General features: G+C 66.5%; 54 protein-coding genes and 1 pseudogene (2 of these 55 only partly in view). 25 read left to right on the forward strand and 30 right to left on the reverse strand.

Translation table 11 applies throughout. From position 1 onward, the window contains the following. On the forward strand, nucleotides 1–802 hold the 3' portion of the coding sequence (locus NQJ30_RS00240; RefSeq protein ID WP_255767675.1) for an NAD(P)-binding domain-containing protein. 599 nt of this gene lie to the left of the window's left edge; only the last 802 of its 1401 coding nucleotides appear in the window; the start codon falls outside the window, past its left edge; its stop codon occupies nucleotides 800–802. Between the two features lie 101 nt (nucleotides 803–903). Then, nucleotides 904–1491 carry a TetR/AcrR family transcriptional regulator gene (locus NQJ30_RS00245; RefSeq protein WP_255767678.1) on the forward strand — a complete coding sequence of 196 codons (588 nt, stop codon included), beginning with the start codon at nucleotides 904–906 and terminating at the stop codon, nucleotides 1489–1491. A gap of 32 nt (nucleotides 1492–1523) precedes the next feature. Here the strand turns inward: NQJ30_RS00245 and NQJ30_RS00250 are convergent, their stop codons facing one another. Next, entirely contained in the window at nucleotides 1524–1937 is a 414-nt protein-coding gene (locus NQJ30_RS00250) for a cupin domain-containing protein (protein WP_255767679.1), read from the reverse strand. A 171-nt stretch (nucleotides 1938–2108) separates the two neighbouring features. Further along, nucleotides 2109–3413 carry a GGDEF domain-containing protein gene (locus tag NQJ30_RS00255; protein WP_255767680.1) on the reverse strand — a complete coding sequence of 435 codons (1305 nt, stop codon included), beginning with the start codon at nucleotides 3411–3413 and terminating at the stop codon, nucleotides 2109–2111. A gap of 206 nt (nucleotides 3414–3619) precedes the next feature. Between NQJ30_RS00255 and NQJ30_RS00260 the strand changes: the two genes are divergently transcribed. The 11 genes from NQJ30_RS00260 (at nucleotide 3620) to mgtA (ending at nucleotide 14543) form a co-directional block, all read left to right on the forward strand. Continuing rightward, a complete protein-coding gene (locus tag NQJ30_RS00260) occupies nucleotides 3620–4333 on the forward strand; it encodes a hypothetical protein (protein ID WP_255767682.1) in 714 nt (237 codons plus the stop codon). Nucleotides 4334–4561: 228 nt separating this feature from the next. Next, nucleotides 4562–4864, forward strand: a complete 303-nt coding sequence (locus NQJ30_RS00265; RefSeq protein WP_255767684.1) for an urease subunit gamma — start codon at nucleotides 4562–4564, stop codon at nucleotides 4862–4864. 10 nt (nucleotides 4865–4874) lie between these two features. Continuing rightward, nucleotides 4875–5204: an urease subunit beta gene (locus NQJ30_RS00270; RefSeq protein ID WP_255767686.1), complete on the forward strand. Its 330-nt coding sequence runs from the start codon at nucleotides 4875–4877 to the stop codon at nucleotides 5202–5204. Beyond that, a complete protein-coding gene (gene ureC / locus NQJ30_RS00275) occupies nucleotides 5201–6973 on the forward strand; it encodes an urease subunit alpha (protein ID WP_255767692.1) in 1773 nt (590 codons plus the stop codon). The genes NQJ30_RS00270 and ureC overlap by 4 nt, the downstream gene beginning before the upstream one ends. 10 nt (nucleotides 6974–6983) lie before the next feature. Beyond that, a complete protein-coding gene (gene ureE, locus NQJ30_RS00280; RefSeq protein WP_255767694.1) occupies nucleotides 6984–7466 on the forward strand; it encodes an urease accessory protein UreE in 483 nt (160 codons plus the stop codon). Next, nucleotides 7456–8127 carry an urease accessory protein UreF gene (locus NQJ30_RS00285; RefSeq protein ID WP_255767696.1) on the forward strand — a complete coding sequence of 224 codons (672 nt, stop codon included), beginning with the start codon at nucleotides 7456–7458 and terminating at the stop codon, nucleotides 8125–8127. Before ureE ends, NQJ30_RS00285 begins: the two co-directional genes overlap by 11 nt. 28 nt (nucleotides 8128–8155) lie before the next feature. Beyond that, nucleotides 8156–8773, forward strand: a complete 618-nt coding sequence (ureG, locus tag NQJ30_RS00290; protein ID WP_255767697.1) for an urease accessory protein UreG — start codon at nucleotides 8156–8158, stop codon at nucleotides 8771–8773. Then, on the forward strand, nucleotides 8770–9729 hold the full coding sequence (locus NQJ30_RS00295) for an urease accessory protein UreD (RefSeq protein ID WP_308215140.1): 960 nt from the start codon (nucleotides 8770–8772) through the stop codon (nucleotides 9727–9729). The genes ureG and NQJ30_RS00295 overlap by 4 nt, the downstream gene beginning before the upstream one ends. Further along, complete coding sequence (locus NQJ30_RS00300; protein WP_255767700.1) at nucleotides 9729–10763, forward strand: HoxN/HupN/NixA family nickel/cobalt transporter; 1035 nt, start codon at nucleotides 9729–9731, stop codon at nucleotides 10761–10763. Before NQJ30_RS00295 ends, NQJ30_RS00300 begins: the two co-directional genes overlap by 1 nt. Further along, nucleotides 10760–11689 carry an urea transporter gene (locus NQJ30_RS00305; protein WP_255767703.1) on the forward strand — a complete coding sequence of 310 codons (930 nt, stop codon included), beginning with the start codon at nucleotides 10760–10762 and terminating at the stop codon, nucleotides 11687–11689. Before NQJ30_RS00300 ends, NQJ30_RS00305 begins: the two co-directional genes overlap by 4 nt. A gap of 109 nt (nucleotides 11690–11798) precedes the next feature. Beyond that, nucleotides 11799–14543, forward strand: a complete 2745-nt coding sequence (gene mgtA / locus NQJ30_RS00310; protein ID WP_255767705.1) for a magnesium-translocating P-type ATPase — start codon at nucleotides 11799–11801, stop codon at nucleotides 14541–14543. A gap of 17 nt (nucleotides 14544–14560) precedes the next feature. Here mgtA and NQJ30_RS00315 read toward each other — a convergent pair whose 3' ends face one another. Beyond that, entirely contained in the window at nucleotides 14561–15346 is a 786-nt protein-coding gene (locus NQJ30_RS00315; protein WP_255767709.1) for an alpha/beta fold hydrolase, read from the reverse strand. Between the two features lie 277 nt (nucleotides 15347–15623). On the opposite strand from NQJ30_RS00315, the gene NQJ30_RS00320 reads away from it, so the two are divergent. Further along, on the forward strand, nucleotides 15624–15827 hold the full coding sequence (locus NQJ30_RS00320) for a cold-shock protein (protein WP_066274236.1): 204 nt from the start codon (nucleotides 15624–15626) through the stop codon (nucleotides 15825–15827). A 108-nt stretch (nucleotides 15828–15935) separates the two neighbouring features. Here the strand turns inward: NQJ30_RS00320 and ctaD are convergent, their stop codons facing one another. Together ctaD and NQJ30_RS00330 are read right to left on the reverse strand one after the other, a co-directional pair. Further along, nucleotides 15936–17690, reverse strand: a complete 1755-nt coding sequence (gene ctaD, locus NQJ30_RS00325; protein ID WP_255767710.1) for an aa3-type cytochrome oxidase subunit I — start codon at nucleotides 17688–17690, stop codon at nucleotides 15936–15938. Nucleotides 17691–17816: 126 nt separating this feature from the next. Continuing rightward, nucleotides 17817–18551: a FadR/GntR family transcriptional regulator gene (locus NQJ30_RS00330; protein WP_255767713.1), complete on the reverse strand. Its 735-nt coding sequence runs from the start codon at nucleotides 18549–18551 to the stop codon at nucleotides 17817–17819. Nucleotides 18552–18686: 135 nt separating this feature from the next. On the opposite strand from NQJ30_RS00330, the gene NQJ30_RS00335 reads away from it, so the two are divergent. Beyond that, nucleotides 18687–19217 carry a gluconokinase gene (locus NQJ30_RS00335; RefSeq protein WP_255767714.1) on the forward strand — a complete coding sequence of 177 codons (531 nt, stop codon included), beginning with the start codon at nucleotides 18687–18689 and terminating at the stop codon, nucleotides 19215–19217. Here the strand turns inward: NQJ30_RS00335 and NQJ30_RS00340 are convergent. Then, entirely contained in the window at nucleotides 19214–20482 is a 1269-nt protein-coding gene (locus tag NQJ30_RS00340; protein ID WP_255767715.1) for a flavin-containing monooxygenase, read from the reverse strand. The genes NQJ30_RS00335 and NQJ30_RS00340 overlap by 4 nt on opposite strands. Before the next feature lie 2 nt (nucleotides 20483–20484). Then, complete coding sequence (locus NQJ30_RS00345) at nucleotides 20485–20847, reverse strand: TfoX/Sxy family protein (protein ID WP_255767717.1); 363 nt, start codon at nucleotides 20845–20847, stop codon at nucleotides 20485–20487. A 163-nt stretch (nucleotides 20848–21010) separates the two neighbouring features. On the opposite strand from NQJ30_RS00345, the gene NQJ30_RS00350 reads away from it, so the two are divergent. Then, nucleotides 21011–21832 (forward strand): SDR family NAD(P)-dependent oxidoreductase, encoded by an 822-nt coding sequence (locus NQJ30_RS00350; RefSeq protein ID WP_255767721.1) that lies wholly within the window; start codon nucleotides 21011–21013, stop codon nucleotides 21830–21832. An 87-nt stretch (nucleotides 21833–21919) separates the two neighbouring features. Here the strand turns inward: NQJ30_RS00350 and NQJ30_RS00355 are convergent. Continuing rightward, nucleotides 21920–22480, reverse strand: a pseudogene (locus tag NQJ30_RS00355) (FMN-binding negative transcriptional regulator). Nucleotides 22481–22484: 4 nt separating this feature from the next. Beyond that, nucleotides 22485–23456, reverse strand: a complete 972-nt coding sequence (locus NQJ30_RS00360; RefSeq protein ID WP_255767723.1) for a DMT family transporter — start codon at nucleotides 23454–23456, stop codon at nucleotides 22485–22487. Between NQJ30_RS00360 and NQJ30_RS00365 the strand changes: the two genes are divergently transcribed. Further along, nucleotides 23455–24867: an aminotransferase-like domain-containing protein gene (locus tag NQJ30_RS00365; protein WP_255767726.1), complete on the forward strand. Its 1413-nt coding sequence runs from the start codon at nucleotides 23455–23457 to the stop codon at nucleotides 24865–24867. The two genes, NQJ30_RS00360 and NQJ30_RS00365, sit on opposite strands and share 2 nt — an antisense overlap. Before the next feature lie 13 nt (nucleotides 24868–24880). On the opposite strand, the gene NQJ30_RS00370 is transcribed toward NQJ30_RS00365, so the two are convergent. After that, on the reverse strand, nucleotides 24881–25432 hold the full coding sequence (locus NQJ30_RS00370) for a dihydrofolate reductase family protein (protein WP_255767728.1): 552 nt from the start codon (nucleotides 25430–25432) through the stop codon (nucleotides 24881–24883). A 221-nt stretch (nucleotides 25433–25653) separates the two neighbouring features. Here NQJ30_RS00370 and NQJ30_RS00375 point away from each other — a divergent pair, with 221 nt between their 5' ends. After that, complete coding sequence (locus NQJ30_RS00375) at nucleotides 25654–26238, forward strand: hypothetical protein (RefSeq protein WP_255767729.1); 585 nt, start codon at nucleotides 25654–25656, stop codon at nucleotides 26236–26238. Here NQJ30_RS00375 and NQJ30_RS00380 read toward each other — a convergent pair. The 13 genes from NQJ30_RS00380 to NQJ30_RS00440 all read right to left on the reverse strand — a co-directional run bounded on the left by NQJ30_RS00380 (nucleotide 26235) and on the right by NQJ30_RS00440 (nucleotide 41779). Continuing rightward, nucleotides 26235–28394: a putative bifunctional diguanylate cyclase/phosphodiesterase gene (locus NQJ30_RS00380; protein WP_255767735.1), complete on the reverse strand. Its 2160-nt coding sequence runs from the start codon at nucleotides 28392–28394 to the stop codon at nucleotides 26235–26237. The genes NQJ30_RS00375 and NQJ30_RS00380 overlap by 4 nt on opposite strands. A 42-nt stretch (nucleotides 28395–28436) precedes the next feature. Then, nucleotides 28437–29867, reverse strand: coding sequence for a UDP-glucose dehydrogenase family protein (locus NQJ30_RS00385; protein ID WP_255767736.1), 1431 nt, complete (start codon nucleotides 29865–29867; stop codon nucleotides 28437–28439). After that, nucleotides 29864–31045 carry a glycosyltransferase family 4 protein gene (locus tag NQJ30_RS00390; protein WP_255767737.1) on the reverse strand — a complete coding sequence of 394 codons (1182 nt, stop codon included), beginning with the start codon at nucleotides 31043–31045 and terminating at the stop codon, nucleotides 29864–29866. The genes NQJ30_RS00385 and NQJ30_RS00390 overlap by 4 nt, the downstream gene beginning before the upstream one ends. Nucleotides 31046–31122: 77 nt before the next feature. Beyond that, nucleotides 31123–31968 (reverse strand): HNH endonuclease, encoded by an 846-nt coding sequence (locus NQJ30_RS00395; protein WP_255767740.1) that lies wholly within the window; start codon nucleotides 31966–31968, stop codon nucleotides 31123–31125. A gap of 72 nt (nucleotides 31969–32040) precedes the next feature. Then, the gene (locus NQJ30_RS00400) at nucleotides 32041–33516 is read right to left on the reverse strand and encodes an aldehyde dehydrogenase family protein (protein WP_255767742.1); all 1476 of its coding nucleotides are present in this window, start codon (nucleotides 33514–33516) and stop codon (nucleotides 32041–32043) included. A 29-nt stretch (nucleotides 33517–33545) separates the two neighbouring features. Beyond that, the gene (locus NQJ30_RS00405; protein WP_255767743.1) at nucleotides 33546–34364 is read right to left on the reverse strand and encodes an SDR family oxidoreductase; all 819 of its coding nucleotides are present in this window, start codon (nucleotides 34362–34364) and stop codon (nucleotides 33546–33548) included. Then, nucleotides 34364–35323 (reverse strand): dihydrodipicolinate synthase family protein, encoded by a 960-nt coding sequence (locus tag NQJ30_RS00410; protein WP_255767744.1) that lies wholly within the window; start codon nucleotides 35321–35323, stop codon nucleotides 34364–34366. Before NQJ30_RS00410 ends, NQJ30_RS00405 begins: the two co-directional genes overlap by 1 nt. Nucleotides 35324–35349: 26 nt before the next feature. Next, entirely contained in the window at nucleotides 35350–36183 is an 834-nt protein-coding gene (locus tag NQJ30_RS00415) for an enoyl-CoA hydratase-related protein (protein ID WP_255767746.1), read from the reverse strand. Continuing rightward, entirely contained in the window at nucleotides 36180–37448 is a 1269-nt protein-coding gene (locus tag NQJ30_RS00420; protein ID WP_255767748.1) for a CaiB/BaiF CoA transferase family protein, read from the reverse strand. The genes NQJ30_RS00415 and NQJ30_RS00420 overlap by 4 nt, the downstream gene beginning before the upstream one ends. Next, nucleotides 37445–38851 carry an FAD-dependent oxidoreductase gene (locus NQJ30_RS00425; protein WP_255767749.1) on the reverse strand — a complete coding sequence of 469 codons (1407 nt, stop codon included), beginning with the start codon at nucleotides 38849–38851 and terminating at the stop codon, nucleotides 37445–37447. The genes NQJ30_RS00420 and NQJ30_RS00425 overlap by 4 nt, the downstream gene beginning before the upstream one ends. A gap of 12 nt (nucleotides 38852–38863) precedes the next feature. Continuing rightward, nucleotides 38864–40213, reverse strand: a complete 1350-nt coding sequence (locus NQJ30_RS00430; RefSeq protein ID WP_255767752.1) for an MFS transporter — start codon at nucleotides 40211–40213, stop codon at nucleotides 38864–38866. A gap of 165 nt (nucleotides 40214–40378) precedes the next feature. Next, nucleotides 40379–40984, reverse strand: a complete 606-nt coding sequence (locus tag NQJ30_RS00435) for a helix-turn-helix domain-containing protein (protein ID WP_255767753.1) — start codon at nucleotides 40982–40984, stop codon at nucleotides 40379–40381. Between the two features lie 333 nt (nucleotides 40985–41317). Continuing rightward, the gene (locus tag NQJ30_RS00440; protein ID WP_374113199.1) at nucleotides 41318–41779 is read right to left on the reverse strand and encodes a DUF4383 domain-containing protein; all 462 of its coding nucleotides are present in this window, start codon (nucleotides 41777–41779) and stop codon (nucleotides 41318–41320) included. Between the two features lie 209 nt (nucleotides 41780–41988). Between NQJ30_RS00440 and NQJ30_RS00445 the strand changes: the two genes are divergently transcribed. Both NQJ30_RS00445 and NQJ30_RS00450 read left to right on the forward strand, forming a co-directional pair. Further along, a complete protein-coding gene (locus NQJ30_RS00445; protein ID WP_255767757.1) occupies nucleotides 41989–43299 on the forward strand; it encodes a cell division protein PerM in 1311 nt (436 codons plus the stop codon). A 166-nt stretch (nucleotides 43300–43465) separates the two neighbouring features. Further along, nucleotides 43466–43945: a hypothetical protein gene (locus NQJ30_RS00450; RefSeq protein ID WP_255767760.1), complete on the forward strand. Its 480-nt coding sequence runs from the start codon at nucleotides 43466–43468 to the stop codon at nucleotides 43943–43945. Nucleotides 43946–43971: 26 nt separating this feature from the next. Here the strand turns inward: NQJ30_RS00450 and NQJ30_RS00455 are convergent, their stop codons facing one another. Continuing rightward, nucleotides 43972–44400, reverse strand: coding sequence for a hypothetical protein (locus NQJ30_RS00455; protein ID WP_255767761.1), 429 nt, complete (start codon nucleotides 44398–44400; stop codon nucleotides 43972–43974). Nucleotides 44401–44439: 39 nt separating this feature from the next. Between NQJ30_RS00455 and purN the strand changes: the two genes are divergently transcribed. Both purN and NQJ30_RS00465 read left to right on the forward strand, forming a co-directional pair. Beyond that, nucleotides 44440–45015 carry a phosphoribosylglycinamide formyltransferase gene (gene purN / locus NQJ30_RS00460; RefSeq protein ID WP_255767763.1) on the forward strand — a complete coding sequence of 192 codons (576 nt, stop codon included), beginning with the start codon at nucleotides 44440–44442 and terminating at the stop codon, nucleotides 45013–45015. Between the two features lie 358 nt (nucleotides 45016–45373). Beyond that, a complete protein-coding gene (locus NQJ30_RS00465; protein WP_255767764.1) occupies nucleotides 45374–46120 on the forward strand; it encodes an endonuclease domain-containing protein in 747 nt (248 codons plus the stop codon). An 86-nt stretch (nucleotides 46121–46206) separates the two neighbouring features. Here the strand turns inward: NQJ30_RS00465 and NQJ30_RS00470 are convergent, their stop codons facing one another. Continuing rightward, entirely contained in the window at nucleotides 46207–47559 is a 1353-nt protein-coding gene (locus tag NQJ30_RS00470; protein WP_255767767.1) for an MFS transporter, read from the reverse strand. 160 nt (nucleotides 47560–47719) lie between these two features. On the opposite strand from NQJ30_RS00470, the gene purH reads away from it, so the two are divergent. After that, nucleotides 47720–49405, forward strand: a complete 1686-nt coding sequence (gene purH, locus NQJ30_RS00475) for a bifunctional phosphoribosylaminoimidazolecarboxamide formyltransferase/IMP cyclohydrolase (protein ID WP_255767770.1) — start codon at nucleotides 47720–47722, stop codon at nucleotides 49403–49405. 78 nt (nucleotides 49406–49483) lie between these two features. Here the strand turns inward: purH and NQJ30_RS00480 are convergent, their stop codons facing one another. Beyond that, nucleotides 49484–49648, reverse strand: coding sequence for a hypothetical protein (locus NQJ30_RS00480; RefSeq protein WP_255767771.1), 165 nt, complete (start codon nucleotides 49646–49648; stop codon nucleotides 49484–49486). Between the two features lie 43 nt (nucleotides 49649–49691). Further along, nucleotides 49692–50666 carry a trypsin-like serine peptidase gene (locus NQJ30_RS00485; protein WP_255767772.1) on the reverse strand — a complete coding sequence of 325 codons (975 nt, stop codon included), beginning with the start codon at nucleotides 50664–50666 and terminating at the stop codon, nucleotides 49692–49694. A 210-nt stretch (nucleotides 50667–50876) separates the two neighbouring features. Between NQJ30_RS00485 and NQJ30_RS00490 the strand changes: the two genes are divergently transcribed. Further along, entirely contained in the window at nucleotides 50877–51104 is a 228-nt protein-coding gene (locus tag NQJ30_RS00490) for a hypothetical protein (protein WP_255767773.1), read from the forward strand. Nucleotides 51105–51328: 224 nt separating this feature from the next. After that, nucleotides 51329–53548 (forward strand): NADP-dependent isocitrate dehydrogenase, encoded by a 2220-nt coding sequence (locus tag NQJ30_RS00495; protein WP_255767774.1) that lies wholly within the window; start codon nucleotides 51329–51331, stop codon nucleotides 53546–53548. 101 nt (nucleotides 53549–53649) lie between these two features. Here the strand turns inward: NQJ30_RS00495 and NQJ30_RS00500 are convergent, their stop codons facing one another. The 3 genes from NQJ30_RS00500 to NQJ30_RS00510 all read right to left on the reverse strand — a co-directional run. Then, the gene (locus NQJ30_RS00500; RefSeq protein WP_255767775.1) at nucleotides 53650–54144 is read right to left on the reverse strand and encodes a hypothetical protein; all 495 of its coding nucleotides are present in this window, start codon (nucleotides 54142–54144) and stop codon (nucleotides 53650–53652) included. Further along, nucleotides 54141–55277, reverse strand: coding sequence for a serine/threonine-protein kinase (locus NQJ30_RS00505; protein ID WP_255767923.1), 1137 nt, complete (start codon nucleotides 55275–55277; stop codon nucleotides 54141–54143). The genes NQJ30_RS00500 and NQJ30_RS00505 overlap by 4 nt, the downstream gene beginning before the upstream one ends. Before the next feature lie 291 nt (nucleotides 55278–55568). After that, a protein-coding gene (locus NQJ30_RS00510; RefSeq protein ID WP_255767776.1) for a hypothetical protein crosses the window boundary here: on the reverse strand, nucleotides 55569–56113 show its 3' portion. It continues 385 nt past the right edge of the window; only the last 545 of its 930 coding nucleotides appear in the window; the start codon falls outside the window, past its right edge — the gene reads right to left on this strand; its stop codon occupies nucleotides 55569–55571.

The raw sequence follows: 56113 nt of genomic DNA on the forward strand, positions 1-56113 counted from the left end.
GCTGATGATCGGCAGCAGCTACTCCGCGGAGGACATTGGCATGCAGTCCCACAAGATGGGCGCCGCATCCATCACCCTGAGCTACCGCACCACCCCCATGGCCTACGACTGGCCCTCGAACACGGTGGAGCGCCCGCTGGTCACCCACTTCAACGGCCCCACCGCACACTTCAGCGACGGCACCCAGGGCGACTTCGACGCCGTCGTGCTTTGCACCGGATACCAGCACAAGTATCCGTACCTGCCCAGCGAGCTGTCGCTGAAGTCGCCGAACGTGCTGTACCCGGGCAACCTGTACAAGGGAGTGGTCTGGCAGCAGAACACCAACCTGTTCTACCTCGGCGCCCAGGACCAGTACTACACCTTCAACATGTTTGACGCGCAGGCCTGGTTTGCCCGCGATGTGATGACCGGCGTGATTGAACTGCCGTCGCTGGCCGAGCGCGAGGCGGACATCCAGGCCTGGCTGGAGCGCCAGGCCGCGCTGTCCGATCACGACGCCGAAGCTGACTTCCAGACGGACTACCTGCGGGAGCTGATCGACGCCACGGATTACCCGCCCTTCGACCTGGACGCCGTGTGCCAGCTGTTCAAGGACTGGATGCACCACAAAGAAACCGACATCCTGGGCTACCGCGACATGCTCCACCGCTCCGTGGTCACCGGCACCATGGCCACCAAGCACCATACCCGCTGGCTCAACGCCATGGATGACTCCATGGACCGCTACCTGAACGGTCCGTCACAGGATGTGGACGCCGGCTCACCGGCCGCGGTGGACCGGATCCTGGCCGCGAGCTAATTCCGCGAGTCAGGCAAACCAGACCGTATCCCGGCTGCCGCCCACCGGCAGCCGGGATACGGTCCGCCCTTGCGGCAACCGTGCAGGATGAGGAGGGGTCCATGCGGATATCCGCGTCGGAACGAAAAGAACAGCTGATCGCGGCCACGGTGGAAATCATGCGCCGTGAGGGCATCCAGTCCGTGACCATGCGGGCGATTGCCAAGGAGGCCAACTCGCCCCTGGCCACGGCCCACTATTGCTTCAGCGACAAAGACGAACTCATGGACAGGGCGGCGGAGGCCTGGCTGAAGAACCTGAGCCGCTTCTCCAGCGATGTGCCGGTCCATCTGGGCCTGCGCAAGGCGGTGGAACAGGTGGCCGAAGGTTATTGGCGTGCACTGGACGAAGAACCGGCGAGCATACTTGCCGAAATTGAACTCATCCTGTGGGCAACCCGCAATGCCGGCGCCAGCCCGCTGGCGGCGAAGATTTACCCCGCCTACGAAGTGGAACTGGGAAACATCTTCTCTTCCGCCGCCAGCAACAACGGGGAGGAGTGCCGCATCAGCTTCCCGACGCTGGTGCGGCTCTTCCTGATGATTTACGACGGCGCCGCCCTCCAGTACATGACCGACCCGACGGCGGCCGGTCACGACGCCCGGTTCTTCATGATGGTGGATGCACTCCTTGGCAAGGCCGGGGTTTAAGACCCGGGCAGCCAGGGCCCGCACGTCCACGATCAGACCTCGGAGTACCGGAAGGAGTGCGATTCCAGGCCTTCGGGATTGGGCCCGTAAATGGTGACCATCCGCGCATAGACGGGTGCCCAGTACCGGCCGACGCCGCCCGGATTGACCCGCGCCGAATCGCCCGGCCGCAGGACAACCGTCTTCCCCTGGCTTTCGATGTGAAGCTCGCCCTCCAGCACGAAAGCAGTCTCACTGTGCGGGTGGAAATCCTCCCAGGAACAGGAGTTCAGGGTCCATTCCGACAGAATGAAGTCATCCCAGCTGCCTTCCGGATGGGAGTTGATGAACCGGCAGCGCAGCCGCCCGTAATCGCCGCCGAGGGCTTCCAGGGGCTTCGCTGCCCAGAAGTCAATGGCATTCCCCGTGGTCACCGGCGGGGACTGAATGGTGCCTGAATCATTCATGGCTTCAACCGTTTCAAGAGTCGGAATTCTTTTACAAGGCATGCCCGGTGAATATCAGTACATCAACGTAGTGACGCGGATCACCGTGCTGTGATCCAGATTACATGAACAGTCGTTCAAGTCAACTGTTCATCTCAAGAAATATTGCTCGGGACCGCCGGACGCGGCCGCTCACCCGCCATGGACCTCGTACTTCGCCTTGCCGCCCTGTTTGGCCCGGTACATGGCGGAGTCGGCCTGCCGCAGCAGCTCCGTGACATCCGCGGCGTCCGCAATGCGCGGCGCGACGCCCATGCTCAACGAGACGCGCAGAGACCTTTCGCCGATCACAAAAGGCTCGCTGAGTGACTGGTAGATCCTCTCGGCGACGGGCCCCGTCGCCGGAGTGCCGTCGTCGTGATCCACCACCACGACGGCGAACTCGTCGCCTCCCAGCCTTGCCACCAGGTCCTGCCTGCGGACGCTGGCCTGCAGGCGGTGCGCCAGCTGGACGAGCAGTGCGTCGCCGCCTGCGTGGCCGAGGGAATCGTTGACGTCCTTGAAGTCGTCGATGTCGATGAACAGGAGGCCCTCGTGGCGGGTCCGGAGGCCGGTGCCGGGTTCGAAGGCGGCCGCCAGCCGTTCGGCCAGCGCCGCGCGGTTGCCAAGCCCGGTAAGCTCATCGTGGGTGGCACGGTACGTCAGGGTGGTGTGGCTGTCCTGGAGGGCCGCAGCCATCCCGTTGAACGCCAGGGTCACGTCGCCCAGTTCATCGTGCCGGGCAACCGTCAGGCGGTGGCTGTAATCCCCGGCCTGCAGTTTGAGGACCCCCGTGCGCAGGGTGTCCAGGGGCCGCTTCAGGTCCATGGTCATCCGGCGGCGGAAGTACAGCGTGGCACCGATGACCCCCAGGAACAGCGCCACCCGGCCGCCCGCCAGGAGGTTCTCCATGTCATGGGTGTCCACGAGTCCGCGGTCCAGGGCCCGCAGCGACTCCTTCTGTATGGCCGCCAGCTGCGTCCGCACGTTGGAGCTTGCGGCAGCGAAAGCCGGGACACCGGCCATGTTGCCGCCGGTGCGGACGGGCGCTTCACCGGCCCACAATCCGGCCTTGTCCAGGGCGAGCTGCCAGTCCTTCCGGGCTTGGGCCAGGGCCTGGGGCCGGCCGCTGTCCGCAGCCTCAACCGCGGCAGCCTCTTCGAAGAGCAGTTCGATGGTTCGCTGTTCCGAGGCAAATGCCTGCGCGTTGACGGGCATGGCCGAAAGGACCTGATGGCCACGCTGCTCATGCGATTCGAGGGCTTCGGCCAACGCCGCGACGCCGGCGTACTCGGCCTGGAGCCGGCTGGCCGCGCCCTCCATCTGGTTCACCACAAACCGGACACCGACGATGGTCACCACGGCGCCCACCAGCAGGGCCAGCAGCATCAGCGTGAACGCCCGTGACCATTCGCGCCGGAGGCTGTACGAGCGCAGCGTGGCGGGGGCGGTATTCAATGGGCGTCCTCGGACCGGGGGATGTTATGCCCAAGGTACACGGCAGGGCCGGAGATCGGCGGCCGGCCGGCGTATGTTTCGCGGATCCTTCGTGGTGGTTGCGCGCGGAGCGGACCGCCGGACTTTAGTCCCTATGCCGGCGGGTGCCTGCGGCATAGCGTGGATGCGGGGTCCGAAAATGCGGGCCCCGCATCCAAGGGGACATCATGACCTGGCGCAGGCATTCGGCATTCTGTGTTCTCGGGGCGGGCGCCCTGTTGGCGCTCGCAGGTTGCTTTGGGCCGCCGGCGCCGGCCCCGACGCCCAGCTCCGCCGCCCCCACTGCGTCAGCCACCCAGTCCGCCGCGCCGAGCGCGACGGCGGGCCCGACCACGTCCGCCGGCGCGCCGGTGACCGCGTCCCCCACGGTGACCGAGCCCCCGTCGTCCGCCCCGGCCAGCCCGGCACCGACTGCGTCCCCTCCTGCGGGCCCGGCGCCGACGGCGGAGCCCACCTTTACGGGGTTCCCGGAGCAGGTGGCACCGCTGACGGTCTACTACGTCGCGGTGGGCGACAACGGGATGTCGGGGCCGAAGATCGGCTGCGGTGACAGCCTCGTCGCCACCACCACGGCCCCTGTGCGGTTCACGGACCAGGTAGGCCCCAGTGTCGGGGCGCTGCTCGCGAACAAGAGCCGCGAGGTCGGCATGTCCGGGCTCGTGAACGTCCTGTACCAGTCGAACCTCACCTACCTCGGCGGCGAGCTGAACGGCAGCACCATCAGCATCTGGCTCTCCGGGCAGTTCATGCTGGGCGGCGTGTGCGACATCCCGCGCGCGAAGGCCCAGCTGGAGTACACCGCCATGGCCGCATCCGCCGCCACCAGCGCCCAGGTGTTCGTCAACGGCCGCCCGATCGACGAAGTGCTGAGCCTCAAATAGTGGGCGCCGGGGCGCTCAGTCTCGTGCGGCATTCACGCTACTCACAGCCGGTGGACAGGTTTCTCGGAGGAGGCGAAAAAGGGGCTGCGGACCATTGCCCCGGTCAACCATTAAGGCATATAACCGTAGGGGCTGCCCCGGACGTTCCTGGCTGTTCCAAGCACTTCCAAGCACTGAGGATCTGACGCCCGGTTTCCGCGGTCCTGACCTTTTCGTGAAGGAGAAGCTATGCATCTTTTGCCGCGTGAGCAGGAAAAACTCATGATCGTTGTAGCTGCCGACCTCGCCCGTCGCCGGCAGGGCCGGGGCCTGAAGCTGAACTTCCCCGAGGCCGTGGCACTGATCAGTTACGAACTGATTGAAGGGGCCCGCGACGGCCGCACCGTGGCGGACCTGATGAGCTACGGAACCACGCTGCTCACCCGCGACGACGTCATGGAAGGCGTGCCCGAAATGATCCCGGACGTCCAGATCGAGGCAACGTTCCCCGACGGGACCAAGCTGGTCACCGTACACCATCCGATCCGATAGGAGCGCAGCCATGATTCCAGGAGAATACGTCCTCACGTCCGAACCACTGACCATCAACGCGGGCCGCGAGGCCATCGATGTCGAGGTGACCAACACGGGCGATCGCCCCGTCCAGGTGGGCTCGCACTACCACTTTGCGGAGGCCAACCAGGCGTTGTCCTTTGATCGGAAGGCGGCCTACGGGCGGCGTTTGGATATCCCCGCCGGGACGGCCGCGAGGTTCGAGCCGGGGGACAGCAAACACGTCAGGCTGATCGAACTGGCGGGCAGCCGCGAGGTCTACGGATTGAGCAACGCCGTGAACGGTCCACTCACCCAGGCCGAAGGAGCAGACAAATGAGCTTTGACATTTCCCGCAGGCAGTACGCGGACCTGTACGGCCCCACCACGGGCGATGCGATCCGCCTGGCCGACACTGAGCTGTTCCTTGAGATCGAGAAGGACCTGACCGTCTACGGCGAGGAAGTGGTGTTCGGCGGCGGCAAGGTAATCCGTGCCGGCATGGGCCAGAACGGGCAGGTGACCAGGGACGGTTCTGGTTCCGGCGACGGAGTGCCGGACACTGTGATCACCAACGCGATCATCGTCGACTACACCGGCATCTACAAGGCCGACGTCGCCCTCAAGGACGGTCACATCTTCAAGATCGGCAAGGCCGGCAACCCGCAGATCTCGGACGGGGTGGATATCGTCATCGGGGCCAGCACCGAAATCATCGCCGGCGAGCGGCGGATCCTCACCGCCGGCGGCATCGACACCCACATCCACTACATCTCCCCGGACCAGGTCCCCACCGCGCTGTGTAACGGGATCACCACCATGGTGGGCGGCGGCACGGGCCCGGCCGAAGGCAGCAAGGCCACCACCGTCACCCCGGGCAAGTGGCACATCCAGCGCCTGCTGCAGGCCGTGGAAGGGCTCCCCATCAACATCGGGGTGTTCGGGAAGGGCCACGCGTCCGCCACCGAGCCGCTGGCCGAACAGGTCCGCGCCGGCGCGGTGGGGCTCAAGGTCCACGAGGACTGGGGTGCCACCACCTCCTCCATTGACAACTCCCTGAAAGTGGCCGACGAGTACGACGTCCAGGTGGCCATCCACACCGACACCCTCAATGAGTGCGGCTTTGTGGAGGACACCATCCGCGCCATTGACGGCAGGGTGATCCACACCTTCCATACCGAAGGGGCCGGCGGCGGCCACGCGCCGGACATCATCAAGATCGCCGGCCTGCCCAATGTCCTGCCGGCATCCACCAACCCCACGCTGCCTTACACGCGCAATACCGTCGAGGAGCACCTGGACATGCTGATGGTGGCCCACCACCTCAGCCCGGCCATCCCGGAGGATGTCGCCTTCGCCGACTCCCGTATCCGCGCGGAGACCATCGCCGCGGAGGATGTCCTGCAGGACATGGGCATTTTCGCCATCACGTCCTCCGACTCCCAGGCCATGGGCCGCGTGGGCGAAATGGTGACCCGCACCTGGCAGTTGGCGGACAAGATGAAGCGGCAGCGCGGCGTACTGAAGGACCCGCGGGGGGAAAGCGCAGCCGGTGAGCACGGTGCACCGAACGGTGCGGGGGCGGAGAGCGATAACTTCCGGATCAAGCGCTACATCGCGAAGTACACCATCAACCCGGCCATCGCGCAGGGGATGGCGGACTCCATCGGCTCGGTGGAAGAGGGCAAGTTCGCGGACCTGGTGCTCTGGGACCCGGCGTTCTTCGGCGTCAAGCCCGGCATCGTGCTCAAGGGCGGCCAGGTTGCGTACGCGGTGATGGGCGATTCCAACGGCTCCATCCCCACGCCGCAGCCGCGCACCATGCGGCCCATGTTCGCGACCTTTGGCAAGGCGCTGCAGAAGTCCTCCATAACGTTCATGTCCAAGGCCGCGATCGAGGCCGGCGTGCCGGAAGAACTGGGGCTGGAGCGGGTCATCCGCCCGGTTTCGGGCATCCGCTCGCTGACCAAGGCGGACCTGAAGTACAACAATGCGACGCCGGACATCGAGGTGGACCCGGAGACGTACAAGGTGACGGTGGACGGCGAGGATGTCACCTGCGAGCCGTCCGACGAGCTATCCATGGCCCAGCGCTACTTCCTGTTCTAGGGGCGGCTCCGTGATTGTCGAAAAGGTCTTGGGCAACCTGCACGAGCTGCCGCCGGATGCGGGGGAGTACGCGGGCCTGCACCGGGAGAAGGTGGTCCTGCCCAGCACGGACCTGGTCAAGCGGATCCAGCGGGTCACCACCGACCATGGCAAGGAAATCGGCATCCGCCTCCCGGCAGGTTCGGCGGACCTGCGGGACGGGGACATCCTGGACGTGGCGGACACCAACATGATTGTGGTGTCCGTCCTGCCCACGGATGTCCTGGTCATCGCACCGCGGTCCATCCATGAAATGGGGGTGGTGGCGCATTCGCTGGGCAACCGGCACCTGCAGGCCCAGTTCTTCGACGCGTCCTCGGAGTACGGGGCCGAGGTGATGGTGTGCGCCTTTGACCACACTGTGGAGGATTACCTGAAGCACGTCGGCGTTCCCTACGACCGGCAGGAACGGGTCATGCCTGTTCCTTTCCGCCATGCCGAGCATGCGCACTAGCCACCAGCTCGCGCTCCAGCAGCTGACGGACTCCGCGCTTCCCACCGGGGCGTTCGCGCACTCGCTCGGGTTCGAGACTTACATCGAGCGCGGGCTGATCCACGACGCCGATTCCTTCGGGCGCTGGCTCGCGGCCTTCATCGGGCAGCAGCTGACCTACTCCGACGGGATGGCCGTCCGCCTCCTCTATGACGGGGTCCCCGTCGGGGAGCTGGATCCTTTGCTCACGGCGCAGCTCCTGCCCCGGCAGGTGCGCGAGGCCAGCATCACGATGGGCGGCAGGCTGCTGGAGATCGGCGCCCAGGTCTTCCCGTCGGCCGACCTGGCAGGCTACCAGCACCTGGTGACCACCGGCCGCGCCGCCGGCCACCAGCCGCTGGCGTTCGCCGTCGTCGCCCGTTCGCTGGGTGTGCCCCTGGCGGAGGCGCTCCCCGCGTACCTGTTCGCCGCCGTCACCTCGCTGGCGCAGAACGCGGTGCGCGCCATCCCGCTGGGCCAGAACGCCGGGCAGCGGCTGCTCGGGAGGGCGGCCGACGACGTCGCTGCCGCCGTTGAGCGGATCGGGCACCTGACGCCGGACGACTTTGGGGCGATGACCCCCGGGCTGGAAATTTCGCAGATGCGGCACGAGCGTCAGCGTGCCCGCATGTTCATGAGCTAACTGTTGCATTGCGACTGAGGAGGACATCATGACTGAACCCATCATCATCGGCATCGGCGGTCCGGTGGGTGCCGGTAAAACCCAGCTCGTGGAGCGACTGACCCGGCACATGAGCGGCGAGATCTCCATGGCCGCCATCACCAACGACATCTACACCATCGAGGACGCCAAAATCCTGGCCGCGAACGGGATCCTGCCCGAGGACCGGATCATCGGCGTCGAAACCGGCGGCTGCCCGCACACGGCCATCCGCGAAGACACCTCCATGAACACGGCGGCCATCAAGGAACTCAAGGCACGGCACCCCGATCTCCAGGTCATCTTCGTCGAGTCCGGCGGCGACAACCTTTCCGCCACCTTCAGCCCCGAACTGGTCGACTTCTCCATTTACATCATCGACGTGGCCCAGGGCGAGAAGATCCCCCGGAAGGCCGGCCAGGGCATGATCAAGTCCGATCTGTTCATCATCAACAAGACCGACCTCGCGCCCCACGTCGGCGCCGACCTGTCCGTCATGGAACGGGACTCCAAGGAATTCCGCGGGGACAAGCCGTTCTGCTTCACCAACCTCAAAACCGACGAAGGGCTGGACAAGGTCATCGAGTGGATCCGGCGCGACGTCCTGATGCTCGATTTGGCCTCATGAGCACGGCGGCGTCCGTGAGTCCTCCGGCGGCTACACCGGATGTTAGGGGCCGTGCCCGCTCCGCGGTGCCCGCCACGCCGCGGCCCCTAACATCCGGTTCCGCTACCTCTGCTCCTGGTTCACCTCGCGGGGTGCTTGAGCTGGTCATCAGTGAGCGTGGCGGCAGGTCCGTTGCTTCCCACCAATTTCATGAGGGCGCGTTGCGAATACTGCGGCCGCACTACCTCGATGACTCCGGGCAGGTTTGCTACGTCATGGTGAACCCTGGCGGGGCGTATTTGGGGGCCGATCTGTTCCTTGTTGATGTGGAGGTGCAGGCCGGGGCTGCGCTGCTTTTGACCACGCAGTCGGCCACCAAGATCTACCGCACGCCGGGCTCCTTCGCCGAGCAGCGGATGGCCCTGCGGCTGGGGGACAACGCGCGGCTGGAGCTGGCGCCGGACCAGCTCATTGCCTACCGCGAGGCGAGCTACCGGCAACGCACCCATGTGACCGTCTGCCCGACGTCGAGCCTGATCATGGCTGAAGTGGTGACCCCCGGCTGGTCACCCGACGGGTCCGCCTTCAAGTACGAGGAACTCCGGCTACGGAACGAGATTTATGTGTGCGGAGACGATGGCGCGCAGATGCTCGCACTGGACAACCTGCTCATCCGGCCCCCGCTGGGCGATGTCACCGGGATGGGGTTCATGGAAGGCTTCAGTCATCTGGGCTCGCTGATGGTGGTGGATCCCCGCGTGGACCAGGCACTGGCGGATGAACTCCACGCGCTGACCGCGGCATACGACGCCCACACCGGCGTGTCCCTGACCGCCCACACCGCCGGGACGGCGGGACTCATCCTGCGCTCCCTCTCCCGCAGCACCGGGGAACTCAACCACCTCCTGCAGGCCTGCACCGGCCTGCTGCGCAGACGCTGGTACGGGCAGGCGCCCCTGAACCTCAGGAAGTACTGATGACCACACTGGGCGATGTTGCCGTTCTGTACCGTCAGCGCGACCAGTTGCCGGCGAGGACCCGGGTGCTTGTTGTGGCCGGTGCCGTCATCCTGCTCCACTGCGCCGCCGTCGTACTCCTGGTGATCGGCACCGCCACAGCCCGGCCACTCGCCCTGGGACTGGTCCTCACCGCCTACCTGGCCGGAGTCAAACACAGCTACGACTGGGACCACGTCTCCGCGATCGACAACTCCACCCGTAGATTCGTGGCACAGCACAAAGACCCCGTCAGCGTGGGGTTTGCCTTCAGCCTCGGCCACAGCTCCGTGGTGGTCCTGGCGGGGCTGCTGGTGGTGTCCGGCGCTTCCCTGGCGGGGGAGCTGATGGATGGCGGCAGCTCCGGCAACCTGTTACTGGGGCTGATCGGCAGCGCGGTGTCCGGGCTCTTCCTGATGTTCATGGGCATCTTCAACGGCTCGGCCTTCATCACGGCAGCCCGGGCCTACCGAAAGGCTGCTAGGGGAGGGAACATCCGCCAGGAAGACCTGGAGCCCAAAGGGTTCATGGCGCGGCTTTTGGCCAAACCGCTGGCCAAGGTGGAGCGCCCGCGGAACATTTACGTGATCGGTTTCCTGTTCGGGCTGGGGTTCGATACGGCCACCACCATCGGCCTGCTGGTCATGACCACCGCTGCCACACTCGCCGGCGTTTCCCCGATTGCCCTGATGACAATTCCGCTGGCCTTCGCGGCAGCCATGACCCTGTGTGACTCCGTGAACGGGATCGCCATGCTGCGTTTGTACAAGTCAGCCATCGAACACCCGCAGCGCCGGTTGGGGTTCAACGCCGTCATCACGGGACTGTCGGCGCTCTCCGCACTGTTCGTTGCAGCCATCACACTGGGCGGGCTGGTCAGGGCGGCGGGTTTGGACCAGCCCGCCATCACCTGGCTGGCCGGGATCGACCTCGGTGAGGCAGGACTGGGTCTGGTTGCCCTGTTTGGCGCCGTGTGGTTTGTTGCGTTCCTGCTGGGCCGGCGGCGTGCCACATGACTTCCGTCTTTATGCGCCGGGCAACCGTCCGCAACCTCAACTGGTTTGCTGCCACCACCCGCGGCCTCAGCCAAATCTTCTTCCAGGCCAACGTCTGGACGGGTCTGGCGGTGCTGGCCGGGTTCGCCATCGCGAACTGGAGGATGGCTTTGCTGGCGGTTATTGGGCTGCTGTGCTCAACCCTCAGCGGTGTGCTGCTCCGGCGCCGGCTCGGCGAGCTGGGCGACGGCCTGCACGGCTACTGCGGGGCCCTGGTGGGCGCCGCCCAGTTCTCGGCGCTCGGCTTCACCTGGCCGGCCGCCGCGTTTGCCGTCGCCGGCGGGCTGGCCTGCGGTCCGGTCACCGTCGCACTGGCGTGGCTGTTCTACCACCCGTCCAGCCGGAAGTACTCACTCCCGGTGACCACTGCGCCGTTCTGCATCGTGGCCGGGGTTCTCTTCGCCGTGCACGCACCCCTGCACGGCCCGCACACGGACCTGGGCGAAGTGCCCGAAAACATACTGGCCAACGTGGGCCAGGCCATCCTGAACAACATTTCAGAAGTGGTGCTGGTGGACTCATCCATTGCGGGCGCCGTCATCCTCGTTGGATTGTTCATCGCCCATTGGAAGGTGGGAGCCGCGGCACTCCTGGGCAGTGGTATGGAGGCATTGATGGATCTTGCCACAGGTTCCGATGTGCAGGCCGTGGCCCACGGACTCCTCGGCTACTCTGGAGTCCTGACCGCCATCGCCCTGGCTGTGGTCTTCGTGCGCGGCACATGGCAACCGTGGATTGCCGCCGTCGTGGGCGTGGTCGTTTCATCGGTGCTTGCCTGGCTGATGGGACTGACGGCACTGCCTGTTTACACATGGCCCTTTATCCTGGCCACTTGGCTCATGCTGGTGGTGCTCCACCACCTTCCCGGATTCAGCTACCACACGTGACCATAGCGACACCGGGTGTGACGGGCTCAAGCAACGGATGTCCAGCTTGGCGTCGTACCCTTAGCCGTAAACCGGCTTTCCCACCATCGACGTGTCCGAACGGATCCGTATGCCAGAGCTTAACGTCCAGGAGCGGACCTCCCTCCAGCTTCCCATCACCGATGCCGCCTCGCTGACCGCGGCGGAGGTCCTGGGCCGCCTCGGCTCCGGTCCGGAAGGCCTCTCTGACGAGGAGGCCGCCTCGCGGCTGGAGGCCCTTGGCCCCAACGCCGTCCGGACCCACCGCGCCAACGGCTGGGCGGTCCTGGGCCGCCAGCTCGCCAGCCCCATTCTGATCCTGCTCCTGATCACCGCCGGGCTGTCCCTGTTCCTGGGCGACGCCACCAACTCGATCGTGATCGGCGTGATCCTGCTGGTCAGTGTGGGCCTCGGCTTCACCAACGAGTTCCGGGCCGAGCGGGCCTCCGAAGCCCTGCATTCCCGCGTCAGCCACCGCGCCGTAGTGCTCCGCGGCGGGACCGCGGGCGCGAACACTGCGGGAACCACCCGCGAAGTGGACGTCACCGCCCTGGTGCCCGGCGACGTCGTCCATCTCTCCCTCGGCGCCATCATCCCCGCCGATCTTAGGCTCCTCAGCACCAAGAACCTCCTCTGCGACGAAAGCATCCTCACGGGGGAGTCCCTGCCCGCGGCGAAGGACGCGGCGCCGGTCCAGGCCGGCGCCTCCCTGGCGGACCTCTCCTCCTGCGTGTTCATGGGCACCGTGATCCAGTCCGGCGGCTGCACCGGCGTGGTGGTGGCCACCGGCGGGCGCGCCGAATTCGGCCGGATCGCGCTCGGCCTGGGCGAACGGCAGGCGCAGACCGAATTCCAGCTCGGGCTCAAACGGTTCTCCTTCCTTCTGCTGCAGGTGGCGGTCGGGCTCACGTCGCTGATCTTCATCGCCAACCTGCTCCTCCAGCGCCCGCTCCTGGAATCCCTGCTGTTCTCCCTGGCCATCGCCGTGGGCATCACACCTCAGCTGCTCCCCGCCGTCGTCAGCACGTCCCTGGCCACCGGCACGCGGCAGCTGGCCAAGCGGAAGGTGCTGGTCAAACGGCTGGTCTGCATCGAGGACCTCGGGGACATGGACATCCTGGTCACGGACAAAACCGGCACCCTGACGGAGGGGCGGATCAGCTTCACGAGCGCGCTTCCGGTCGCCCCGGAAACCTCCGACGACGGCCTGCTCACCCTGGGCTTGCTGGCCACCGAGGCCGACTACACCGAAGCGAAACTCTCCTCCGCGGGGCAGAACCCGCTGGACGCCGCCCTCTGGGACAGCCCCGGCGCGGCCGGTTTTGACCCGGCCCGCTTCGAGCGCCTGGACCTGGTGGACTTCGACCACCAGCGGCGCCGCACCACCGTGCTGATCCGGGAGGCCGGCGGCCCCGCGCAACTGGTCACCAAAGGTGCCCCCGAGGATGTCCTGGCCCTCTGCGGGCCAACTTCCCCCGCCGTGCAGGCGCTGCTGGATGAACAGTTCGACGCCGGCTCCCGCGTGGTGGCGGTGGCCACCCGTCCCGCGGCGGGACTCAGCGCGCTGACCGCGGACGACGAGCGCGGCCTGACGCTGGCCGGGTTCCTGATCTTCCTGGACCGGCCCAAAGCCAACGCCAGGGCGTCCCTGGATGAGCTGGCGGCGCTGGGGATCACCGTCAAAATTGCCACGGGGGACAACGCCAAGGTGGCCGAACGGGTCTGTGCCGACCTGGGTGTGGTCTCCGGCGGCACGCTGACCGGCGCGGACGTTGAAGCAATGTCCGACGCCGAACTCACCACCGCGGCCCGGACCGCCACCATCTTCGCCCGTGTTTCGCCCGAACAGAAGGCGCGCATCATCAGGCTGCTGCGCCAAAGCGGCGGTGCCGTGGGCTTCATGGGCGACGGCGTCAACGACGCCCTGGCACTGCACAAGGCGGACATCGGCATCTCCGTGGACAGTGCCACCGACGTCGCGAAGGACGCTGCCGACGTCGTGCTCCTGGACAAGGACCTCGGCGTCCTGGCCGAAGGCGTGCGCGAGGGCCGGCGGATCTTTGCGAACACCATCAAGTACGTCCTGATGGGCACGTCCAGCAACTTCGGCAACATGTTCAGCGCCGCCACCGCCTCGGTGGTGCTGAGCTTCCTGCCCATGCTGCCCGGCCAGATCCTGCTCAACAACCTGCTCTACGACTCCGGCCAGCTCGCCATCCCTGGCGACCGCGTGGACAAAGAGCAGCTGCGGGCGCCGTCGCACTGGAACATCGCGTTCATCCGGCGGTTCATGTTCCTGTTCGGGCCCATCAGCTCGCTGTTCGACTTCGCCACGTTCGCCCTGATGCTGTTTGTGTTCAATGCCGTGCCGGGGGAGTTCCGGGCCGGCTGGTTCATCGAATCCATCGCCACCCAGACGCTGATCATCTTCGCCATCCGGACCCGGCGGGTGCCGTTCCTGCGCAGCCGCCCGTCCGTCGGCCTCCTGGTTGCCTCGCTGGGCGTGGTGGCGCTGGGAATCTACCTGCCGCTCTCACCCTTGGCCGGCGTGCTGGGCTTCGACCCGCTTCCGGTCCCGTTCTTCCTGGCACTGCTGGGCATGATCGTGGTCTACCTGGTCCTGGTGGAAGGCGCCAAGGCCTGGTTCTTTGCCCGGGACGCGCAGGCGCTTCCTGCAGGACCCATCGTGGTCCGCCGGCGTCCGGAGAACCACCACATCGCCCGCCGCGCCTTCCGCTTCAGCGCCCCGGTTCCGGTGGCCGCGCCGCGGCACCGGCGCCTGGGCCTGCCCCGTCCACCACGGCCCGCCAACGCTGGGTCATTTGCCGCCCGATAATCCCCGTTTCAAGGCCGTTAAGTGACCCCGTGTTGCGGTTGAAACGCCGTTTCCGCCTGCTCCCAGTGCCGCTTGAGCAACCCAGCCAGACGCTCCGGTTCGATCCGGTGCGGCGGGTCGAAATGGTGCCGGTGCGGGAACACTTCAACGTGGAAGTCCGGGAAGAAGACCCGGGAGAGCCGGGTGGCAACTTCGCCGTGGTCGTCCGGGTTGCTGAGGCCGCCGAGGGCGAAGAAAACCGGCTGGCGGAACGCAGCCAGACGTGCCCGGTCCAGGTCATAGGTTTTGAAGGTCTGCAGGAACGCCCTGATGCCCGCGGGCCGCTTGGCCATCCACGGCGGCGGGGGATCAGGCGGCGGCGGGAGGACGACGTCGGGCTTAACTCCCAGCCTCATGAAGGCGGCCATGAACTGCTCCGGCGGGAGGGTTTCCAGCTGCTCGTACTGCTTCCAGAGCTGCGCGTGCGCGGGGCTCCAGTCCCAGTCACCGGCCCAGGCCGGTTCCAGCAGTCCCAGGCTCAGCAGCCGGTCGGGGTGTTTGGCGGCGAACGCCAGGGCCGCCGCGCCGCCACCGGAGTAGCCCACCAGATGGAAGGTCTGCCACCCGCGGGCATCGGCCTCGCGCAGCACGCCGTCGATCTCGGTGTCCAGGCTCCAGCCCTGCGGGGGAGCGTCGCCGGCGTACAGCTCCAGGTCCTTGGCCACCGCCTCGACGTGCGGCCCCAGCGCCCGGATCAGCGCACCGTAGGCGGGTTCGGCGGGGAGCACGCTCCCGGGAAGCAAGATAACCCGAATTGGTCCCATGGCAGGATGCTACGCCGGTGGCCGGAATTCGGCATGGGGCTTCCGGTACATCGCGCCGGATATTTGCCTGGCCCCGCACCGCCATTCGTTGCTGTTGGTAAATAACGCCCGGAATCTCCTGTAGTGTTGATCCTGTTGTTGTGTTTATGCAGTTGGTAGTTCAGGCAGTACGCGCGGTCGAAAGTCCGCGTTCTTCTGAAGTAGCGGTTTTGAACACCCCACACCGGAGGACCCGAAAGTCGGGACTTTTCCTCCACCTTCACGAAGGACAAAAATAATGGCTACTGGTACCGTCAAATGGTTTAACGCTGAAAAGGGCTTCGGCTTCATTTCCCCCGATGACTCCTCACAGGACGTTTTCGCACACTACTCTGCGATCGCTTCCTCCGGCTTCCGCTCCCTCGAAGAGAACCAGAAGGTCTCCTTCGAAACCGAGCAGGGCCCCAAGGGTCCCCAGGCCGTAAACATCCAGTCCCTCTAATTCCTTAGAGATTCTGGGGCCTTAGGGTTTCATATTTCAAATCAGGGCCGGTCTTCTGACCGGCCCTGATTTTTGTTAACCCCCGCATGCCGTGGACATCTCCCGCAGTCAGTGGCCGGGGTCTGGATTGCGGACGTCCTTGCTGCCGATCTCGGCAGCGCCCAGGGCTGCGGCCGCCGGACTGTGCGTGGTGTCATGGTCGCGGATGGCCAACTCCGGGTGGTGCAGGTCCAGGGCTGGGCGTTCCGAGCGGATCCGCGGCAGGGACGTGAAGTTGTGGCGCGGCGGCGGGCAGGACGTGGCCCATTCCAGTGAGGCGCCGAAGCCCCAGGGGTCGTCCACTTCAACCTTGTCGTTGCTGCGCCAGGTGATGTAAACGTTCCAGAAGAACGGAATCATCGAGGCACCCAGCAGGTACGAGGAAATGGTGGAGAACTGGTTCATCCACGTGAAGTTGTCCTCTACCAGGTAGTCGGCATAGCGGCGCGGCATGCCCTCGACGCCCAGCCAGTGCTGGATCAGGAACGTTCCGTGGAAGCCCAGGAACAGCATCCAGAAGTGGATCTTGCCGAGACGCTCGTTGAGCATCTTGCCCGTCCACTTCGGCCACCAGAAGTAGAAGCCGGCGAACATCGCGAACACCACGGTGCCGAAGACCACGTAGTGGAAGTGTGCCACCACGAAGTAGGTGTCCGAGACGTGGAAGTCCAGCGGCGGGGAGGCCAGGATGATGCCGGTCAGGCCGCCGAAGAGGAACGTGACCAGGAAGCCGATGCTCCACAGCATGGGCGCTTCGAAGGTCAGGGACCCCCGCCACATGGTGCCGATCCAGTTGAAGAACTTCACCCCGGTGGGCACCGCGATCAGCATGGTCATGAACGCGAAGAACGGCAGCAGTACCGAGCCGGTGACGTACATGTGGTGGGCCCACACGGTCACGGACAGTGCGGCAATGGCGATGGTGGCGTAGACCAGGCCCTTGTAGCCGAAGATCGGTTTGCGGCTGAAGACCGGGAAGATTTCCGAGACGATGCCGAAGAACGGGATCGCAATGATGTACACCTCGGGGTGGCCAAAGAACCAGAAGAGGTGCTGCCACAGGATCGCGCCGCCGTTCTCGGGGTCGTAGATGTGGGCGCCGAACCGACGGTCCGCACCCATGGCAAACAGGGCAGCGGCCAGTGGCGGGAAAGCCATCAGAACCAGGATGGACGTCACCAGGATGTTCCACGTGAAGATGGGCATCCGCCACATGGTCATGCCGGGAGCACGCATGCAGATGATGGTGGTGATGAAGTTGACCGCACCCAGGATGGTGCCGAAACCGGACAGCGCCAGGCCAAAGACCCACAGGTCACCGCCGATGCCGGGGCTGAAGGTGGTGTTATGCAAGGGCGCGTACGCAAACCAGCCGAAGGACGCGGCACCCTGCGGAGTGATAAACCCCGAAACGGCGATGGTGGAGCCGAAGAGGAAGAACCAGAATGCCAGGGCATTCAAGCGCGGGAAGGCAACGTCCGGCGCGCCGATCTGCAGCGGCATGATCACGTTCGCAAAGCCGGCAAACAGCGGAGTGGCGAACATCAGCAGCATCATGGTGCCGTGCATGGTGAACAACTGGTTGTACTGCTCTTTGGTCTGCAGAATCTGCATGCCCGGTTCGAACAGCTCAGCACGGATCAACAGCGCCATCACGCCGGCGAGGCAGAAGAACACAAAGGATGAGATCAGGTACATAAAGCCGATGATCTTGTGGTCCGTGGACGTGATCCAGCGGACCACCATGGCGCCTTTGCGCCGGGGTACTGCGTCAGGGACTGCCGTTCCGGCGGTCCCGATTCGTGATTGTCCGGTGATGGCCATTTTTCACCTTCCAGATACTTCTGCCCGGCACTGGTGGGCCCCCTGCACGAGCCCTAATTGCAGGCTACTCAGGAATCAGGGGAGCGGGAAGAGGCTGTGCCCGGCTCCGCCGCCGGTGGGGGGATATCAGTCCAGGCCCATGGCGGTCCGGACCTCGTCCAGGATGTGGTGCATGGCGGTTTCGGCGCCGGCCGTGTCCCCGCCGGCCACGGCGGCGGCCACATCCTCGTGCGCCGTCAAAACGTGGTCCCGGGGTTTGAACGGCATCAGCCCCTGCCGGGTGCGGCTGGTCAGGACCTCGGCCACCATGCCTTCGAGCGCCATGAACATTTCATTGCCGCAACTGCGCAGCAGGAGGCAGTGAAACTCGATGTCTGCGGCCAGGAACCGTTCAAGGTCACCGGCTTGGCCCAGACGCCGGAGCTCTGATGCCAGCTCCACCAGCCGGGCGCGTTCGGCGGCGCTGGCCCGGCGGGCGGCCCCCGCAGCGGCAATGGGTTCGACGGCGATGCGCAGCTCGGTGAGGCTGCCGTACTGGACCTCGCGCGTTCCGGAAGCGAGCCGCCACCGGACGAGCTTCGGGTCAAAGACGTTCCACAACCTGCGCTCCTGCACCACGATGCCCACGCGGCGCCGCGAATAGACCATGTTCATGGACTCGAGGACCTTCATGGTGTCGCGGGCCACCGTCCGGGACACGCCGTGTTCCTGCTGTATCCCCTCCAAGGTGAGCCGGCTGCCCGGCGGAAGGCTCCCGGAGGCGATGGCAACGCCAACCGACTCCAAAACGCGGCCGGTGGGCGCAGGCTTTCCGCCGTCGTCGTCCGTGTCCTCCAGTCCGTGGCCACTGGCGATTTTCATAATGTCCCCCGTCGTGTGGCGCAGTGAGTGAACCCGGCGCGAAATAAAGGGATGAGCGGGCACCCGTAGAAGGTAGTATCTTACCAACCTAATGGTGATACCTTTCTACCCAGTCAAGCCAATTCGGAGGCCCACATGCAGAATCCCCCCACGCACCTGGTGGTCATGGGAGTTTCCGGAACGGGCAAGTCCACCGTCGCCGCCGCCCTGTCCGGGCAGCTTGGCTGGGCCTGTGCGGAGGCGGATGAATTTCATCCCCAGGCCAACATCGAGAAGATGAGCCGGGGCATTCCGCTGCAGGACGGGGACCGCTGGCCCTGGCTCCAGGAAATCCAGGACTGGATGAGCACCCAGGCCGCCGCCGGCAAGAGCACCGTCCTGACCTGCTCCGCCCTCAAGCAGACCTACCGCCGCCTGCTTTCCGCTGCCCGCGGCCGGGTGCTTTTTATGCATCTGGACGGCGACGCCCGACTGATCGGCGAACGCATGCAGGGGCGGGCGGGCCACTTCATGCCGCCGGCGCTCCTGCCCAGCCAGCTGGCAACGCTTGAACCGCTGAGCGAGGCGGAACTGGCGGCCGGGAGCATGCGCCTGGACATTTCGCGGACCCCTGACGAACTGGTCCAGGCCGTGGTTGCAGCGCTCACGGCTTCGGCGCAACCCTAACCGCTGCCGCCGGCGATGTGTCCGGCAATGAACTCCGCGTCCGGGCCCACGCCGGGAAGGGTCGCAGACATGTGCCGGGTGAGCCAGGGCAGCCCCACGGCGTACAGCCCGGGCACCTCGGTGACGCCTCTCCTGTGACGCGGAAAATTCCATTCATCCAGCACAGGCATGTCCAGAAAGCTGTTGTCCAGCCTGTACCCGGTGGCCCAGATGACCGAGGTGACGTTGTCCGCGCCCAGGCTCAGGCGGGCGCCCGCCTGTTCGGGGAGCCAGCTGTCCGGCGCCGGCGCTTCCGGCTCCGGCGCCTGGATGCCGGCGGCGGCGATGTAGGAGTCCGCCAGCAGCTTGAGGCGTTGCCCGAACCCGGCCTCCACCATCGCGAGGCGCTCGGGGAGGTCGTCGCTGAACAGGAGGTCGCCGCCGTCGGCCGCTTCCAGGCGCCCGTGCAGCCGCACGCCCCGGCGTCCCAGATCCCGCAGATGGATGCTGTGGCCGCCGTCGTTACCGGACAGCAGCGGGTTGCAGGCGAAGCGCGCGGCGGGCGACGGGAGGTGGTCCACCATCAGGCCGTTGATGCCATGTTCCGGGCCGTGCAGGTTGACCTGCAGGAGCCAATGGAACACATCCTGGCCCCGGTACCGCCGCGGCGCTTCCGGGCACGTGCCAACCGAGAGGTGCACCTCACGGCCGGCAGCCAGCAGATCCTCCGTGATCTGCCCGCCGGACTGGCCGGTCCCCACCACCAGCACGGCACCGGCGGGTAGTTGCCCCGGATTGCGGTAATTGTGACTGTGCAGTTGAAGGACATGAGGCGGAATGTTTCGGGCCACCGGAGGGACGCGGGGCTCCTGGAAAGCGCCGTTCGCCAGAACAACGTTCCGGGCAGACCACGCACCCTGAGCCGTCTCCACCGTGAAGCGGTTCCCGTCCCGGGCCACCCGCGTGACTTCCGTGTCCTGCTGGACGGGCGCCGCAATCCTGGCCGCATAGTTCCTGAAGTATCCGACGGCGGCGTCCCGGGGAAGGAATCCGTCCGGGTCGTTCCCTTCATAGGGCAGTCCGGGAAGACTGAGTGCGAAGTTGGGCGTGTTCAGGCAGAACGAGTCCCACCGGTCCAGCCAGGCACCGCCCAGCGTGCCGCGCCGCTCCAGAAGCACATGCTCCACGCCGTGGTGCGTGAGCCAATAACTCATGGCAAGTCCGGCCTGGCCGGCGCCGATCACGAGCGTGTCCACCTCGCGGGGCGTGCCTGCGTTGGAGGACATGGCTACTTCTTGGCTGCCTTCGGCGGGAGCGCCGACACGTGGGTGTAGGCCTTCTCCACCCAGGCCCGTGCCCGCGCGTCGTCGCCGTCACCCTCGGCGTTCCATACCTCCGGCAGCCCGGTGTAGCCGCCCATCGGCCGCTCCGGCGGCCCGAACGGAACGGTCCGCTCCGAGCCCTCAAGTTCCTGTTTGTCTTCCGCGGCGAGCTTGACGCCGATGGTGGGCCCGAACAGCCCGGCAAACATGTTGCCGTTGACGAAGGCGCCAAGGTTGCCGAACATCGGTTTGATGGTCACATCCGGGTGCCCCGGCACCACGGCGCGGAACCGCTCCTTGTCCTCAGCGGTTGCCTTGGGCATGTCCATGCTGGTCCTCTTTCAGTCGGCGGAATTTACGGAGGATCTGAGTGCAGGATATGCCCGCGGGGACAGCCGGTACAGGCCACCGGGAACACGGACCGCCCCGCCGTCGTTGTGCCAACGGCAGCGTGTTCCACCCGAGCGCACCACCCCGACCAAAGGACACCCCTTGACTCCTCGCACCATCGTGATCACCGGCGCCAGCGACGGCATTGGCGCGGCAGCCGCACGGACACTGGCCGGAGCAGGCGACCGGGTGGTCGTCGTCGGGCGTTCTGAAGCGAAGACGCGCGCGCTCGCCAAGGAACTCAACGCAGATTACTTCGTGAGTGACTTCGCCGAGCTCGCCCAGGTCCGCGAGCTCGCCGCGCAGCTGCGGGACAACTACGAACGGATCGACGTCCTGGCCAACAACGCGGGCGGCATCATGGGCAAGCACCATCTGACGGTGGACGGCAACGAATCCACGTTCCAAATCAACCACCTGGCCCCGTTCCTGCTCACCACCGAGCTCATTGACGTCCTGACCGCCAGCAGCGCCAAGGTCATCAACACCTCCAGCGGTGCCAACAACTTCGGCAAGATCGACCTCTTCGACCTCAACGCCGAGCACAGCTACTCCACCAACCGTGCCTACGGCACAGCCAAGCTCGCCAACATCCTCTTCACGTCCGAGTTGCACCGCCGCTTCGGCGAGCAGGGAATTACGACGGCGGCGTTCCACCCGGGCGTGGTCCGCACCAATTTCGCGGCGGACTCCACCAGCCCCATGCGGCACGCGTACAAGACGCTGCTCAACCGCTTTATGCTCACCCCGGACCAGGGCGCCGACACCATGCTCTGGCTCATCAACGGCACGGCCGGCACCGACTGGGTCTCCGGCGCCTATTACTACAAGCGCGCCCTCGCCAAAGCCAACGCCCAGGCGTACGACGCCGAGCTGGCGCAGGGCCTGTGGGAGGCCAGCGAAGCGCTCGTGGCCGCCCGCTGAGTCCTGGCAGCGCCGGTCCGCCGGCGCGTTACGGGCCCAACTAACTAGCAGCACATGTCGTTGTGGGCCCTCAAAACGACACCACTGCTACTTAATTGGGCCGGGGAGCTTGGGCGCAGGCCGGGCACCCCCGACGGCGCCCGCGGCTTCCGTATGGCCCCGGGCGCAAAGCCCCACGATGGCGCGCAACTGGCCGGAAATGAAGGGCGCCGGCGCATCGTCCACGCTCCATGGTTGATCAAAGCCGGCCTCGTTGACAGCGGAGAGCTGCCTGACATGATCGCCGAGCCACTCCGGATCGTCGTGGACTCCCAGGGTGCCGTACACGTGCGCCGTCGACTAGTTCCATGTGGGCACCACGTGTCTATTCTCGGCCTTCGATGCGTACCAGGACGGCGAAATATACGCGTCCGTTCCCTGAATGATGGCGAGCGCCTCCCCGATCACGGCTTCGGACCACTGCCGGTTGTTCCGGGCCACGTGCGCGTGCAGGGCGCCGTGTTCGCCCACGGACGGGTCATAGACAAACGGCAGCAGCGTGGCGAGCAGACCCTCTGAGGTCATGGTGACCAGGTTGGCCGCTTGTGGCTGGGTGAGGAGGTCCCGGACGGCGTCCGGACCGGCTGCGAAGTGGGCTGGAATGTACATGGTGCTAATCCCCTAGGGCCTGGAGCGAGGATGCGGAGCGGGTGGCCAGAGCAGGCGCTGGCCTGTGACGCACCCGCACAGCGGCGCCGGCACACAGGATCACGGCGACGCCCCCGACGATCGTGGCCCAGGTCAGGGTCTCGCCCAGTAGGAGGCCCGCCCAGCAGATGCTCAGCACCGGCTGGACGAGCTGAATCTGGCTGACCTGCGCCATGGGTCCGATCGCCAGCCCGCGGTACCAGGCGAAGAAGCCCAGAAACATGCTGATCACGCCGAGGTAGGCGAACGCTGCCCACTGGCCGGGGGTAGCGGACGGGGGTTGCTGGGCAACGGACAGCATGGTCAGGAACAGCATGAGCGGCCATGCCAGCACCAGCGCCCAGGATACGGTCTGCCATGCGCCAAGCTCGCGGGCCAGCAGACCACCTTCCGCGTAGCCGATGGCAGCGGCCACCACCGCTCCCAGCAGCAGCACATCGGCCCAGTGCAGCTGCCCGAAACCGCCGGATTGCATGGAGGCGAAGCCGATGGCCGCCAACGCTCCCAGACCGGTGATGAGCCAGAACGCCAGCGGGGGACGTTCGCGCCCGCGGAGGACTGCCGCCGTCGCGGTCGCCGCGGGAAGCAGCGCGATCACCACCGCGCCGTGGCTTGCCGGGGTGGTGGTGAGGGCAAAGGAGGTGAGGAGGGGAAAGCCGACGACGACGCCGCCCGCCACGAGTGCCAACCGCCCCCACAGAGCGCGATGGGGCAGCCGCTGCCGGGTAAGTGCAAGGGCTGCGGCGGCGAGGATAGCGGCAACCACCGCCCGGCCGGACCCGATGAACAACGGCGAGAGTGCGCCGACGGCCAGCCTGGTGAAGGGGACAGTGAAGGAGAACGCGGCTATTCCGAGGAGGCCCCACCAGAGCCCGGGAGCCGAAGGGGACGGTACCACTGGTCGAAAACGCACAGTAGCGCTACTGTTATTTCTCATGAACAACGATAGCAGTTCGCGGATCGCGGTGCATCTGAAAGCTTGGATCGCCGCCGCAGTGCCTGGTGCGAAACTGCCTTCCACCAGGTCGCTCGTGGCCAAATACCACGCCAGTCCCGTCACGGTGCAAAAGGCGCTGCAGACCCTCACCGCTCAGGGCCTTATCGAGAGCAGGCCCGGTGTTGGGACCTTCGTCCGCGCTGTTCGGACCGCGCGCCCGTCGGACTACGGCTGGCAGACTGCCGCCCTGCGATCGCCACAGGCATCGCTACCATCCGTTTCCGGCACCATGCGGGATGTGCCGAATGACGCTATCGCCTTCCATTCCGGTTACCCGGCACGTGAACTCTTGCCGGAACGGCTGGTGCGCGCCGCCCTCACCCGCGCGGCCCGCGGCGACTCGACCCTGTTCCGGCCACCGGCGGCCGGCCTGCCGGAACTGCAGTCGTGGTTCGCCCATGAACTCGGTGCGTCCACGCCGGCGGGGACCACGCCACCGAACCCGAGTGACGTCGTCGTACTTCCGGGCAGCCAAAGTGGCCTTAGCTCGATCTTCACCGCGCTTGCGGGCAGCGGGCGGCCGCTGCTGATGGAATCACCCACCTATTGGGGCGCCATCCTGGCCGCGGTGCAGGCCGGTGTGCAGGTTGTCCCGGTGCCCAGCGGCCCCGAAGGGCCCGACCCGGCGGAACTGGCCCGGGCGTTCGATGAAACCGGCGCTCGGCTCTTCTATGCGCAGCCCAACTACGCCAACCCCACCGGCGCGCAATGGTCCGCTGAACGCGGCGAGGAGGTCCTGGGTGTGATGCGCTCGAAGGGCGCTTTCCTTGTGGAGGACGACTGGGCCCACGACTTCGGCATTACCTCCAACCCGATGCCACTGGCCTCCCGCGACGACTCCGGACATGTGGTCTACCTGCGGTCGCTGACCAAGAGTGTTTCCCCGGCCATCCGCATCGCAGCGGTGATCGCGCGCGGACCCGCCCGCGAGCGCATCTTGGCGGACCGTGCTGCGGAGTCCATGTATGTCAGTGGGCTGCTCCAGGCGGCAGCGCTCGACGTCGTGACGCAGCCCGCGTGGCAGACGCACCTTCGCAGCCTCCGCCACCAACTCCAGTCCCGTCGCGATCTGCTGGTCACCAGCCTGCGCGACCACGTCCCCCAGGCTCACATCGAACAGGTCCCCAAAGGCGGGCTCAACCTCTGGGCGCGCCTTCCGGACGCGACGGACCTGGACAGGCTGGCCCGCGACTGTGAGACCGCCGGGGTGATCATTGCCGCCGGGCGGGAATGGTTCCCGGCCGAGCCTGCTGGCCCCTTCATCCGGCTCAACTACTCAGGCGCGAATCCCGGAGCCTTCCCCGAGGGCGCCCGGATCATCAGTCAGATGCTGGCGCGGAACGGGGGCTAATCGGGCACTGGCGCTACTCGCCGAGCAGGCTGTACGTGCTGACGATGTTGCCTTTGGTGGTGCGGTACTGGTCCGTCAGGCTGAGCCGCGTGGTGGGATCGCCGGCTTCAAACAGGTGCCGGCCGCTGCCGGCCACCACGGGGTGTGTCATGAGGGTGAGCTCGTCCAGAAGCCCGGCGAACAGCAGTTCACGCACCACCGAGATGCTGCCCATGACGGCGATCTCGCCGCCGTCGCCCTGTTTGAGTTCGGCCACGAAGTCCTCGAGCGGACCCTGGATCAGGCTGGAGTTCTGCCACTCCAGCGGCTCGGTCAGCGTCCGGGAGGCTACGAACTTCTCCACGTTGTTGATGAAGCCGGCGAAGTCCTGGTCGGCGGACGCGGTGGGCCAATAGCCGGCCCACTCCTGGTAGCTCACGCGTCCCAGCACCACGGTGTCCACGCGTTCGATCACACCGGTCAAGGCCTTGCCCATGTCTTCGTCGAAGCTATCGAACTGCCAAAGATTGGGTTCTGACACCACTCCGTCAACAGAGTGGAACAGGCCGGACGTGACTTTGCGCATGAGGACCTCCAAAGGGTTCTGACTGCCGTGCGGGCCGGCGGATGCGCCGGACAGGTCCACGCTATTCTGTGGCCCGCCCGTTGGGGAAGAGCGCCAGCCGGCCGCCGGGCAAGTTATGTTCGTCACCGCTGCCTGCGTGTTGCACGAATCCACGGCCCGGCAGGCCCATACTTGTCTCTATGCGGCCTAGCGCTGCGCCCCGGCCAGGCAGGAGGAAGTGCGTGGAAACCCTGAAGAAAATCGTGAGCAACCAGTATTTCCCGGCAGCAGCCGTGCTGACGGCCGTAGTCCTGTTCTGGACCATAGCCATGTTCGGCGGGCTCTCCCTGCTGCACAACAACCAGCCCCCCATGGCCACCCTGACCTGGATGCTGTTTGTCTACGGTGCGGCTGTCCTGACACCGTTGGCGGGCATCATCGCTGCCGTGGACCTGATCCGCCGCTGGCGCCGCAACCGCCTGTACGCGCAGGCCGACACTGCGGAGTATGACGGGGCGGAGTACGACGAGGCGGCTGGGTACGACGCGGCGGAGCACGACGCGGCCCAGTACGAAGCCGGACAGGCGGACACGACGGATCCGTCAGCGTCTCAGGATGAGGTCACAGACACGGAGCACGATGCGGCTGAGCACGCCGCTCCCGAAGCACCAGGGCAGGCCGCCCACGAGACGCCACGGCAGTCCGCGGCTACGCAGCCCGTCCAGCAGCAGCCCGCAACCCACCGGCCCGCCATTCAGCAGCCGGCCACGCGTCAGCCCGCCGGCAAGCAGCAGAACCAGCCCAAGCAGCGCAAAACCGCCGCTTAGGCAAGGCGGGACCGGCTCGACAAGGCGTCGAGGGCGTCCCCGGCATTCTGCAGCGCACTCTCGAACCGGCCGGCCGGCTCCGGATGCGAGAACAGATAACCCTGCAGGGAATCACATTCAAGCGCGATCAGGTAGTTCGCCTGTTCCTCGGTTTCGATGCCCTCAGCCGTTACGGTCAGCCCCAGGCTGTGGGCCATGTTGATCATGGAACTGAGGATGGGCAGGCGCTCGTTGCCGGTGCGCACCATGGAGACAAAGGTCTTGTCGATCTTGATGATGTCCACCGGCAACTCCTGCAACCGTCCCAGCGACGAGTAGCCGGTCCCGAAATCATCCAGTGCAACGCGGGCGCCGGCTGCCCGCAGGCGGCTGAGCTGTTTGATCACGTTGCAGTCCGCATCGAAGAACACACTTTCGGTGACCTCGAGCACCAGCTGGTAGGCCCCCACACCATATTCTTCCGCCAGACGCAGAACACTTTCGGCGAAGTCGGCTTCCTGCAGTTGCACCCCGGAAACGTTCATGGACAAGGACCGTGACGGGTCCTCGCGCAGCCACGACGCCAAGTGCTTCAGGCTGAGCGCCATCACCACGCCGCCGAGTTCGTTGATGAGGCCGCTGCGTTCGGCCAGGGGGATGAAAAGTGCGGGTGGGACGCGCTGGCAGCCACGGTCCCATCGCGCCAATGCCTCAAACTTGACCACACGTCCCATCCGCGGCGACACGATGGGCTGAAATTCCACGGAAATCTCGCCGCGGGCTACCGAAAGCTGGAGGCCGGCTTCCAGGTCCGTCCGCTTAACAAGGGCCGTCATCATGTCCGGATGGAACCGGAGGAACCGGTTCTTGCCCGCCGCCTTGGCCGCATACATGGCGATATCGGCCTCGCGCAGGAGCTCCGAGGCGCCCTTGGGGTGTCTGCCTATGGAAGCGAGCCCCAGGCTCAGGCTGGGGCGCAGCATGGTGCCCTCCAGGGAGAACGGCACGTGCAGGCAGCGGACAATGCACTCGGCGATGGCCTCCGCATTGGGGCAGGCGGTCAGGAGGACCACAAACTCGTCGCCGCCAAGCCTGGCCACCACATCCGCGGTGGGCACGCAGCCCCGGAGCCGGCGGGCAACTTCCACCAGCATGACGTCGCCGGCATGGTGGCCAAGAATGTCATTGACCTCCTTGAAATCGTCAAGGTCTATCAGGAACACATCCACGGACTTGAGCCGCGGCTCCGTCAGGGCGGAGAGCAGCTCGTTGTTGAAGACCGCCCGGTTCGCCAGGCCGGTCAGCGGGTCCGTGAACGCCATGGCCCGCAGCTTCTCCGCCTGGAACGCGAGCTCCCGGAGGGCGGCCTGCGCCTGTTCCTGTGCCTGCTGCGCCAGTTCCTGGGCCTGCCGGCGCGGGGTCACGTCCCGGAAGCTCCAGACCCGGCCCACCACCCTGCTGCCTACCCGCTGCGGCCGGGAGTACCGTTCAAAGGTCCGGCCGTCCAGGAAGTCCACCACGTCGTGGCTTTCCGCTGTCGGATTCTGCGTCAGTTCAGCCACCCGGGCCAGAAAATCCTCAGGATCCTTCACCTGGGCCAGGACCACCTGCATGGCAGGTTCGTCTGTGCCGGCCTCCAGATGCTCGGGCGGTATGCCCCACATCTTGAGGAACTGGTCGTTGAGCCCGGCAATCTTGCCATCGGCGCCGATGACGAGGATCCCGTCAGCCGTGGACTGCAGCGTGGCCGTCAGCAGGGACATTGCCTCCCGAAGTTCTGCGTCCGCAGGCTTCCGGTGGGAGGTGCTGCGGTAAGACAACAGCAGAAGGCGCGGGCCGGCGTCGTCGATCAGGGAGCCGGCCATTTCGGCGGCGAAGGCCGTGCCGTCGCGGTGCAGCATCCGCACCTCGCGCGGCGGCAGCGGCAGGCCGGGCTCTGCCTGCAGGTCGTCGAGCAACTGCCGGGCCGCGGTCCCGGACGGTCCGGAGAGCAGCAACGCGTGTTCGCTGCCAACCAGCTCCTCGCGCGAGTAACCAAACAGCCTGCTGGACGCGGTGTTCGCGAGCCGGATGATGCCGTCTGTGTCCAGCGCCAGGAGGGCATCCGGACTCGCGTCAAGGATCGCACCAAAAAACGGTTCCGCTAGATCCCTGTTCTGCCGCCTGGTTCCCCCCATGCGCAACCACCCCCACGCACATCATAAAGTGAATGCGCGGGATCACGGCACGAAAATGCGTTCCTTTTGCGGTTCCGGTGAAATCTTCCCCCGGAAATCGGCGCCGCTGGCCGCGTGAGCTCCGGTGCCGCTGCCGGCGTTGGTTCCCAGCCCGCGGACCGCCCAGCCCTCGGCCTGCCACGCAGCAGCGTCCAGGACGTTCCGCGCATCCAGGACCATCCGGCGTCGGACAAGTCCGCCCGCGACTGCGGGGGAGAGCTGCCGGTACTCGTCCCACTCGGTGAGCAGCAGGACCAGTTCCGCACCATCCAGCGCCCGGGTGGTGGAGGCCTCAAACCGCAGCTGCGGATAGCGCAGCCACGCGTTGTTCACGGCTTTCGGATCCGTCACCGTCACGTGCGCGCCGGCCGCTGCCAGCCGGGCGGCGACGTCCAGCGCCGGGGAATCGCGGATGTCATCGGTCTCCGGCTTAAAGGCAGCGCCGAGGACGGTAATGGCCCTGCCGGAGACGGCTCCGCCGCACATGTCAGCGGCGAGGTCCACGGTCCGGGTCCGCTGGCGGACGTTGATCATGTCCACCACCCCCATCCAGTCGTTGACCGGGTCCACCCCCAGGAGGGCAGCCTGGCTGCTGAGGCTGCGGATGTCCTTGGGCAGGCAGCCGCCGCCGAAGCCCAGCCCCGCGTGCAGGTAGCGGCTGCCGATCCGGGGGTCCATGCCCATGGCCTCGCTGAGTTCGGCCACATCCGCCCCGGACGCGTCGCACAGTTCGGCGATGGCGTTGATGAAGCTGACCTTCGTGGCCAGGTATGCGTTGGCTGCCGACTTGATCAGCTCGGCTGTGGCGAAGTTGCACACCAGGCGCGGGATGCCGGCGTTCAGCAGGGGCTCGTAGACGGCATCCAAGGCAGCCGTCACCCCTCTTGGCGCACCGGTTCCGGGGTTGAAAGCCGACGCCCGGCCGCCCTGCACGCCATACACCAGGCGGTCCGGCACCAGGGTGTCCTTCACGGCCGCGCCCTGGCGGAGGAACTCCGGGTTCCAGCCCAGCTGCACGTCCGGCCGCACCGCCAAAACCTCGCGGAGCATGTCCACTGTGCCTACCGGCACCGTTGATTTACCGACGACGACGGCGCCCCTCGCCAGGTGCGGGAGCAGCGCCTCGGTGGCAGCCACCAGGAAGGTGAGGTCGGCGCCGTCGGACGTCTTGGACTGCGGCGTCCCGACGCACAAGAAGTGCACCTGGGCGCCGGCGGCAGCGGCGAAGTCCGTGGAAAACTTCAGGCGGCCGGTGGTCTTTCCGTCGCGGAGCAGCTCATCCAGCCCCGGTTCGAAGAAGGGTGCCACGCCGCGGCTCAGTTGCTCCACTTTGGCTGCGTCCACATCGATGCCCACCACGGTGTGGCCCATGGAGGCGAGCGTGGCGGCGTGCACGGCGCCAAGGTAGCCGCAGCCGATCACGGAAATTTTCACAGGGACACTCCTCGTTTGTACTCGGCCGGCAGGGTGACCGGATGGCTTGCAAGAACTTCGTGGTACTGGTCCTCCAGCAGAGCGCACAGGGCCGGCCATGTCCGGTCCTGGACCGAAGCGTGCGCCGCCGTGGCGAACGCGCGGCGCTTGGCGTCGTCGCCCATCAGGTCCACCACGTGGGCGCGGAAACCGGCGAGGTCCCCGGGCTGGTAGAGCCAGCCGGTGCGGGAGTTTTCCACCAGGTCCAGGGGCCCGCCGCGGCCGGTGGCCACGACGGGGACTCCCGAGGCCATGGCCTCCTGGATGGTCTGGCAGAACGTCTCAAATTCGCCGGGATGGACAAAGAGATCGAACGACGCAACCGCCTTCGCGAGTTCCTCGCCCCCGAGGAAGCCGGTAAATACCGCGTCCGGCAGCGCTTCCTGAAGGGCTGCCCGCTGCGGGCCGTCGCCCACAATCACCACCTTGGAGTTCGGGACACCGGCGAGTGCGGCGAGATCCTCCACCTGCTTTTCGACGGCCAGCCGGCCGACGTAGCCGATGATCCGCTCGCCGCCGGGCGCCACGGCAGCCCGCCAGCCGGCGTCGCGCTTGTCCGGCGAGAACCGCGCGGTATCCACACCGCGCCGCCACATGCCCACCCGCGGGATCCCGCGGCCGCGCAACTGATTGAGCGCGAAGGTGGAAGGCACCAGGGTCCGGGTGGCCAGCAGGTGGATGTTCTCCACTCGGGTCCACGCCCAGTTCTCCAGGAACGGCACGCCGTATCGGGCGGCGTAGCTGGGAACCTCGGTCTGGTAGATGGCTATGGTGGGGATCTTCAACTGGTGCGCGGCCTGCACTGCCCGCCAGCCGAGGATGAACGGCGACGCCAGGTGGACGATGTCCGGTGCGTAGTCGGCAAGGATTCGCTTGACCCGGTACACACCGCCCATCGCCACTCTGACGTTGGTGTAGCCCGCCAGCGGAACCGCGGGAACCCGGTGCACCTTCGCGCCGTGAACCACCTCAGCCGGCCCCACAAATTCGGCCATCGCATCCGCCACCGCATGGGTGGACGGGGCGATGACCAGGACGTCGTGGCCCTGACCATCCAGGTGTTCCAGCACCCGCAGGATGGAGTGGGTCACTCCGTTCATCAGTGGCAGGAATGATTCGGCAACAATTGCGATCCTCACCCCTCCAAGGTGCTCCCGCCGCCTGACGATGCGGGGTCACCCGGGTTGAGGCGAGGGAAAGGTTGGGTGAACAGGACCTAATCGTGGCCTAGGATTTCCCGGGCGATCTGCTGGGCTTCGAGCTCGTCGGAGGTCACTGTGCTTCCGCGCAGGTACCCGGCGCTGGCGGTGATGCGCCTGAGCTCGGCCACGCTTCGGGGCGAGCTGAGACCGTAGTGCGCCATGGCATGACAGTTGGCGCACAGCGGCACCAGATCGGTGAGCGGGTCCAGCTGGTAGCTGCCGCCGAGCTGGGAGGCGGGCACTACGTGGTGGACATCAATGAAGCCGGTACCCGCCTCCCCGTAGGCCGCCTCGAACGAAAAGCCGCACGCCGCGCAGCTGGTGCCGCGGTGCGCGATGCAGGCCCGCCGCGCTTCGGGATCGTTTTCGTACCGGTTGACCGTGCGACGGAAGACGGCGGCCCCGGGGCAGGTGCCGGGCGTCGGCAGAGTCGGGTCCGGGCCCTGCGCCGGGCCGAATTCCGCCCAGAGGCTCCGAAGGCCCGCCTCGTCACCCGGGGCGATCGGGTCACCCTGCCCTACGGTGTCCCACATGACGCCGGGCAACGCCTCGCGGAGAACGTTGGCGGGAACCTGGTCGCCCAGTGGCAGGAGCGCATCGAACGCCACCTGCACCCGGACCATGGATGTCTCCGGGCCGCCGGCGGGCAGCTGAGGGTCCGGATGGACCACGCCGTGGCCGAGCAGGCCGGGACCGCGGGTTCCCTGCAGGACCAGCCACGCGTCCGCGCCGGCGGCTACGTCCGGGCGTACGCTCCACGGCTCAAGGTGGACCCCTGAAACGGCAACCTGTTCAACAACGGCCGGGTAGTTCCACTGGGTCCAGCGGGAAGGGTCCCAGCCCAGGATGACGGCGCTCATGGGCCTATTGTTGCAGCACGATCGCCCGCGCGGCGGGACGGCCCGCCCTGCCCGCCGACGCGGGTTGCCTGGCTACACGCCGGTGTAGACGGTCTTGCCCCAGGTGAAGAAGTCCAGCGCCGACCGGCCCTGCTCGCGGAACGTGTTGGTGGAGGAGTCCTTGACTCCGCCGAACGGCACGTTCAGGTCCAGGCCGGCCGTGGGACGGTTCACCTTGATGACTCCGGCCTGGGCGCGCGCGGCAAAGTCGGTGGCCCGGGCCAGCGAGTCCGTGCAGATGCCGGCGGTCAGGCCGTAGCGGGAATCGTTGATCGCGGCGAGCCCGGCCTCGTAATCCGGGACCTCCAGGACAGCCACCACGGGGCCGAAGATCTCCTCGGTCACCGCGGCGTCGTCGAACGGCAGATCGGTGAGCACCGCCGCCGGGAAGAACAGCGCGCCGGAGGGGTCGCCGTCGTACTCCCCGTGCAGGAGGGTGGCGCCACGCTCGACGGCGGAGCGCACCGCGGCCTGGTCCTGCTCGAACTGCTGCCGGCTCACCACTGCGCCCATGCGGGCTTCGCCCGAATTGACAATGTCGAGGCCGTCGCCGGTGCTGTAGGCGGCGGCTTCCGCGGTGAGTGCCTCGAGGAAGGCGGCGCGGATGCCGGGCGTGACGTACACGCGGGAGGTGGCGGTGCACGCCTGGCCGGTCAGTCCGAACGCGCCGACAGCAACCACCTGTGCGGCTTTGCGGGGATCGGCGTCATCGAGCACCAGGACACCGTTCTTGCCGCCCATCTCCAGCTGCACGCGGGCCCGGCGGCCGTTCAGGATTTCCTGCAGGCCGAGCCCCACGTTGGTGGAGCCGGTGAAGGAGAGCCCGGCGATGCGGGGGTCGCGGGCCAGGGCATCGCCCACCACGCGGCCCTTGCCGTGCACCACGTTGAACACGCCCGCGGGCAAGCCGGCGTCCTGAAGCGCGCGGGCCAGGTGGGTGGCCGAAAGCGGGGTCAGTTCGGCGGGCTTGATCACCACGGCGTTGCCGCTGATCAGGGCCGGGGCGGTCTTCCACGCGGGGATGGCGATGGGGAAGTTCCAGGGCGTAATGAGCCCGACGACGCCCAGCGGTTCGCGGCGGGTGGTGATGGTGGTGTCCGGCAGGCCGGAGGGCAGCACCTCGCCGGTGGCGGCCCAGCCCAGCGAGCCGAAGAAACGCAGCACATCCGAGGCCCGCTTGACCTCGCCCTTGGCTTCGGCCAGGGTCTTGCCTTCCTCCCGGACCAGGTCCTCGGCGATGGCCGTCTGGCGTTCGATCAGCAGGTTGCCCGCGGCGATGAGGATGGCGCCGCGGGACGGTGCCGGCAGGGCTGCCCAGCCGGGCTGCGCAGCGGCGGCCGCGGTGATGGCTGCGTCCACGTCCGCGGCGGTGCCGCTGGGGGAGAGGGCCGCGAGCTCGCCGGGGCGTGCCGGGTTCAGGCGCTCGGTGTCAGCCTCACCGAGCCATTCGCCGTTGATGAGGTGCCGGGCGGTGAGGAGTTCGGCGGCGGTGATGGCGGTGGAAGTCATGGTGTGTCCTTAAGAAGTTTTCGGGGTGGCTAGAGGCTGCGGACCAGGCCGCCGTCGCACCGGAGTGACACTCCGGTGATGTATGACGCCGGTGCGCTGCAGAGGAACGTAGCGGCGGCGCCGAACTCCTCCGGTTCGCCGTAGCGGCGGGCGGGGATGGTCTTGCGGGATTCGAGCTGGATCTCGTGGGCGGTGGTGCCGCGGCGTTTGGCGGCGGCCTGGTCCAGTTCGGCCACCCGGTCCGTGGCGATCCGGCCAGGAAGGACCATGTTCACGGTGACACCGTCCAGGGCCACCTCGGCGGCGAGGGTTTTCAGGTACCCGGCGAGCGCGGCGCGGCCGGTGTTGGATACGGCCAGGTTGGGCAGCGGGGCCACCACGCCGCTGGAGCCGATGGCCACGATCCGTCCCCAGCGCCGTTCCCGCATGCCGGGCAGGACGTGGGAGACGAGGGCGTGCTGGGGTTTGACCAGCAGGTCAAAGGCGCTGGCGATGTCCTCGGAGCTAAGCGCGGCTGCCGCTCCCGGTTTGGGGCCGGGGCCGTTGAGGACCAGGATATCGATGGGCCCGAGGTCCGCCACGGTCTGCTCGACGGCGGACTCGATGCCTTCCGGGGTGGTCAGGTCTGCCTCGATGGCCACGGCGTCAAAACCCGCAACGCCCGCGCCGGCAACCGTATGGCCGTAGGCGCTGTGCAGTTCGGCGACGATCTCCTTGGCACGGTCGCGGCGGCGGCCAACGATGGCCACCCGGACGCCCTCGGCGGCGAGGGCACGGGCCGTTGCCAGGCCCAGCCCGCCCGTTGAGGCGGCCACGAGGGCCGTTTTGCCGGCGATTCCCAGATCCATTAGAAACTCCTTGCAGGGGTGGCGGGGGTTGCTGCTTCAAGGGCGGCGGCGGATTCGGCCAGGTGTGTTCCCATGCTGAACCGCAGCTTTTCGGGGAAGCCGGCGGCCGGCGGCCGGACGCTCGGGTCCTTGATGAGCCCGCGTTCGCGCAGGCATTCCTTCCGGATGGCCAGGGCCACCTTGGCCTGCTGCTCGAAGTTGATCAGCGGCAGGTACGGCAGCAGCTGGTCCCGCGCGGCGTCGTATCCGTCGCGCTGCCACGCCCGGACGCAGGCAATGAGCGCCTCGGGGTAGGAGAACCCGGTCATGGCACCGGCGGCGCCGGCCAGGAGCTCATCCAGCAGTCCCTGCCCGCCGAGGCCGCCAAAAATGGAGACCCCAACTGAGGCGCTCAGCTCGGCGATGGCCACGCTGGTGGGCGGTGCCTCGGCTTTGACCGAGATGACATACGTGCACCAGGTCACCACCGAAATGAGCGCCTGGGTACTGATGCTGACGCCGCTGGCCAGCGGGTAGTCCTGCAGCACCACCTTGGCGCCGGTGGCGCGGTGGATGGCGTCCAGGTGTGCAATCACCATGTCGGGGCGGGCCGAGTTGGCCTGCACCATCACGGCGGCCAGGCGCTCGCCGGCTACCGCCTGAGCGGCGAGGATTTCGTCGATGGCGGGCCGGGTGGCCAGCGCCGTCACGCCCACCACCAGCGGAAGGTCAGTGCATTCGACGGCGATTTCCAGGACCTGGCAGCGTTCCTCCGCCGTAAGGGCGGCTGCTTCGCCAAACACGCCCAGGACGGTCAGCCCGGTGGCACCGATGGCCTTGTAATGCTCCACCAGCCCGGACAGGCTGTCCAGATCCACGTCCATGGTGCTGCCTTGGAATGGGGTGGCCACGACGCCCCAGACGCCGGGTGCCAGGGACTCCCGGGCTGCAGCGCCCGTACCTTCGTTCAGCTCAGTCATTGGATCCTCCTCGAAATTCGTGTTTGTCAGCGTCCGGGCCAGGCCGGCGCCCGCTTTTCCTGGAAGGCACGGACCCCTTCGGCCGAGTCCTCACTGTCCAGTGCCGCCATCAGGGCCGGCAGCCGGAGGCCGCGGGCTTCCTTGGCCGTCAGGTGCCCGGTCTGGGTGACCATCTGTTTGACGGCCCGGACGGAGGTGGGGGCGCACGCCAGGATCTGGTCCACCCAGCGCTGCACCGCGGCGTCGAGCCCGTCCGCGGGGACCACCTCGTTGACGAGGCCCATGTCCTTCATCTCCGCGGCGTCGGCCTTCCGGCCGGTGAGCAGCATGCCCATGGCCTGCGTGTAGGGGACGCGTCGCACCAGCTGGTGGATGCCGCCGTCGAGCGCCAAACGCCCCACCCGGGGTTCCGTCAGCCCGAATTTTGCCGTATCCGCGGCCACCACGATGTCGGCACCGAGGACGATCTCCATGCCGCCGCCCAGCGCGTAGCCGTTCACCCGGGCGATCACCGGGATGTCCAGAGTGGTCCGCAGGCTCAGGCCGCCGAAGCCGTTCGGGTCCAGGCCGGCCCAGTACTCCAGGCCGGTCTTGTCCACGGCGGAGGCTGACATGTCGGCCCCGACGCAGAAGGCCCGCGCGCCGGCACCGGTGATGACCACGGCACGTACATCCGGGTCCGCCTCGAGCTGTTCCCAGATCTCATTGAGCCGGGCCTGGGCGGCGCCGTCGACGGCGTTGAGCACATGCTGCCGGTCGATGACCACCGTTGCAACGTGGTTTTCGATGGTCAGGGTGACCTGGTCCACCGGCGCGGAGGCCGCGGCCGCCGTCGTGCGTTCCTCGGTAGCGGCGGTCACCGGAGCACCCCCAGCTGCTGCAGGCGCTCGATGGTCTCGGGATCGAAGCCGTTCTCCAGCAGGACCTCCACGTTGTGCTCGCCGAGACGGGGTGCCACGCGGCGGACGGTGGGCGGGGTGGCGGAGAGCCGGATGGGGGCGTTGAGCATCTTCACGGTGCCGACGCCGGGATGTTCAGCCTCCACGATCATGCCGTTGGCCTCGGTCTGGGCGTCGGCCAGGGCCTGCTCCAGGGTGTGGACCGGGGCGTTGAGCAGGCCCTGTTCCTCGAGCTTGCCGGTCCAGTATTCGGTGGTGTTGGTGGCCATGCGCTCGCGGAAGATGGCCTGCAGCGCCGGCTTGTGCTTGAACTGCTGCTCCAGGTTGGCGAACTCGGGGCGCTGGGTGAGGTCCTCGTCCAGGCCCAAGGCGTCGGAGATGCGGGCCAGCGGGTCCGGGGTGAAGCCGCCCACCATGCACACGGCGCCGTCGGTGGTCTCGAAGACGCCGCTCAGCGGCATGGCACCCCAGTTGACCTCGTAGCCGCGGTTGAGCTGCATGCACGCCTCCTGCATCTGCAGGTGCAGCATGGAGTCGTACATGGTCACCTCCACCTTCTGGCCGACGCCGGAAGCTTCGCGGGTGCGCAGCGCCAGCAGGATGCCCTGCATCAGGTGCATCCCGGTGATGTAGTCGCACAGGGTGGTGGGGTAGATGGCCGGCTTCTGGTCGTCCGATTCGCGCCGCCACATCACCCCGGAGTAGGCCTGCGCGATCGCATCCTGGCCCCCCTTGTGGGAGTAGGGTCCCACCGGGCCGAAGCCGGTGCCGGAAGCCCAAATAATGCCCCGGTTCTCCTGCTTGAGCTCCTCGTAACCGAAGCCCATCCGCTCCATCACACCGGAGCGGAAGTTGCTGACCACCACGTCCGCGTCCGCCATGATGGCGTGCAGCACGTTCCGGCCCTCCTCGGTGCGGGTGTCGATCGAGACGCTGCGCTTGTTCCGGTTGATGGACAGGAAGATGGGGTTATCCTGGCCGTCCTGGTCCGGGAACGAGTTGCGCGAGATGTCCCCGGCGCCCGGGCGTTCCACCTTGATGATGTCCGCGCCGTAGTCGCCCAGCATCTGGGTGCACGACGGGCCCATAAACACCTGGGTGAAGTCCACGATCTTGATGCCGTCCAGCGGCAGCGGGGTCACTGCCGCAACGCTCTCGGTGAGGGGTACAGCGGCGGCGGGTACCGTCGTCGTACGTTCTGTCTTCTCTGCCACGGCGGTGCTCATGCGGGCACCACTGCATCCGCATCGATGGTGGCGTTCGACGACGGGACGTCGCCCGGGTCCGCGCCGTGCCGGCGCATGCCCTGCTGGATGTCCAGCGCGGAGACATCGCGCACCAGGGCGCCGTTCTCGACGGCGAGGGCTGCCGCGACGCCCACGGCCTGGCCCATGGCCATGCAGGGCGGGATCTCGCGGGACATCTTCTGCGCGTCGGGGGTTGCGGAGTAGTGGCGGCCGGCCACCAGCAGCTGGTCCACTTCCTTGGGCAGCAGCGAGCGGTACGGGTAGTAGTAGTCGCGGCCGCGGGCCACGGTGTCCGCGAAGTGCCGGCGCTGGGTGACATCGTCCTTGGTCATGACGTACTCACCCTGCAGCAGGCGGGTCTGGCGGACGCCCATCTGGGAGGCGACATCGAGCATGTAGCAGTTTTCGAAGCCCGGCAGGTTGGCGCGGACGTAGTCCACGGCCTCGGAGATCCTGTCGCGGGCGGCGAACTCCGCGGCGGTCATTTCCGCCGGGTCCGTGCCGTCGAAGCCGGACATGTGCGGGGCGTTGCACCAGACCACGCCGTCGATGGGGGTCTTGAGCCACCACAGTTCCCAGGCGCCGCCGAGAAGCCGCTTGATCTTGCGGTTGATGGCACGGGCTTCCTTGGGGTTGGCCTGCTCGAAGGCCTCGGCGGCCTTGGTGTCCACGTTGCCCAGGCGGAAGACGAGGGTGGTGATGTAGTTGTCCTTGGCGTAGCTGGCACCGGCACGGGAGGCGACGTCGATGTCGCCGGTGGTGTCGATGACCACGTCCGCCATGAACGCCTGCGGGCCGGACTTGGTTTCGCAGATGACGCCCTTCATCACGCCGTTGTCCACGATGGGACGGGAGAACCAGGAGTGCAGGCGGAGGTCCACGCCGGCCTCACGGACCAGGTCGTTGGACACGCGCTTCCAGCCGTCCGGATCGAAGGCCGCCGCGTAGCAGATGGGTTTGGGCGTGGTGTGGGAGTGGAAGTCGAAGGTGCCGTAGCGGCCCCACTTGTTCCAGAGTTCCTCGGAGGTCTTGCGGTCATCTGCCGGCGGGACCACGGCGAGGCCCAGCTTCTGCAGGCGCTCCACGTACTCGGAGACGATGCCGGTGACGGTGATTTCCTGGCCGTTGATCATGTCGTCCAGCACCAGGACCATGCCGCCCGAGGCGAGGCCGCCGAGGGACGAGTAGCGCTCCAGGAGGGTGACTTTCGCGCCGGAGCGCGCCGCGGTGACGGCGGCGGCCACGCCTGCGGGGCCACCGCCAACCACCAGGACGTTGGAACGGGAGATGACCGGGGCGGTGAGGTCCGCCGTCGTGGTTGCAAGCTCAAGGGAGCCGGAGAAGGTGTTTTCGGGCACGGCAAAGCTGGCTGTGTTGATCATGGGGGAAGTTCCTTACTTTCCGACGAAGATGCCGTTGCTGCGGCGGGCGGCGACGTAGAAGACGATGCTGAGGATGGACAGGGCGGCCACATAGACCGGGAAGACCCAGCTGAGGTTCATGGACTGGAGCCAGACCAGGAGGTAGGAGGCGGTGCCGCCGAACAGGGCCACACCGATGCCGTAGCCCAGGGCCACGCCGGCGCCGCGGCAGTTCTTGGGCATCAGGGACGAGCTCACCACGTTGTACAGGGTCATGTTCAGGACCAGGACCAGGGAGCCGCCCAGGAGGACCGCGGCGAAGCCGCCGATACCCGGCTGGACGTACATCAGCATGAGGAAGACGGACGGGATGGCCAGGATCCGGGTGATCAGGAACCAGCGGGACATTGCCCGGCCGTCGGCGAGCTTGCCGATAATCCAGCTGCCAACCACCAGGATGAGGCCGAGGACCGTGGTGAGGGCGAACACGGCAGTGGGGTCTTCCTTGAATCCGCTGCGGGCTGCCGTGGGAAGGCCCACGTTCCAGGCGTAGTTATAGGCCTGGGCCGCGCCCACCACGAAGACAATGGCCAGGACGGACAGCCAGTGCTTGCGGACTCCGGTCCACACGGCCTTGGAGGTGTTGGTGGCCAGTTCCTCGGCCTTCATGGTTTCCGGCAGCGAACGGCGGAGGTAGAGGACCACAAAGCCGAAGAGTGCGCCGAGGATGAACGGGACCCGCCAGCCCCACTCGCCCATGGCTGCCGCGCCGAGGACCAGGCTGCAGAGGAAGCTGACCAGGGAAGCGAGCAGGATGCCGATGTTGACGTAGAAGGACATGATGCCGGCCACGTAGCCTTCGCGGCCTTCGGGCGCCAGTTCCACGGCGTGCGAGGTGGACAGCGGGGCTTCGATGCCGGTGGAGATGCCCTGCAGAACACGGCAGGCCACCAGGATGATGCCGGCCCACGCACCGATCTGGGTGTAGCTGGGGGTGACGGCAATGACCAGGGTGGTGCCGGCCATCAGCATGATGGACAGCAGCATGACGCGGCGGCGGCCTATGCGGTCGGCGAGGGTGCCCAGCAGGATGCCGCCCAGCGGACGGAAGGCGAAGCCCACGGCAAACACGGCCAGCGTGTCCAAGGTGGCGGACAGGGGATCGGTGTTGGGAAAGAAGTTCGGTCCGATGAAGGCGGACAGGAGGCCGAAGACCATCCAGTCGTACCATTCGAGTGCGTTGCCGAGGCCCAGGCCCAGCAGGCCCTTACGGACTTCGGGGGAGAACTTTTTGGCGGTGCGGACGGTTGTGGGGGACGTGACTGCGTTGTCCGTCGCATTGCGGCTTGTTGGTTGGGGATCCGTGGCTTGGATATCGAGCATGGAGGTGTCCTTACGCTTACGCCGGGGACGGCGTGGGAGGGTATGACGCATCGGCGGCCTGGGGACAGGACGGAAGATGCGAAAGGATGCAAGGACTGTCGGCGGGCGCAGGGCAGGCCCGGACAGTAGGGATGGAACGGTAAGCGCCGGTTGGGGACGGCGTGATTACCACGCGTGTGGTGCGTTAACCCAAATCGCTACGCATACCTCTTCGTAGCTGTTTTTGTACCAGTGCGGGGTGTCCGAGGAGAAGGTGATGGAGTCGCCTGCCTCCAGGGTGTGGCACTCGCCGTCAAGGAAGATGTCCTTCTTGCCGGAGAGGATGATGCCGAACTCTTCGCCGCTGTGGCGGAAGGGCGTTGCACTGGTGTCGTGGCCGGGAGGGCTGACAATCCACTGGGCTTCCAGGGCGCCGTTCTGGTCCGGCGTGAGCAGTTCGTACACAGCCTCGCCGAGGGACTTCTTGGTGACGCCCTTGAGGTTGCGCCTCTCGGCCTTGCGGACCACGGGGGATCTGGTTTCCTCCTGGCCGAGGAAGAATTTCCCCACCGGGATGTCCAGGCCGTGGGCCAGTTGCGCCAGGGTAGTGAAGGACGGGTTCGCCATGCCGCGTTCGATCTGGCTGACGATCGCCTGGCTAAGGCCGGTGGTCTCCGAAAGCTTGGCCAGGGTCATGCCCTTTTCCTTGCGCATGGCCCGTACCTTGTTGCCGACAGTTGCCAGCAGTGCGCTGGTGGCTGGCGGTGCCTGGGTTGAGCTTTCGGTGGTCATCGCTTATCTTTCACTTGGTGATCTGACTCACACAACTATAGTGAATATTTTTAGCGAGTCAATGGTTTCTCTTAAATAAAGTGAAGAAATTCACAGGAGTGCGTGTTTTGACTGATGGGCCTGGACGGCGCTTCGCGGTGCGGCGCGATGGTGCGGCAACGGCGGGCCCTGGACGGGTAATCGTGGAGGAGACCTCACCTTTGCCGGGCACAAAGATGCCGGTGCAGCCGTTCGCGGGACCGCGCCAACTGCACCGGCGAGTAGGACGAATATTCGGAATTTACGGATCATTCCTCATGCGCGGCTCCTCATGCCCCGGTTTGTCTTTCCGGGCTATGCCCTGTCCCCGGCCCTGCTGCGGGTAAGGAGCCAGCCGCACGCGATCATCGCTACGCCCAGCACCAGGTGGGTCCAGTTGTCCGTCATGTTAAGCGACAGGAAATTGGCCGCCGATCCAACACCGACACTGAGCCCGAAAATGCTGAGGATGATGTACAGCGCACCGGCGCCCATGAGGAAATTGCGCGCACCGTGTTCGGTCCGTGACATCGCCCAGCCCGTGGCGCCGATGGCCAGCTGCACAATATTGAGCAGCAAGGACACCTGGAACGCACCCAGGAACATCGCATGGGAGTCAGGCCCAAGGAACATCAATTCGCCGTACCGGGAGGTGATGCCGGGGATAAAGCCCAGGACACCCACCGCCAACATGAGAATACCTACACCCATGCCGACATTCTGGACGTCTGCGCGTCCGAAATGAACGCCGTGTGCATGTGGGGATGCGGTAGTCATTTTTCTGCCTCCAACCACTGATTGCGGACAATCCAATTTTACGGCGGGGCTGTGGAAAAAGCGCTGGACCGGGGTGTGCGCCCCCGCCGGGCCGAGCAGAATTTCCTGGCCGGCGCCACTGGCTTCAGACTCTGGTGAGCTGCGTCTCCTCTCAGAATGAGCCTGTCGCAGACCGGCTGGCGGGTCCGGCCGTGACACCATGGAACACGATGAAACTGCGCGCTGATCAGACCGGAGACCGTGGCCTTCCCATGCCCTTGTGGCTACAGGGCGCCCTCGAAACGGCGCAGGCGGCCATCATCTCGGCGCTCCTGGTGCTTGTTCCCATCGTGGCTGTCTGGGCCACGGGCGGCTTCCGGAACACCGCGTTCGACGCACTGGCCCGGCTCGCCGGCCAGGCGTGGCTCCTGATCCACGGCGTCCCCCTGGAACTGGCCGACGTCGGCACCGGTGCGGCCCACAGTGCGAGTTCGGGCGTCCTGACCCTGATCCCCCTGGGGCTCACCCTGATACCGTTCCTGCTCGCCTGGCGGGCCGGGCGGCGGCTGGCCCGCGCCTCATACACTGACCAGCTGTGGCAGGCGCTGCTCGGTTCCTGGCTGGTTTACTCGGCCTTCGGGGCAGCCACCGGGTTTGTGTGCCGCACGCCCGACGTCGTGATCAACATCTGGCACGCCATGCTGATCCCGCTTATCCCGTTCGCCCTGGGCATGGTCATCGGGGCCCGCCGCGAGGCCGGTTCGTGGAGCCGGCTGATCGGCGTCGACGCCGTGGACTGGATCTCGCGCACCAGCCAGCATTCACGCTGGGCCGGGTCCTACCTCGGGTCCGCCGCAAAGGCAGGCTTCCTGGCACTGGTGTCCGCACTGACCCTCGCCTGTGTGCTCCTGGCCGTGGACGTCTTCGTCCACTGGAACTTGGTGCTGGCTGTGTACGAAGCGGTCGACGCCGGCGCGGTAGGGGGCGCGGCGCTCACCATCGCGCAGCTCGGTTACCTGCCCAACCTTGCGGTCTTTGCGCTGGCGTGGGTTTCGGGCTCCGGTTTCGCCATGGGCGTCGGGTCCGAGGTGGGTCCCCTTGGCACCGCAACCGGGCCCCTGCCGTCCATCCCCGTCTTTGCCGCGATCCCGTCAGGTCCGCTGGACTACGGGTTTGTGGCGCTGGTGGTGCCGGTCCTTGCCGGCGTCCTTGCCGGCTGGTGGTTCCTGCGCGAAGGCGAAAACCACTTCGACGAATGGCTGTCCATCAAGGTGCACGCCCGCTGGTTCACCGCCACCGCCTCCACTCTGGCGCTTGGCGTCCTGATCGGTGCCGTTGCTGGCACGCTGGCGGCTGGACTGGCGTGGCTCGCTGGCGGCTCCGCGGGACTGGGACGCCTGACGGACATCGGACCCGACCCCTTGTGGCTGGGACTCTGGCTGGCAGCGGAAGTGGGGATCGGCGTCGTGATCGGTTACGCGGCCGGGCCCTGGCTGGAACGCCAGCAGCACGTCGAAGAGGACGCGGAACTGGTTTCCTAGCCTTCTTCCCGGCGCGTGACCCTGAGGTTGGGAAGTCCGGGGCCAGTGCACGGAGACGCGCCTTCCGGCGACCCAAATCATTCCGGGGCCATCCGGTTTTGCCGGGTGTTTTGGGACTAGTGTTGCAGGGGTCGGCAACTGCCGCGAATACCCTCAAGGAGGGTGCATGAACTCCAGCCAATCCAGCTCCGAGCAGTTCGGCCAGCACTTGATCAGCGTCGGCGGTTCCGAAGCTGACGTCAGTGAATCCGCGTACGCGGTCACCGGCGACGACACGGTCGAGAGTGTGGTGTCGGGTCTGCGGATCAAACAACAGCAGCAGGGGACGCCGGCCAGCCCGCCGTCCATACTTCATGCTTCCGCGCAGGTCCTGATCAGCAGGCGGGATGAGCATGACCCCGACAGCCATGCCGGAACATCCCTGGCGGGTGAGTACCAGCTGGACATCCACGTCAGCGCGGACCGCACCACGCGGGAATCCATCCCGGAAAAGGATCTTGAGCAGGCTCAGATCTGGGCGAAGGGCCGGATCGAGGCTGAGGGAGCCGACTTCGGTGCCATCTACTTCCCTGCCGGCGGCGGAGTCGAACCCGGCACTGGAGCCCTTGAGTGCCGTTATGACCGCGCGGTGGGCTGGTACCGGTAGGGGATTGCCGTGGCGGGTTCGGGTGGCTAACGGAGGCCGGGCATTGACTGCTCCAGCTGGACGCGGCAGTTGGTCATCGCCTGGTCCGTCAGGGCCTGCCGCTGGCATGCCTGGAACTCCTGGACCTGGCTGAAGAAGACCGCCGAAGCCAGGATGACCAGCAGCATGATCAGGGAGACCACCAGTCCGGCGATGGTGCCGAACAGGACCAGCCTGGACTCCTTCAGCTGTGCCGACCGGACCAGCAGCATGATGCCCAGGACGAAGCTTGCTGCGCTCAGGATGCCGGTGAGCCAGAGATAGCTGACGTCCAGCTGGTAGACGAAGAATGCGCCGAGCACCGTCAGAAGGAAGATCCGGAACAGGTTGTGGGTCTTGCTGAGCGAGGCCTTGGCGGCCTCGCTGAGCTGCGGTTTAGTCCGCTGCTGGCCAGCCGATTCCGGGGGAGTAGTCATGGATTCCAGCCTACGCGAGCCTGCCCATAAGCTAGACCCATGCGCATCGTAGTCCTCGTTTCCGGTACCGGCTCCAACCTCCAGGCCGTCATCGACGCCGTGAAGTCAGGGGAGCTGGACGTGGAAATCGCGGCGGTGGGAGCCGATCGCGAGGGGACGTACGGCGTCGAGCGTTCCTCCGAGGCGGGGCTGGAGACGTTCGTGGTCAACTTCAACTCGTTCCCCACGCGCGACGAATGGGATGCGGCACTGACCGCGAAGGTGGCCTCCTACGCCCCGGATGTGGTGGTCTCCTCAGGGTTCATGCGGATTGTGAGCGCGGACTTCATCGATGCGTTCAACGGCAAGTACCTGAACACGCACCCCGCCCTGTTGCCCGCGTTCCCCGGGGCCCACGGCGTCCGCGATGCCATGGCCTACGGCGTGAAGGTCACCGGCTGCACGGTGCACTGGGCCGACGCCGGCGTGGACACCGGCCCCATCATCGCCCAGGAAGCCGTCTCCATTGAGCCGGGGGACAGCGAGGACTCCCTGCATGAGCGGATCAAGGTGGTGGAGCGCCGCCTCCTGGTCCAGACCCTGGCCAACCTCGCCGCCACCACCCCCTCCGCCTGACCCCTCCCAACTAATCCACCTCCCCTCCCAGCCGTTCCCCCTCCTCCCAACTGACTGGCAGTTAACGTCGTCATTCGCGTTTTTCACGACGTTAACTGCCAGTCAGTTGGGCTGGGGCGGCTGGCCTGTGGATAACTTACAAACCGTTGCCCAGGATTTGTAACCATGGGACATGAGGAATCCGATACCGCTGCCGTCTGAGCTCGCAGGGAGCCCTTTCACTGTGTATGAGGCCGCCGACGCCGGCGTCAGCTTAGGGCGCCTGCGGTACAAAGGACTCGGGGTCCCCAGCCGCGGAATACGTATCCCTTTGGCTGAATCTTCCGATGGCGCAGGCAGTATTAGGCCGTATACGGTGGTGACTCCGTTTTCGGCTGCGTCCCATGCCACCGCTTTCGCTCAGTGGGACTTTCCCGGTTTCCTGCCCGGAGCCGACGACGGCCGGGTTCACATTTCGCGTCCCGACACGATGGCCATCGTGCGACGCCGGCAGGTAGTTGGGCATGTCGGTCAGTTCTTTGCCGATGAAATCGTGAGCCACAACGGTCTGCTCATCACGTCCCGGACCCGGACATGGCTCGACTGCTCCCGCAAGATGAGCGTCGAGGAGCTGACGGTGGTTGCAGATCACCTGCTGAGGATTCCGCGGCCGGACTTCGAGGCGAGGTCTGAGCCTTTCGCAACGACGGACGATCTGGCAGACATGCTGGACCGTCATAAGGGGACCCCGGGAATCCGGAAGGCGCGCCTTGCGCTTGAACAGGCACGGGTGGGGGCTGATTCTGCCCCGGAAACCAGGCTTAGGCTGGCACTGGAGTACGCGGGGCTGCCGGAACCGCAACTGAACGTGCCCACGGAGCTCAGTGTCGGCGTCGTGCGTCAACCCGATCTGGCGTATCCGGAGCACCGCGTCGCGGTGGAGTACGAAGGCGAGGGGCACTCCGAGGCGGCACAGATCGTCAGGGACATCGCCCGGGAGGAGGACTTCGCGCGGGCTGGCTGGTTGCCGGTCAGGATCTCAAAACGTCACATGCAGAACGAGGCACGGGCCGCCGTCGCCAAGGTCCGCACGGCGCTGCTAAGCCGTGGCTGGCGCCCCAACTGACTGGCATTTAACGTCGTGAAACGGGCGAATGGCGACGTTAAATGCGAGTCAGTTGGGAGGAGGGATGGAGCGGCGGTGGTGCGCCCCTAGTCGAGGCGGCGCAGCCTGGTTTCGGGGGAGAAGAACGCCATCCACAGCACGGCCACCAGGACCAGGCCCCCGGCCAGGGCGAAGGATGTGGCCAGGCCCAGCTCCGGCCAGAAGTAGTTGGCGAAAATGAGCGGCCCGAAGCCAGCACCCAGCCGGGAGAACGTGGAGGCCCAGCCGAAGCCGGTGCCGCGCAGCTCCGTGGGGTACAGCTCTGACACGTAGGCGTAGAGGACCGGTATGGCCACCTGGACGACGAAGCCGAAGACGAGCAGCCAGAAGATCGCCGCCGACGGGATATCCACCACAAACGCCACGACCACCAGTGTCAGCGCGGCGAGCGGGCCGGTGATGGCCAGGATCCACTTCCGGCCCACACGCTCCACCAGCAGGGCTGCCACGATGACGCCCAACAGGCCCACGGCGGACATGGACGCCGTGGTCACAAAGGCCTTGTATTCGGCGAAACCGGCACCGATCAGGATCCTGGGCATCCACGTCAGGGACAGGTAATAGACCAGCAGGATCGAGAAGAAGAGGGCCCACGCGGTCGCCGTGATCTTCCAGTTGAACTGCCACACGAGGCGCAGCTGGTGCCACGCACTGCCGGCGGACAGCCGCGGAACGTCCTGCGCGTCGGGCAGGCTGTACGCGCGGGGTTCGGCGCCCGTAGCTGTTACGAGGTCGTCAATGACCTTGGCCGCTTCCTCCCGCCGGCCCTTCCGGATCAGGAACAGCGGAGATTCCGGAACGCTGCGCCGGATCCAGAACACCAGCAGCGCCGGCAGCACCATGACCAGCATGGTCAGCCGCCAGTCCCCGAAAATACCCACCAGCCCGGCGGAGATGAAGCCGGCCAGGGCAGCGCCCACCGGCCACCAGCCGTCCATCGCGGTGAGGACCTTGCCGCGTTGCTTCCGGGGCGTGAACTCGCCAACGAGCGCATAGTCCACGGGAATGCAGCCGCCCAGACCGAAACCGGCCATAAAGCGGAACACGCAGAACCACACGAAATCGGGAGAGAAGGCGCCCAGCACGGTGAACAGCGAGAAAATCAGCAGCGTTGCCGTGAACGCCTTCTTCCGCCCGATGGTGTCCGCGATGGTTCCCCAGACAAAAGCGCCCAGCGCCATGCCGATGAGGTTGGCCGTTCCCACCCAGGCGACTTCACCGGCCGACAGGGCCCAATGGGTGGAGAGCAGCGGGATCAGGATGCCGTTGAGCGTCACGTCCCAGGCGTCAAACATAAAGCCGAGGCCGCCGATCACGAAGATCCGGCCCTGGACCTTCCACCGCCACGGCAGTTCCTGGACCACCTGTTCGCCGCTGGGCACAGTGGTGTAAATATTCATCGCAGCCTCCTGCCTAAATCTTAGAGGCATGCGAAGTTGCAGGAGGCCTGGGTGGCAGCCGCGCAAACGGAGGCAAGGCGCGACACGATAAACTGACCCTATCCCCACCACCCGCGGCCCACCCGCGGCCCTGGTCCGCGACATAAAGACGGAGACTTTTGTGAGCTTCACGCAGCCTGAACGTGTATCCATCGACCGGGTTCCCATCCGCCGGGCCCTGATCTCGGTCTACGACAAGACCGGTCTGGAAGAGCTCGCCAAAGGACTCCACGCAGCAGGCGTGAAGATTGTCTCCACCGGCTCCACCGCCAAGAAGATCGCGGCGGCCGGCATCCCGGTCCAGGAAGTCGAGGAAGTCACCGGCTCCCCGGAGATGCTGGACGGCCGCGTCAAGACCCTGCACCCGCGGGTCCACGGCGGCATCCTCGCTGACCGCCGCGTCCCGGCGCACATGGAGACGCTGGCCAAAATGGAGATCGAGACCTTCGACCTCGTGGTGGTGAACCTGTACCCGTTCGTGGAGACGGTCAAGTCCGGCGCCGGGCAGGATGACGTGGTGGAGCAGATCGACATCGGCGGCCCCGCCATGGTGCGTTCGGCAGCGAAGAACCACGCCGCCGTCGCCATTGTGGTGGACCCCGGCTTCTACGGCTCCGTCGTCGAAGCCGCCGCCGCAGGCGGCTTTGACCTGAAGACCCGACGCCGGCTGGCCGCGAAGGCGTTCGCCCACACCGCCGCGTACGACAACGCAGTTGCGTCCTGGACTGCCAGCCAGTTCAAGGATGAGGACGGCGACGGCATCATCGACTGGCCCGCCTACGCCGGGCTCTCCCTGGAACGCTCCGAGGTCCTCCGCTATGGCGAAAACCCGCACCAGCAGGCCGCGCTGTACGTGGACAAGGCCGCCCCCGCCGGCATCGCCCAGGCAGACCAGCTCCACGGCAAGGCCATGAGCTACAACAACTTCGTCGACGCCGACGCCGCCCTCCGCGCCGCGTTCGACTTCACCGAGCCCGCCGTCGCCATCATCAAGCACGCCAACCCGTGCGGCGTCGCGGTCGGCTCCAAGGACGCTGAAGACCCCATCGCCGACGCCCACGCCAAGGCCCACGCCTGCGATCCCGTTTCCGCCTTCGGTGGTGTCATCGCGGCCAACAGCACCGTGACCGCCGGCATGGCCCGCACGGTGGCAGGCATCTTCACGGAGGTGGTCATCGCCCCGGCCTTCGAACCCGAAGCCGTGGAAATCCTCTCCAAGAAGAAGAACATCCGCCTGCTGGCCCTGCCGGAGGGCTACGGCCGGTACCCCACGGAGTTCCGCCAGGTCTCCGGCGGCATGCTGGTCCAGGCCACCGACAAGGTGGACGCCGACGGCGACAACCCCGCCAACTGGACCCTAGCCGCCGGCGACGCCGCGGACGAGAAGACCCTCGCGGACCTGGCCTTTGCCTGGACCGCCTGCCGCGCAGCCAAGTCCAACGCCATCCTGCTGGCCGACAACGGCGCTGCCGTGGGCATCGGCATGGGCCAGGTCAACCGCCTCGACTCCTGCAAGCTCGCCGTGGAACGCGCCAACACCTTGGGCCTCCAGGTGGAGTCCGACGTCGAAGGTGCCGGCGGTGCCTCGAACGCCAGCGGTGCCGGCGCACCTGAGCGTGCCCGCGGGGCCGTCGCGGCATCGGACGCGTTCTTCCCGTTCGCCGACGGACTGCAGATCCTGATCGACGCCGGTGTGCGCGCCGTGGTCCAGCCGGGCGGTTCCGTCCGGGACGAGGAAGTCATTGCCGCGGCCAACGCGGCCGGCATCACCATGTACTTCACGGGTGCCCGCCACTTCTTCCACTGACACGCGGCGAAGCCGAAACGCCCGACGGCGGCCCTCCCCAACTGTGGGGAGGGCCGCCGTCGGGCGTTTAACGGGAATTCAGGAAGGATCCGGTGCGGGGCCTTCGTCATCCTCCGGGCGATGGGGAGCGGGCTCCGGGATCCGAAGCTCGCGGGGCTTGGCCTCCGCCATCCGCTCGGGGGTCCAGTAGGCGAGGATCTCCTCGGGCGTCTGGTCCGATGTGCTGTGGCTGGCGGAATCCATCCCCGGCTCCGGATTTGGGCCCCGGGCCGGGGCGGGCGTCTTCCTAGGCTGTTTCGGCAAGCTTGTAGGTGCCTTCTATGTCGGCACCCCAGTACGGGCCGTACATGACGTTGCCGTCGTTGTACCCGTAGCTGTTAATGGAGTTCTGCGTGTCGTTGTTGAGAAGCCACGGCCCGCCTGAGGAACCGCCCGTCATGGTGCACGGGATGCCCTGCGTGTTGAACTCCGGGTGCCTGGTGTCGTTCGACGCGTTGCCCTGGCAGCTCCACAGCTGCTCGCCGTCGTAGGGCTTGGCGGCAGGGTAGCCGTAGGAGGTGTAGCTCATACCCCGGTCCGCACCGAATTCGACGCCGGAACTTCCCACTACGGCGGTGAGGGTATCCCCGTCCGCGTTAGGGTTCATGACCGCGAAGCCGGTATCGAAGGCGATGTCCCCCGTGGTCTTCCATTGGGGTGTGGTGTGCAGTGACTTGGCGGTCCACCGGCCGTAGGGTTCGTTGCCGTTGTCGTAGGCGGGAACAAAGATGAAGTTGGTTGCGAACGCGCCCGGACCTTCGTTGACGCAGTGCCCGGCTGTGGCCACGGTGCTTTCGTTGGCGGAAGTGACGGCGTTGCCGGAGCAGACGTAGTTGAACCCGCCCATGGTGAAGAAGACCTTGCCGATGTGGTCCACCGCGTCAGCCGTCTGCGCGAACTTCTGGCTGCTGCTGTTTACCTTGCTTGCCTTGTGTGGCTTCACTTTGGTGTTTTTGCCCTTGGTCACGGCGTCGGGGGCAGTCGCCGGACGTTCTTTCGCGGAGCCTGCCAGGGTATCGCCGGGTATAGCCGCCAGCATGCGTTCCGGTGTCCAATATTCCGCCGCACCGGTGCTGTCCACCTTCACACTGGCAAGGGCGGGGGCCGGCTGAACGCCCGGCGCCGGCGGGGCGGCATTCGCCGTGCCGGCGCCAACCAGCGCCAACATGGCAGCTGCCGAAAGGCTGAGGAGACTGGCCGCCAAGGACCTGGTTCGCGTCATGATTGTCCTGTCTGAGCGGGGGAGAGGGCGGCCTTAGGAGGCCCGCCCGTGACCAGTAGAACCTACCGATGCACAACGACTTTTGTAAATAGTAGTGCCGTCCTTAATGGCGCGTCACTCTGGTAAAAGCTCAGGTCACAGGGTACTTTTTAGTGACTACTGACATGTCCGATCTGGGCTCCGGACTTCGAGCGAAATTTGGGGCCCAACGTGACTGCATTTTGGAAATCCGCCAAGAAATCCACAGCAAAAGGCCGGCATTTTGCAGGCGGCGCGCCAGCGGAGACCGCTGTCCCCGATATGGAGGCGTTCACCGCGGCTCTCCAACTGCGCGACGTCGACCCGGTCCATACATTCACCGCGACGGAAGAACTGCGCCGCCAGGACCCCAAGTACGTGCAGCTGTGGCCCAGTGATATTCCCCACAAAAGGCGCTGACTGGCGCCTCACCAATGCCGGTACCCGCCGGCGTTAATGCCCGACGGCGACTGGCCCCACCTAGGTGCCTGCCGCCGTCGTGCGTTCTCCAGTGCCCCCAAAAGTGCGGTAATACGGGGGCGTCCGGCGGTCCCGGGTAGGGCCCAAAGCCGTGTCCTCGGGTAAGTTGGGGGTGGTGAAATAGACCAAATTTCCAAAGCCGACCTCCAGGGAGACGCCCGCGCATGTCCAAGATTATCTATACCCACACCGACGAAGCGCCGATGCTGGCTACGTATTCGTTCTTGCCGATCATCGAGGCGTTCGCTTCGACTGCAGGTGTGGAGGTGGAGACCCGTGACATCTCGCTCGCAGGCCGCATCATCTCCGTGTTCGGTGACTACCTCACCCCGGAGCAGCAGACCGGTGACGCCCTTGCTGAACTCGGTAAACTGGCGAAGACGCCGGAAGCCAACATAATCAAGCTGCCGAACATCAGCGCTTCCATCCCGCAGCTGAAGGCCGCGATCGCCGAACTCCAGGGCCAGGGCTACAACCTGCCGGACTACCCGGACAACCCCTCCTCCGACGAAGAGACGGCCATCCGCTCGCGCTACGACAAGATCAAGGGCTCCGCCGTGAACCCGGTCCTGCGCGAAGGCAACTCGGACCGCCGTGCCCCGCTGTCCGTGAAGAACTACGCCCGCCAGAACCCGCACTCCATGGGTGCCTGGTCCGCGGACTCCAAGACCAACGTGGCCACCATGGGCGCCGACGACTTCCGCTCCAACGAGAAGTCCGTGGTGATCGACGCCGACGGCACCATCACCATCCAGCTGGTCCGCGAAGATGGCTCCGTGAAGGTCCTGAAGAAGGCTTTCCCGGTTCTTGCCGGCGAAGTGATCGACGGCACCGTGATGCGCGCAGCCGCCCTCGACGAGTTCCTGAAGGCACAGGTTGCCCGCGCCAAGGAAGAGGGCGTGCTGTTCTCCGCCCACCTGAAGGCCACCATGATGAAGGTCTCGGACCCCATCATCTTCGGCCACGTGGTGAAGGCCTACTTCTCCGAACTCTTTGCAACCTACGGCAAGCAGCTTTCCGCCGCGGGCCTGAGCCCGAACAACGGCCTGGCTGCCATCATGAACGGCCTCGACGACCTGCCCGAGGACGTCCGCGAAGGCGTCAAGTCCCTCATCCAGAAGGGCCTCGACGACGGCCCCGCCCTGGCCATGGTGGACTCGGACAAGGGCATCACCAGCCTGAACGTGCCGTCCGACATCATTGTTGACGCCTCCATGCCGGCCATGATCCGCTCCTCCGGCCACATGTGGGGCCCGGACGGCAAGGAAGCCGACACTCTGGCTGTCCTCCCGGACAGCTCCTACGCCGGCATCTACCAGGTTGTGGTGGATGACTGCCGCGCCAACGGCGCCTTCGATCCCACCACCATGGGCACCGTCCCCAACGTCGGCCTCATGGCCCAGGCCGCCGAGGAATACGGCAGCCACGACAAGACGTTCGAAATCCAGGAAGCCGGCACGGTCCAGATCGTTGACGGCACCGGCAACGTACTGATCGAACACTCGGTCTCCGAAGGTGACATCTGGCGCGCCTGCCAGACCAAGGACGCCCCCATCCGCGACTGGGTCAAGCTTGCCGTGACCCGCGCACGCGCCTCCAAGACCCCCGCCGTGTTCTGGCTTGACGAGACCCGCGCCCACGATGCCAACCTCATCGCCAAGGTCAACGAGTACCTCAAGGACTACGACACCGAGGGCCTGGACATCCAGATCATGTCCCCGGAGAAGGCCACCGCGTTCACCCTGGAGCGCATCCGCAAGGGTGAGGACACCATCTCCGTCTCCGGCAACGTGCTGCGCGATTACCTCACGGACCTGTTCCCCATCCTGGAACTCGGAACCAGCGCCAAGATGCTTTCGGTGGTTCCGCTGATGAACGGCGGCGGACTGTTCGAGACCGGCGCCGGCGGATCGGCTCCGAAGCACGTCCAGCAGCTGCTCAAGGAAAACCACCTCCGCTGGGACAGCCTGGGCGAGTTCCTGGCCTTGGCAGTGAGCTTCGAGCACCTGGCAACCACCACGGACAACGCCCGCGCGCAGGTCCTGGCCGACACTCTCGACAGGGCGACCGGCACATTCCTGCTGGAGAACAAGTCCCCGAGCCGCCGTGCAGGCGAGCTGGACAACCGCGGCAGCCACTACTTCCTGGCCCGCTACTGGGCTGAGGAACTGGCCAAGCAGACCGAGGACGCCGAGCTTGCGGCATCCTTCGCCGCCGTGGCCGGTGAGCTGGGCTCCAACGAGGAGACCATCGTGGGCGAGCTGGCCGCAGTGCAGGGCTCCCCGGTGGACATCGGAGGCTACTACCGTCCGGACGAGGCCAAGGCGTCGGCCGTCATGCGCCCCTCCGCCACGCTGAACAAGGTCATCGCGACCCTGAAGTAACACACAGCAGGCAATAAACGCGGCGCCCCGGGAAACCGGGGCGCCGCGTTTTTGCTGTTCGTGAGTTTAGTAGGCAGGGTCCAGGATCGAGGTTGGCTGTGTCAGCCGTCCTTGCCCTTGCCCTTGCCGCTGTTTCCGTTACTGCCCTTGTTGTCTGCGGGTGCAGGGGCCGGTGGGGCCGGCGCGGCGCTTTTGGCAGCTGCCGCCGCGGCATCCGCTTCGGCCTGCCGTTGCGCCGCGGCGGCATCCTCGGCGGCCTTGGCGGCTGCCGCCGCTGCTACGGCTTCATTGAGGTCAGCGCGGACGGCTGCAACGGCGGTCACTATTGACCGTCGGCGGTCCTCGGACACGGACCCGTTGCCGGCAGCCGCGGCCAGGTCCGCCTCCAGGTCCGCCAAAGCGGCAAGGGCTCCCGTGGCGTCATTGGCCGCGGCGGCCTGGCTGACGGTGAGCACCCGCTGCTGGAGCTGCGCCGCGGTGTCCTGCTTCAGGCCCGAGTCCACGGGACCGCAGGCTGCCAGCGACCCGGCCAGCAGCAGGACCGCCGCCGCAAACGCCGTGCGGAAAGCACCGCGGCCACTCCACCGCGCGGTCATGGCTTCACGCTCTTTTGAAGTTCCTGGAGATGGTCACCCAGGGCGCCGCTGACAGTGGGGTAGGGGACGACGTCGGGAGTTGACTCTGAGGCGAGGCTGACGGTCATCGCCGTTGCGGCAGCCACGATGGCAACTATCCCCAGGGAAACGGCAAGCCAGAAACGCCTTCCCCGGCGCACACGGGGCAGCTTTGATTCGGCCGTGACGGCGATGGAGGGCGGCCTGAACGGCATGGCCGGGAGCACCCGGGTGGTCTCCGTGGCGAGTTCGCCAGGGGTGGACACGGGTGAGACCAGGGCCCGGCGAAGCACCGCTTCGACGTCGGAAGCGGCTGGCCGTTCCAGGGGTTCGATGGCTGTCATGGAGCGGATCAGGTCAGCCCATTCGGACGGGACGCCGGCCGGGATTTCGGGTGCACGGTGCAGGCGGGCAACGGCGGACTCCACTGCGTTTCCTGGAAACTCCACTGTTTGTTTGATGCACTCCAGCAGGACCAGCCCGAAGGAGTAGATGTCTGTGGCGGGAGACAACGGCGAGCCCAGGGCCTGCTCCGGGCTGAGGTAAGCCGCCGTGCCCACCATGGTTCCGGTGGCGGTGAGGCGCGTTGAGTCGACGATCCTGGCGATGCCGAAGTCCGTCAGCTTGGGCCGCAGGGGCTCGCCCGGGCGGATCTGTACCAGCAGGATGTTGCCGGGCTTGATGTCGCGGTGGATGATGCCCAAGCCGTGGACGTAGGCCAGCGCGTCGGCTATGCCCGCCCCGATCACGGCCAGCTCATCGAGGGGGACGGGGCTGTGACTGATGCGGCTGCGAAGGTCCTGTCCCTCCACCAGCTCCATGGTCAGGAACGGCCGAGGTTCGTCTGCGAGACGGGTATCGATTCCGGCGTCGAACAGGGTGACCAGGCTGGGATGGTTGAGGGTGGCCAGCAGCTGGATTTCGGCTTCCTGGCGTTTGAGCTCGTCAGCGTCTGATGCCTGCGGGACAAAGAGCTTCAGGGCTACGTCCCGGCCCAGATTTTCGTCCCGGGCGCAGTAGACAGTGGACATCCCGCCTCTGCCGACAACCTCACCCAACCGATAGCGTCCACCGATCACGTCATTCCTGAGCGAGCTGGGCGATTCCGCCACGATAACCGTCCTCCCGGTGTGCCCCGGGGCACTGTTGTACACCAAATCATACTTGCGGACTTGGATACTAAGGCTACTTCGGTTCAGTTGGCGCGCACACCGATGGCCCGGTTGGGAGCCATAAGGGCTTCCCAGCCGGACCGTCGGTAACAAGGATGAGTGCTGTTGATGGGGCTCTGCGGTGGCCCACCTCCTTTCAGCGCCGCTCATTCCGGGCGCGAGGGGCCGTACGGTGGCGGGCCCGGTGGGGTTTTCCCCTCCGGGCCCCCTCTGGGATGTGGCTTGAGGGTGCGGCTAGGAGGTGCGGCGGCGCTTGAGCAGCAGCGCGCCGCCGATGAGGAGAATTAGGGCGAGCGGGATCAGTGAGGCATCAAGTCCGGTCCGGGCCAGCATGCCAGTGCTGCCCTGCGAGGTTGCGGAGGCAGTGTCCGTCGCTCCTGACAGCATTCCTCCGGTGACTGTTGCTCCGGCTACTGCGCCTCCTGTTACGGTGCCTTCGGATACTGCGACGGCGCCGCTGGTAGTGCCGGCAGGTAGGACGCTGATGCCGGGGGAGTCCGAACCTGTTCCGGGGTCGGTGGTGCCGGGGTTGGTAGTGCCTGGGTCCGCGGCTCCGGGGTTGGTGGTGCCCGGGTCGGTGGTGCCCGGTGTGCCAGCGCAATCAGCCGATCCGCCAAGTGCGACGGCAACGCAGGCGCCAAGGGTTGCATCGTTCGGGAGTCCGCCGTTATCCAGTCCAAGGCCGAGGTCCACCGCGGCATCTGCAGCAGCGGAAGCCTCGGTGCCTGAGCTGACCTGATCGGAACCAACCGCCCCGATGTCAGTGCCAAGCCCCAGAC

It is taken from the genome of Pseudarthrobacter sulfonivorans (assembly GCF_024391045.1).
In the GTDB taxonomy this organism is placed as follows: Bacteria; Actinomycetota; Actinomycetes; order Actinomycetales; family Micrococcaceae; genus Arthrobacter; species Arthrobacter sulfonivorans_B.

Bases quoted from the DNA above. Each gene is read 5' to 3' on its own strand.
- NQJ30_RS00245 (WP_255767678.1), top strand. From the start codon at position 904: ATGCGGATATCCGCGTCGGAACGAAAAGAACAGCTGATCGCGGCCACG.
- NQJ30_RS00250 (WP_255767679.1), bottom strand. From the start codon at position 1,937: ATGAATGATTCAGGCACCATTCAGTCCCCGCCGGTGACCACGGGGAAT.
- NQJ30_RS00260 (WP_255767682.1), top strand. From the start codon at position 3,620: ATGACCTGGCGCAGGCATTCGGCATTCTGTGTTCTCGGGGCGGGCGCC.
- NQJ30_RS00265 (WP_255767684.1), top strand. From the start codon at position 4,562: ATGCATCTTTTGCCGCGTGAGCAGGAAAAACTCATGATCGTTGTAGCT.
- NQJ30_RS00270 (WP_255767686.1), top strand. From the start codon at position 4,875: ATGATTCCAGGAGAATACGTCCTCACGTCCGAACCACTGACCATCAAC.
- ureC (WP_255767692.1), top strand. From the start codon at position 5,201: ATGAGCTTTGACATTTCCCGCAGGCAGTACGCGGACCTGTACGGCCCC.
- NQJ30_RS00285 (WP_255767696.1), top strand. From the start codon at position 7,456: ATGCGCACTAGCCACCAGCTCGCGCTCCAGCAGCTGACGGACTCCGCG.
- ureG (WP_255767697.1), top strand. From the start codon at position 8,156: ATGACTGAACCCATCATCATCGGCATCGGCGGTCCGGTGGGTGCCGGT.
- NQJ30_RS00295 (WP_308215140.1), top strand. From the start codon at position 8,770: ATGAGCACGGCGGCGTCCGTGAGTCCTCCGGCGGCTACACCGGATGTT.
- NQJ30_RS00300 (WP_255767700.1), top strand. From the start codon at position 9,729: ATGACCACACTGGGCGATGTTGCCGTTCTGTACCGTCAGCGCGACCAG.
- NQJ30_RS00305 (WP_255767703.1), top strand. From the start codon at position 10,760: ATGACTTCCGTCTTTATGCGCCGGGCAACCGTCCGCAACCTCAACTGG.
- mgtA (WP_255767705.1), top strand. From the start codon at position 11,799: ATGCCAGAGCTTAACGTCCAGGAGCGGACCTCCCTCCAGCTTCCCATC.
- NQJ30_RS00315 (WP_255767709.1), bottom strand. From the start codon at position 15,346: ATGGGACCAATTCGGGTTATCTTGCTTCCCGGGAGCGTGCTCCCCGCC.
- NQJ30_RS00320 (WP_066274236.1), top strand. From the start codon at position 15,624: ATGGCTACTGGTACCGTCAAATGGTTTAACGCTGAAAAGGGCTTCGGC.
- ctaD (WP_255767710.1), bottom strand. From the start codon at position 17,690: ATGGCCATCACCGGACAATCACGAATCGGGACCGCCGGAACGGCAGTC.
- NQJ30_RS00330 (WP_255767713.1), bottom strand. From the start codon at position 18,551: ATGAAAATCGCCAGTGGCCACGGACTGGAGGACACGGACGACGACGGC.
- NQJ30_RS00335 (WP_255767714.1), top strand. From the start codon at position 18,687: ATGCAGAATCCCCCCACGCACCTGGTGGTCATGGGAGTTTCCGGAACG.
- NQJ30_RS00340 (WP_255767715.1), bottom strand. From the start codon at position 20,482: ATGTCCTCCAACGCAGGCACGCCCCGCGAGGTGGACACGCTCGTGATC.
- NQJ30_RS00345 (WP_255767717.1), bottom strand. From the start codon at position 20,847: ATGGACATGCCCAAGGCAACCGCTGAGGACAAGGAGCGGTTCCGCGCC.
- NQJ30_RS00365 (WP_255767726.1), top strand. From the start codon at position 23,455: ATGAACAACGATAGCAGTTCGCGGATCGCGGTGCATCTGAAAGCTTGG.
- NQJ30_RS00360 (WP_255767723.1), bottom strand. From the start codon at position 23,456: ATGAGAAATAACAGTAGCGCTACTGTGCGTTTTCGACCAGTGGTACCG.
- NQJ30_RS00370 (WP_255767728.1), bottom strand. From the start codon at position 25,432: ATGCGCAAAGTCACGTCCGGCCTGTTCCACTCTGTTGACGGAGTGGTG.
- NQJ30_RS00380 (WP_255767735.1), bottom strand. From the start codon at position 28,394: ATGGGGGGAACCAGGCGGCAGAACAGGGATCTAGCGGAACCGTTTTTT.
- NQJ30_RS00395 (WP_255767740.1), bottom strand. From the start codon at position 31,968: ATGAGCGCCGTCATCCTGGGCTGGGACCCTTCCCGCTGGACCCAGTGG.
- NQJ30_RS00400 (WP_255767742.1), bottom strand. From the start codon at position 33,516: ATGACTTCCACCGCCATCACCGCCGCCGAACTCCTCACCGCCCGGCAC.
- NQJ30_RS00405 (WP_255767743.1), bottom strand. From the start codon at position 34,364: ATGGATCTGGGAATCGCCGGCAAAACGGCCCTCGTGGCCGCCTCAACG.
- NQJ30_RS00410 (WP_255767744.1), bottom strand. From the start codon at position 35,323: ATGACTGAGCTGAACGAAGGTACGGGCGCTGCAGCCCGGGAGTCCCTG.
- NQJ30_RS00420 (WP_255767748.1), bottom strand. From the start codon at position 37,448: ATGAGCACCGCCGTGGCAGAGAAGACAGAACGTACGACGACGGTACCC.
- NQJ30_RS00425 (WP_255767749.1), bottom strand. From the start codon at position 38,851: ATGATCAACACAGCCAGCTTTGCCGTGCCCGAAAACACCTTCTCCGGC.
- NQJ30_RS00430 (WP_255767752.1), bottom strand. From the start codon at position 40,213: ATGCTCGATATCCAAGCCACGGATCCCCAACCAACAAGCCGCAATGCG.
- NQJ30_RS00435 (WP_255767753.1), bottom strand. From the start codon at position 40,984: ATGACCACCGAAAGCTCAACCCAGGCACCGCCAGCCACCAGCGCACTG.
- NQJ30_RS00440 (WP_374113199.1), bottom strand. From the start codon at position 41,779: ATGACTACCGCATCCCCACATGCACACGGCGTTCATTTCGGACGCGCA.
- NQJ30_RS00445 (WP_255767757.1), top strand. From the start codon at position 41,989: ATGAAACTGCGCGCTGATCAGACCGGAGACCGTGGCCTTCCCATGCCC.
- NQJ30_RS00450 (WP_255767760.1), top strand. From the start codon at position 43,466: ATGAACTCCAGCCAATCCAGCTCCGAGCAGTTCGGCCAGCACTTGATC.
- NQJ30_RS00455 (WP_255767761.1), bottom strand. From the start codon at position 44,400: ATGACTACTCCCCCGGAATCGGCTGGCCAGCAGCGGACTAAACCGCAG.
- purN (WP_255767763.1), top strand. From the start codon at position 44,440: ATGCGCATCGTAGTCCTCGTTTCCGGTACCGGCTCCAACCTCCAGGCC.
- NQJ30_RS00470 (WP_255767767.1), bottom strand. From the start codon at position 47,559: ATGAATATTTACACCACTGTGCCCAGCGGCGAACAGGTGGTCCAGGAA.
- NQJ30_RS00480 (WP_255767771.1), bottom strand. From the start codon at position 49,648: ATGGATTCCGCCAGCCACAGCACATCGGACCAGACGCCCGAGGAGATC.
- NQJ30_RS00485 (WP_255767772.1), bottom strand. From the start codon at position 50,666: ATGACGCGAACCAGGTCCTTGGCGGCCAGTCTCCTCAGCCTTTCGGCA.
- NQJ30_RS00495 (WP_255767774.1), top strand. From the start codon at position 51,329: ATGTCCAAGATTATCTATACCCACACCGACGAAGCGCCGATGCTGGCT.
- NQJ30_RS00500 (WP_255767775.1), bottom strand. From the start codon at position 54,144: ATGACCGCGCGGTGGAGTGGCCGCGGTGCTTTCCGCACGGCGTTTGCG.